The 42,239-nt window shown below is 39.7% G+C and carries 42 protein-coding genes (1 of these 42 cut by a window edge); 35 read left to right on the top strand and 7 right to left on the bottom strand.

What is annotated here, in order from left to right:
- Positions 1 to 147: 147 nt before the first annotated feature.
- On the bottom strand, positions 148 to 2,223 hold the full coding sequence (locus M3600_RS15385; RefSeq protein ID WP_251646626.1) for a transglycosylase domain-containing protein: 2,076 nt from the start codon (positions 2,221 to 2,223) through the stop codon (positions 148 to 150).
- A gap of 380 nt (positions 2,224 to 2,603) precedes the next feature.
- Between M3600_RS15385 and speE the strand changes: the two genes are divergently transcribed.
- From speE to argS, 4 genes are all read left to right on the top strand, one after another.
- Positions 2,604 to 3,431 (top strand): spermidine synthase, encoded by an 828-nt coding sequence (gene speE / locus M3600_RS15380; protein WP_233315950.1) that lies wholly within the window; start codon positions 2,604 to 2,606, stop codon positions 3,429 to 3,431.
- 86 nt (positions 3,432 to 3,517) lie between these two features.
- The gene (gene speB, locus M3600_RS15375) at positions 3,518 to 4,390 is read left to right on the top strand and encodes an agmatinase (protein WP_233315949.1); all 873 of its coding nucleotides are present in this window, start codon (positions 3,518 to 3,520) and stop codon (positions 4,388 to 4,390) included.
- A 501-nt stretch (positions 4,391 to 4,891) separates the two neighbouring features.
- The gene (locus M3600_RS15370; protein ID WP_233315948.1) at positions 4,892 to 5,341 is read left to right on the top strand and encodes a YwiB family protein; all 450 of its coding nucleotides are present in this window, start codon (positions 4,892 to 4,894) and stop codon (positions 5,339 to 5,341) included.
- Complete coding sequence (argS, locus tag M3600_RS15365; protein ID WP_233315947.1) at positions 5,338 to 7,008, top strand: arginine--tRNA ligase; 1,671 nt, start codon at positions 5,338 to 5,340, stop codon at positions 7,006 to 7,008. The genes M3600_RS15370 and argS overlap by 4 nt, the downstream gene beginning before the upstream one ends.
- Positions 7,009 to 7,044: 36 nt before the next feature.
- Here the strand turns inward: argS and M3600_RS15360 are convergent, their stop codons facing one another.
- Positions 7,045 to 8,202 carry an ABC transporter permease gene (locus tag M3600_RS15360; protein WP_233315946.1) on the bottom strand — a complete coding sequence of 386 codons (1,158 nt, stop codon included), beginning with the start codon at positions 8,200 to 8,202 and terminating at the stop codon, positions 7,045 to 7,047.
- Positions 8,192 to 8,944: an ABC transporter ATP-binding protein gene (locus tag M3600_RS15355; RefSeq protein WP_233315945.1), complete on the bottom strand. Its 753-nt coding sequence runs from the start codon at positions 8,942 to 8,944 to the stop codon at positions 8,192 to 8,194. Before M3600_RS15355 ends, M3600_RS15360 begins: the two co-directional genes overlap by 11 nt.
- A gap of 228 nt (positions 8,945 to 9,172) precedes the next feature.
- Between M3600_RS15355 and M3600_RS15350 the strand changes: the two genes are divergently transcribed.
- From M3600_RS15350 to M3600_RS15340, 3 genes are all read left to right on the top strand, one after another.
- Positions 9,173 to 9,871, top strand: a complete 699-nt coding sequence (locus tag M3600_RS15350) for a LytR/AlgR family response regulator transcription factor (protein WP_233315944.1) — start codon at positions 9,173 to 9,175, stop codon at positions 9,869 to 9,871.
- A gap of 13 nt (positions 9,872 to 9,884) precedes the next feature.
- Complete coding sequence (locus M3600_RS29205; protein ID WP_251646623.1) at positions 9,885 to 10,865, top strand: sensor histidine kinase; 981 nt, start codon at positions 9,885 to 9,887, stop codon at positions 10,863 to 10,865.
- 73 nt (positions 10,866 to 10,938) lie between these two features.
- A complete protein-coding gene (locus tag M3600_RS15340; RefSeq protein ID WP_233315942.1) occupies positions 10,939 to 11,124 on the top strand; it encodes a XapX domain-containing protein in 186 nt (61 codons plus the stop codon).
- A gap of 39 nt (positions 11,125 to 11,163) precedes the next feature.
- Here the strand turns inward: M3600_RS15340 and uvsE are convergent, their stop codons facing one another.
- Both uvsE and cls read right to left on the bottom strand, forming a co-directional pair.
- Positions 11,164 to 12,120, bottom strand: a complete 957-nt coding sequence (gene uvsE, locus M3600_RS15335; protein ID WP_251646621.1) for a UV DNA damage repair endonuclease UvsE — start codon at positions 12,118 to 12,120, stop codon at positions 11,164 to 11,166.
- 31 nt (positions 12,121 to 12,151) lie between these two features.
- A complete protein-coding gene (cls, locus tag M3600_RS15330) occupies positions 12,152 to 13,351 on the bottom strand; it encodes a cardiolipin synthase (RefSeq protein ID WP_251646619.1) in 1,200 nt (399 codons plus the stop codon).
- A gap of 323 nt (positions 13,352 to 13,674) precedes the next feature.
- On the opposite strand from cls, the gene rpoE reads away from it, so the two are divergent.
- Together rpoE and M3600_RS15320 are read left to right on the top strand one after the other, a co-directional pair.
- Positions 13,675 to 14,262 (top strand): DNA-directed RNA polymerase subunit delta, encoded by a 588-nt coding sequence (gene rpoE / locus M3600_RS15325; RefSeq protein ID WP_237942065.1) that lies wholly within the window; start codon positions 13,675 to 13,677, stop codon positions 14,260 to 14,262.
- A gap of 303 nt (positions 14,263 to 14,565) precedes the next feature.
- On the top strand, positions 14,566 to 16,170 hold the full coding sequence (locus M3600_RS15320) for a CTP synthase (RefSeq protein WP_233315938.1): 1,605 nt from the start codon (positions 14,566 to 14,568) through the stop codon (positions 16,168 to 16,170).
- A gap of 41 nt (positions 16,171 to 16,211) precedes the next feature.
- Here the strand turns inward: M3600_RS15320 and M3600_RS15315 are convergent, their stop codons facing one another.
- Positions 16,212 to 16,745 carry a DUF2529 domain-containing protein gene (locus M3600_RS15315; protein WP_233315937.1) on the bottom strand — a complete coding sequence of 178 codons (534 nt, stop codon included), beginning with the start codon at positions 16,743 to 16,745 and terminating at the stop codon, positions 16,212 to 16,214.
- A gap of 292 nt (positions 16,746 to 17,037) precedes the next feature.
- Between M3600_RS15315 and M3600_RS15310 the strand changes: the two genes are divergently transcribed.
- The 6 genes from M3600_RS15310 (at position 17,038) to M3600_RS15285 (ending at position 23,437) form a co-directional block, all read left to right on the top strand.
- On the top strand, positions 17,038 to 17,400 hold the full coding sequence (locus tag M3600_RS15310) for a response regulator (RefSeq protein ID WP_127738990.1): 363 nt from the start codon (positions 17,038 to 17,040) through the stop codon (positions 17,398 to 17,400).
- Between the two features lie 329 nt (positions 17,401 to 17,729).
- On the top strand, positions 17,730 to 18,587 hold the full coding sequence (locus M3600_RS15305; protein ID WP_233315936.1) for a class II fructose-bisphosphate aldolase: 858 nt from the start codon (positions 17,730 to 17,732) through the stop codon (positions 18,585 to 18,587).
- A 602-nt stretch (positions 18,588 to 19,189) separates the two neighbouring features.
- Positions 19,190 to 20,476 (top strand): UDP-N-acetylglucosamine 1-carboxyvinyltransferase, encoded by a 1,287-nt coding sequence (locus M3600_RS15300; RefSeq protein WP_233315935.1) that lies wholly within the window; start codon positions 19,190 to 19,192, stop codon positions 20,474 to 20,476.
- Between the two features lie 449 nt (positions 20,477 to 20,925).
- Positions 20,926 to 22,203, top strand: coding sequence for a transcription termination factor Rho (gene rho / locus M3600_RS15295; RefSeq protein ID WP_233316151.1), 1,278 nt, complete (start codon positions 20,926 to 20,928; stop codon positions 22,201 to 22,203).
- A gap of 184 nt (positions 22,204 to 22,387) precedes the next feature.
- Positions 22,388 to 22,600, top strand: coding sequence for a 50S ribosomal protein L31 (rpmE, locus tag M3600_RS15290; RefSeq protein ID WP_233315934.1), 213 nt, complete (start codon positions 22,388 to 22,390; stop codon positions 22,598 to 22,600).
- A 222-nt stretch (positions 22,601 to 22,822) separates the two neighbouring features.
- Entirely contained in the window at positions 22,823 to 23,437 is a 615-nt protein-coding gene (locus M3600_RS15285; protein ID WP_251646617.1) for a thymidine kinase, read from the top strand.
- Positions 23,438 to 23,485: 48 nt separating this feature from the next.
- On the opposite strand, the gene M3600_RS15280 is transcribed toward M3600_RS15285, so the two are convergent.
- Positions 23,486 to 24,334: an STAS domain-containing protein gene (locus M3600_RS15280; protein WP_251646615.1), complete on the bottom strand. Its 849-nt coding sequence runs from the start codon at positions 24,332 to 24,334 to the stop codon at positions 23,486 to 23,488.
- Between the two features lie 168 nt (positions 24,335 to 24,502).
- Here M3600_RS15280 and prfA point away from each other — a divergent pair, with 168 nt between their 5' ends.
- The 20 genes from prfA to atpG form a co-directional block, all read left to right on the top strand.
- Positions 24,503 to 25,576, top strand: coding sequence for a peptide chain release factor 1 (gene prfA, locus M3600_RS15275; RefSeq protein ID WP_233315931.1), 1,074 nt, complete (start codon positions 24,503 to 24,505; stop codon positions 25,574 to 25,576).
- 10 nt (positions 25,577 to 25,586) lie between these two features.
- Complete coding sequence (gene prmC, locus M3600_RS15270; RefSeq protein ID WP_251646638.1) at positions 25,587 to 26,444, top strand: peptide chain release factor N(5)-glutamine methyltransferase; 858 nt, start codon at positions 25,587 to 25,589, stop codon at positions 26,442 to 26,444.
- 101 nt (positions 26,445 to 26,545) lie between these two features.
- Entirely contained in the window at positions 26,546 to 27,292 is a 747-nt protein-coding gene (spoIIR, locus tag M3600_RS15265; RefSeq protein ID WP_233315930.1) for a stage II sporulation protein R, read from the top strand.
- Between the two features lie 215 nt (positions 27,293 to 27,507).
- A complete protein-coding gene (locus M3600_RS15260) occupies positions 27,508 to 27,966 on the top strand; it encodes a GNAT family N-acetyltransferase (protein WP_233315929.1) in 459 nt (152 codons plus the stop codon).
- Positions 27,967 to 28,129: 163 nt separating this feature from the next.
- Positions 28,130 to 29,170 carry an L-threonylcarbamoyladenylate synthase gene (locus M3600_RS15255; protein ID WP_251646613.1) on the top strand — a complete coding sequence of 347 codons (1,041 nt, stop codon included), beginning with the start codon at positions 28,130 to 28,132 and terminating at the stop codon, positions 29,168 to 29,170.
- A 108-nt stretch (positions 29,171 to 29,278) separates the two neighbouring features.
- A complete protein-coding gene (locus M3600_RS15250; RefSeq protein WP_237942059.1) occupies positions 29,279 to 29,833 on the top strand; it encodes a manganese efflux pump MntP in 555 nt (184 codons plus the stop codon).
- A gap of 199 nt (positions 29,834 to 30,032) precedes the next feature.
- Positions 30,033 to 30,476: a low molecular weight protein arginine phosphatase gene (locus M3600_RS15245; protein ID WP_233315926.1), complete on the top strand. Its 444-nt coding sequence runs from the start codon at positions 30,033 to 30,035 to the stop codon at positions 30,474 to 30,476.
- 11 nt (positions 30,477 to 30,487) lie between these two features.
- Positions 30,488 to 31,783, top strand: coding sequence for a methyl-accepting chemotaxis protein (locus M3600_RS15240; protein ID WP_251646611.1), 1,296 nt, complete (start codon positions 30,488 to 30,490; stop codon positions 31,781 to 31,783).
- Positions 31,784 to 31,911: 128 nt separating this feature from the next.
- Positions 31,912 to 32,361 (top strand): ribose 5-phosphate isomerase B, encoded by a 450-nt coding sequence (gene rpiB / locus M3600_RS15235; RefSeq protein ID WP_233315924.1) that lies wholly within the window; start codon positions 31,912 to 31,914, stop codon positions 32,359 to 32,361.
- A gap of 32 nt (positions 32,362 to 32,393) precedes the next feature.
- On the top strand, positions 32,394 to 32,966 hold the full coding sequence (locus tag M3600_RS15230; RefSeq protein WP_233315923.1) for a TIGR01440 family protein: 573 nt from the start codon (positions 32,394 to 32,396) through the stop codon (positions 32,964 to 32,966).
- 310 nt (positions 32,967 to 33,276) lie between these two features.
- The gene (locus M3600_RS15225; RefSeq protein ID WP_233315922.1) at positions 33,277 to 34,518 is read left to right on the top strand and encodes a serine hydroxymethyltransferase; all 1,242 of its coding nucleotides are present in this window, start codon (positions 33,277 to 33,279) and stop codon (positions 34,516 to 34,518) included.
- Between the two features lie 153 nt (positions 34,519 to 34,671).
- Entirely contained in the window at positions 34,672 to 35,301 is a 630-nt protein-coding gene (gene upp, locus M3600_RS15220) for a uracil phosphoribosyltransferase (protein ID WP_127739133.1), read from the top strand.
- 137 nt (positions 35,302 to 35,438) lie between these two features.
- Positions 35,439 to 37,667, top strand: a complete 2,229-nt coding sequence (locus M3600_RS15215; protein ID WP_285854798.1) for a S8 family serine peptidase — start codon at positions 35,439 to 35,441, stop codon at positions 37,665 to 37,667.
- 403 nt (positions 37,668 to 38,070) lie between these two features.
- Entirely contained in the window at positions 38,071 to 38,460 is a 390-nt protein-coding gene (locus tag M3600_RS15210; protein WP_233315921.1) for an ATP synthase subunit I, read from the top strand.
- 25 nt (positions 38,461 to 38,485) lie between these two features.
- Positions 38,486 to 39,190: a F0F1 ATP synthase subunit A gene (gene atpB / locus M3600_RS15205; RefSeq protein ID WP_396953816.1), complete on the top strand. Its 705-nt coding sequence runs from the start codon at positions 38,486 to 38,488 to the stop codon at positions 39,188 to 39,190.
- Between the two features lie 70 nt (positions 39,191 to 39,260).
- A complete protein-coding gene (gene atpE / locus M3600_RS15200; RefSeq protein WP_127739009.1) occupies positions 39,261 to 39,473 on the top strand; it encodes a F0F1 ATP synthase subunit C in 213 nt (70 codons plus the stop codon).
- Between the two features lie 102 nt (positions 39,474 to 39,575).
- Positions 39,576 to 40,106, top strand: coding sequence for a F0F1 ATP synthase subunit B (locus M3600_RS15195; RefSeq protein ID WP_233315919.1), 531 nt, complete (start codon positions 39,576 to 39,578; stop codon positions 40,104 to 40,106).
- The gene (locus tag M3600_RS15190) at positions 40,103 to 40,639 is read left to right on the top strand and encodes a F0F1 ATP synthase subunit delta (protein WP_233315918.1); all 537 of its coding nucleotides are present in this window, start codon (positions 40,103 to 40,105) and stop codon (positions 40,637 to 40,639) included. Before M3600_RS15195 ends, M3600_RS15190 begins: the two co-directional genes overlap by 4 nt.
- A 24-nt stretch (positions 40,640 to 40,663) precedes the next feature.
- On the top strand, positions 40,664 to 42,172 hold the full coding sequence (atpA, locus tag M3600_RS15185; protein ID WP_233315917.1) for a F0F1 ATP synthase subunit alpha: 1,509 nt from the start codon (positions 40,664 to 40,666) through the stop codon (positions 42,170 to 42,172).
- 35 nt (positions 42,173 to 42,207) lie between these two features.
- A protein-coding gene (atpG, locus tag M3600_RS15180) for an ATP synthase F1 subunit gamma (RefSeq protein ID WP_233315916.1) crosses the window boundary here: on the top strand, positions 42,208 to 42,239 show its 5' portion. It continues 829 nt past the right edge of the window; only the first 32 of its 861 coding nucleotides appear in the window; it begins with the start codon at positions 42,208 to 42,210; its stop codon lies beyond the right edge, outside the window.

Genomic DNA, 42,239 nt, shown 5'->3' with positions numbered 1-42,239 from the left:
TATTTACGCCATCATCACCATCTATATATTCCAAAACGGCACTAATTTTTTCTTCTATTGAAAATTTGGCCATAAAAAAGGCACCTCCAATTGTTAGACCTTCGTCTAACAATTGGGGTGCACTTCACTATGGAAGGCTGTTTTCTATTACCAATGAAAAATCCGCTTATACCAAGGCTGTTTTTCCACTTGTTCTTTCCCGTCATTTTTCTTCCCGCTTTGTTCTGTTGAATCATATTTAGGAAGATCATCGCAATATTGGGTTGGTACTTTCTCTTTTGTAAAGTACATAAGCCTCTTTGTTGAACAAGCCTCTGTTGCCAGCTTTCCGCTTTTTGGGTCTATATAAGCAGCTGCAGTGCCTTTTGTCGGTTTAAAGCCTATAATAGGTTCATCTTTCAAGGCATTTTCCATAAAGTTCACCCAAACCTTTTTAGCATATGTTTTATCTGCAGACAGAGTAATAGACTCTCCTTGGTCATAACCTGTCCAGACTGCAGATACAAGCTGTGGGGTGTATCCGATCATCCAGCTGTCTGATTCGGTCGATCCTGACTTGCCTGCATAAATCCTTGTTATGTCATTTACGATTGTGCTCCCTGTCACGCTTGCATAGCCATTTAGATTTTTATCAAACATGCCTGTCATCATGGAATTCATGATAAACGCTAAATCAGTGTCTAACACTTGTTCATTTTCTTGTTTTTGCTTATAAAGCACTTGGCCGTCGGCAGTTTCAATTTTTGTGATAAATACGGGAGCTACCTTATTCCCGCCATTTGCTAGCATACTGTATGCATTAGCCATGTCCAGCACCTTTACATTCGAGGTTCCGAGCGCAAGTGAAGGAACCTTTTGCATTGGAGTGCTCAGTCCAAATCTTTCAGCAGTGTCCGCCAAGACATCCATGCCTAGAAATAAATGTGTTTTAACAGCATAAACATTATCGGATAAGGCAAGTGCCTGTGCCATTGAGATGTTTCCTTCAGCATATTGATTGTTAAAGTTATGAGGAGTATAGGAATCGCGCCCGTCATCAAATCGGAAGGTCGTTTTCTCACCGCTCATCATCGTCACAGGTGTAAAGCCATGCTCCAATGCAGCATAATAAAGGAGCGGCTTCATTGTAGAGCCAGGCTGACGTGTTGCTTGGGTAACCCTGTTAAATGGGCTTTCGCTGTAATCTCGCCCCCCGACCATTGCTTTAACATAGCCGCTGCTAGGATCCATTGCTACAAACCCAACTTGAATCTTGCTTGTATCACTTATCTGTTTTTTTATCGTATCTTCAGCGATTTTTTGCTGCTTTGTATCTAATGTTGTATATACCCGTAAGCCGCCTAACTGGATGGTGCGATCATCCATCTTCAGTTCTGACTTCAAGATGCTTTTAACAGCATCCTGGAAGTAAGGCGCAGTTTCTGTGCTGGAAATCGGAAACTCTCCTGTGAATTTGAGCTTTTCTTCAAACGCTGTCTTCTTTTGCTGCTCGTTAATATAGCCATTCTCCAGCAAGGAATTTAAGATGATTTCCTGTCTTTTTTTTGCATTATCAGGTGAAACAAGGGGAGAGTAAATACTCGGTCCTTTCGGTATACCCGCAAGCATTGCGGCCTCACCTAAAGTTAAGTCAGAAGCAGGCTTGCCGAAATAATATTGACTTGCCGCTTCAGCACCGTAAGCGCCGTGACCATAATAGATGGTGTTAATATAACCTTCCAGAATTTCTTGTTTTGTATAAAACATTTCAAGTCTGATTGTATAAAAAGCCTCTGAGAGCTTTCTTTTCCATGTTTTTTCATGCTCAAGAAACAGATTTCTGGCATACTGCTGTGTTATCGTGCTTGCACCTTGCACCTTCGCCATTGCCTTTATATCTGCAAGTACAGCGGCACCAATTCGCTTATAATCAAAGCCATGGTGATCATAGAAGCCCTTATCTTCTATCGATACGGTCGCATTGACTAAATCTGGACTTATTTCCTCAATCGGCACCCAATACCTTTTTTGTCCGCTGTTGCTTTCGCCAATGATTGTACCATCATCAGAATAGTAAATGGTCGATTGGGACACAGTTAGTGGCGGTGCTCCTAATGCTTTCGCATATATGAGGACACCTGCAAAAATAACGCTGAAAATAAACCCGGCGAGGATGGCCAGAATAATGAGCAGCCGGATATATTTGGCTGAATTTTTAAGGCGATCCTTTGCGATGAGTTCCATTTACGCCGCACCTCCGAGTGGATTTGTGATTTTTATAAATCTTGTCATATTGTGAACTCCTATAGCGAGGAATGCTCAAGTTTTTTAGATAGCACTAGTATGTGGATAAGAATGGCATTTTAAACCTTTTATAACTGTGCTAGTAAATTTTTCTTGCATTTTAGCGAATTTACTCTATACTTTTTTTCGTGTTTGTTATTTATTTGTTTGGGAAGTATATAGGAAGGAATAGTCAACTTGGCCCCTTTTCATGCTTTTTAAATGTAACAGCCTGTCTCTGTTGATTTGAGCCTTTCATAGTAAGGCAAGAGGAAATCAATGGCGAGAGCACCTTTTTCAAACCCTTATTTTGAGGTAATAAAGAATGGAGGAAGCAAAAGATGGGATTATGGTTTACAGAAAAACAAACAGATAATTTCGGAATTACGATGAAGATAAAGCAAACATTACATACAGAGCAAACAGAATTTCAAAAGCTTGATATGGTTGAAACAGAAGAATGGGGCAATATGCTCTTATTGGACGATATGGTCATGACCTCCGTCAAGGATGAGTTCGTATATCATGAAATGGTGGCACATATACCGTTATTCACACACCCGAATCCAGAGAATGTGCTAGTAGTCGGCGGTGGCGACGGGGGTGTTATTAGAGAAGTTCTAAAGCATCCTACTGTTAAAAAAGCAACCTTAGTAGATATTGACGGGAAGGTAATTGAATATAGTAAAAAGTTTTTGCCGGAAATTGCAGGTAAGCTGGAGGATCCACGAGTTGATGTTAAGGTTGGAGACGGATTTATGCATATTGCTGAAAGTGAAAATGACTATGATGTAATTATGGTCGATTCAACAGAGCCAGTTGGCCCTGCTGTTAACTTGTTCACTAAAGGCTTCTATGCAGGAATTTCAAAGGCATTAAAGGCAGATGGCTTGTTTGTAGCGCAGTCAGACAACCCATGGTTCAAGGCTGACCTCATTCGAACGGTGCAAAAGGATGTTAAAGAGATATTCCCGATTACGAGACTGTATGTTGCTAATATTCCAACATATCCAAGTGGTATGTGGGCATTCACTATTGGTTCAAAAAAGTATGACCCGCTTGAAGTGAAGGAAGACCGTTTTCATGAATTGGAAACAAAATACTATACGAAGGAGTTGCACAAAGCTGCTTTTGTGCTCCCGAAGTTCGTAAAAGACTTAACAGAATAGACGGCTCTTTTAAGGATAAAGAATCTTTGCAGAGCCTGATATAAAAAGAAGCTTAGGGAATAACCCTAAAAAGGAGTGGACAGGTTTTGCGTTTTGATGAAGCATATGCAGGTAATGTTTTTATAAAAAGTCACCCAAGTTTTGAGGAAAGCAAGGCAGTTCTTTATGGAATGCCTATGGATTGGACAGTTTCTTTCCGTCCCGGATCTCGCTTCGGTCCATCAAGAATTCGTGAGGTGTCAGTTGGGCTAGAGGAATACAGCCCTTATTTAGATCGTGACTTGGCGGATGTTAATTATTTTGATGCTGGAGATATTCCGCTGCCATTCGGTAATCCACAAAAAAGCTTAGATATGATTGAAGAATTTGTGGGAAAAGTACTGGCAGAAGACAAGTTTCCATTAGGAATGGGTGGAGAGCATCTAGTATCATGGGGTGTTTTCCAAGCGATGTACAGAAAATATCCGGATTTGGCAATTATCCATATGGATGCACATACAGATCTTCGCGATGAATACGAGGGAGAGCCTCTTTCTCACTCAACACCGATTAAAAAGGTTGCAAACCTGATTGGTCCAAAAAACGTTTATTCCTTTGGAATCCGTTCTGGAATGAAGGAAGAATTTGAATGGGCAAAAGAAGTGGGCATGCATATTTCTAAATTTGAAGTGCTAGAGCCACTTAAAGAAATTCTGCCAACATTGGCTGGCAGACCAGTATATGTAACGATTGATATTGATGTACTAGATCCTGCCCATGCACCAGGTACAGGAACAGTTGATGCAGGCGGAATTACTTCGAAAGAATTGCTTGCATCCATCCACGAAATCGCTCGTTCTGAAGTAAATGTCGTAGGAGCAGACCTAGTAGAAGTAGCTCCAATCTACGATCCATCAGAACAAACAGCAAATACTGCAAGTAAGCTTATCAGAGAAATGATCCTTGGTTGGGTGAAATAAGTAAGAGTATGAAGTAGCTATCCTGCTTCATAAAAGGAGATTGATTGGAGCGGATAGGTGAGACTTCTTGCTTTTATTAGCGAGGTTCGGCGCTCGACCCGTGGAAATCTTTTCTAGAGGATAATAAGTCTTCCATTTGCAAGAGGCTGTGACATAAGTATTTAATCCTAAGTTGGAACCGAACTATTTTAACCTTTTATTGGTTAAATAGTTCGGTTCTTTTATTATTGATTTAAAATGTTAGGGAAAAGGTGCAGAGGTCACCTCTAGTGAAGCGAGTGGCCGAGCGCAATGGAACGAACCCATTTTCCTGTCAACTCAAGGACCGTATGTTTCAAAGTATTTATTATTCGTCTTTATGGATCAGATAGGATGGATTGCCCCCCGCTTTTTTATACAAACCAAGATACTTTCATCTATATCCATACATCATCTTGCACTTCCCTTTTAAAAAATTTATACTTATTAAGTTATAGTTTAGAGGAAAAGGAAGTGTTGCCGTTGTCTAATACGTTAGGGCAACAAACACCTGTTAAAATACATGTGACCACCAATATCTACAATGGAAGCAACAAGGAAAGTATTGAGTGGGTTGGATTTGGACAATACTTAGAAAAAGATGGAAGCAGTTATGTGAAGTATGAAGAAGTGATCGAAGAAGGGACCATCAAGACAATCGTCAAGATTGCAGAACACGAAGGTTTAATACTTCGCAGCGGAGCCGTTAAAATGCGCCTTTCCTTTCTGTTGAATAAAAAGCGAAACGGAAGCTATGAAACCCCCTATGGAACCTTTCTGATGGTAACAGATACGAAGCGGTTGAGCTTTGAAAAGGAAGCAGAAAGTTTATCTGGGCTTATTGATATATTGTATGATTTAAATGTGAATGGCAATAACAATGGAACCTATCATATGACCATCCAACTGAAGGAGGAAAAAGAACAAGCATGAATATAGTAGACCAAATAAAAGATAAACTGAAGGATGAAATTAAAGCAAGTGTTATGAAGGCAGGTCTTGCTGAAGAGGCACAGATTCCAGAAGTAATCCTTGAATTGCCAAAAGACAAAGCGCACGGAGATTACTCTACGAATATGGCGATGCAGCTGGCGAGAGTGGCAAAAAAAGCTCCTAGAGCAATTGCAGAAGCAATTATCGAAAACTTTGATCAATCGAAAGCTTCCATTGAGAAGGTTGAGATTGCTGGTCCTGGATTTATTAATTTCTATATGAATAACAGCTATTTGGCTGATTTAATTCCGACAATCCTTGAAGCAGGCGATGCTTACGGAGAAACTAGCTTTGGAAATAAAGAAAAGGTACAAGTTGAGTTCGTATCAGCAAACCCTACTGGAGATCTTCATTTAGGACATGCCAGAGGTGCAGCTGTTGGTGACTCTTTGTGCAATATCCTTGATAAAGCAGGCTATGATGTTTCTAGAGAATATTACATCAATGACGCTGGTAACCAAATCAATAACTTAGCGCTTTCTGTTGAAGCACGTTATTTCCAAGCTTTAGGCTTAGAAAAGGAAATGCCTGCAGACGGTTATCATGGAGAAGATATCGTTGAAATTGGAAAGAAGCTTGCCGCTGAGTTTGGCGATAAATATGTAAATGCTGATGAAAAGGAACGTTTTGAATTCTTCCGTTCATACGGACTTAAGTACGAAATGGGCAAACTGAAACAGGATCTGGAAGATTTCCGTGTTCCGTTTGATGTTTGGTATTCGGAAACTTCCCTATATGAGAACGGAAAAATCGATGTAGCATTAAACTCTCTAAGAGAAAATGGCTATATCTTTGAAGAGGATGGAGCAACTTGGCTTCGTTCTATGGATTTCGGTGATGATAAAAACCGCGTGCTTATTAAAAACGACGGTTCCTACACATACTTGACTCCAGATATTGCTTACCATAAAGATAAGCTGGAAAGAGGCTTTACTAAGCTTATCAATGTTTGGGGTGCTGATCACCACGGCTATATTCCACGTATGAAAGCAGCTATCCAAGCATTAGGCTATGATAAGGATGCTTTGGAAGTGGAAATCATCCAGCTGGTTCATCTTTACAAAAACGGCGAAAAGATGAAAATGAGCAAGCGTACAGGAAAAGCTGTTACAATGAGAGACTTAGTGGAAGAGGTAGGTTTGGACGCAACACGTTACTTCTTTGCGATGAGAAGTGCTGATACACATCTTGATTTTGACCTTGATTTGGCTGTTTCTCAATCTAACGACAACCCTGTTTACTATGCTCAATATGCGCACGCACGTATTGCCAGCATCTTAAGACAAGGGAAAGAACAGGGCATTGAACTGGACAATAACCTTGATGTTTCCTACATTTCGGCAGAAAAAGAATTTGACCTATTAAAGAAACTAGGAGAATTCCCGCAAGCAGTGACAGAAGCTGCTGCAAAAAGAATGCCGCACCGCATCACAAATTATATCTTTGATTTAGCATCAACATTCCATAGCTTCTATAATGCTGAAAAAGTATTAGATGCAGATAATATGGAAAGAACAAAAGCGAGATTGGCATTAATTCAATCTACAAAAATCACACTTAAAAACGCACTGCGCCTTATCGGTGTCTCTGCGCCAGAGAAAATGTAATAAAAAAAGGATGGAATTGCTTCCATCCTTTTTTCTTTAATTCATCACCCATTTATCCTTCAAAAACATTATTCTTCCGATAAAGAAAACAACTACTAATACAATAAGATTGCTGGCAATTGTGATAAAGAAATGCTCATAGTTAGTAATGCCGAAAATCAGCTCTTTTAACAGGGCATAAATATTCATAACCGGTATGGCGAAATGCTTGAACTCTAATTCATTGATGCCGATATTTGACATTAACATTAATGGCAAAATGGTAACCATCATAATTGGCGCACTATAGCTTTGTGATTCCTTAATAGATTTGCCGACGATGCTAGTCAGCATAAGCAGGGAAGCGACAAACATCGAATAAACAATGGTGAGCACGAGTGACAAAGTAACAACTAATAGAAAGTTGTCTTTGAATTCAATTGCATTTTTTAAGTTTTCTGTCAGGAAGGCTATTTCCAAAACAACCACAAGCAATGTAACGATTCCCGTGATTGTGCCGATTGTAGAGATTGTCAGCCATTTAGCAAATACAAGTGTCGAACGACTAACAGGGGTCATCAGCAATGCCTCCATTGTTTTCTTCTCCTTTTCTCCTGAGAAGAGGTCGGCAGCAGCCGGTCCGGCACCAACACCGATTGCAACAGCTAGAATAAGCGGAATGAGCATGGCAACAAGATTAATAGTCGGATCCTCGCTGTTTAATTCCTCCTGATTAATAGAAAATGGCTTTATGGTATCAGTTTCTATGCCAAGATCACCCAATCTTTGGGAGACTATCATGCTCTCATATTGGGATAACGCAGCTTGTGTAAGGGACATGAGTGTAGAAGAGCTTTGACTGAAAGAATCTCCGATTATTGTTATTTCTGCGTTTTGTCCTTCTGATACAAGGTTAGCGAGATTATCATCTGCTACTAAGGCCGCTTGTGCATCTCCGTTTTGCAATGTTTCTTTAGGGTCTTGTGATTCTACTAGTTCAATGCTGCTGTTAGCAAGCAAGCTCGTTTTTACTTCATCTGACAGAGAAGAGGCAACCGCTAGTATATAGGATTCTCCTTCGTCTTCAGATACCAACTTTTCATAAAAAAGGGTAAGCATAGTCATAATGATAATTGGTAATAATACGGTCAATAATAAGGTTCGTTTATCCCTGAAAGAGTCTTTTAATTCTTTTAAATATATATTAAGAAACATGGGTATTTCCTCCTCTGACAAGTCTGCTCATAAAGATATAGTTCAAATCACTGCTTCCTTCGGCAGTATATAAGTCTTCTAGACTTCCATGATGAACAAGCTCTCCTTTGTGCATCATTGCAACACTATCGCACAGCAGAGAGACCTCCTCCATAATATGGCTTGAGAAGATAATTGTTTTTCCATCCTGCTTCAGCTGATGGACAAGCTGGCGAAATACATTGGATGAAGTAATATCAAGGCCTGTCGTCGGTTCATCAAAGAGAATAATCTCCGGATTATGAATAAGTGTCCTCGCAATGGCCACCTTTTGACGCATCCCTTTAGAGAAGTTGCCGACTTTTCGGTCCAGATAATCTCTCATTCCGAACATCCTTGCCAATTCATCAATTCTTACCTTTGTTTCATGTTTGCTGAGACCATAAAGCCTGGCAAAGTATTCTAAGTTTTCCCTTGCGGTTAAGCGATCGTACAAACCCGTTTCACCACCAAATAAAACACCAATCTTTTGCTTTATTTCATTTGGGTTTGCCTTCGTATCAAATCCAGAGACAGTGATAGAGCCTTCTGTTGGCTGAAGCAATGTGGCGATCGACCTAAGTAAGGTTGTTTTTCCTGCGCCGTTTTCCCCCAGCAAGCCGACAGTTTCTCCTTTTTTTATTTGAAAGGAAACATGCTTTAAAGCTGTTACATATATCTTTTTATCCTTAAATGTTTTCGTTACTTTATTTACTGTTATCATCTAGTCACTTCCTTCTCGTTTTCTATGTCTTTATCATACAGATAAAGGAAATGAGCGTCTGTATAGATGTCGTGAAAAGTCCGTTTCCTGTCGTGAAAATGCCAGAAGATGTAAGGGAAGGATATTTACTCTTACCTCCTAATATTTCCAAGCTGGCAAACATGGTGAGTTAAAAACATGGTAAAATAAAACAATGTGGAAAATACTCAACAAGGGGATACAATGAGGATGAAAATTGGATTGGTAGACGATAGAGCAATTGATTTGGATAAGTTAGCGGGCATTGTCTCTTCTATTCCAGAAGCAGAGATCGTGTTTGCCACTACTTCTGCAGAGGAAGCATATGAACAAATCAAAAAAGAATCCATTACACTTCTGATTGCAGATATAGAGATGCCTAATCTGTCAGGGTATGAGCTTGCAGATATTATCCACTCTCATGCTCTTAATATCGCTGTTATTTTTGTAACAGCAAGCAGCGGTTATGCTGTTCACGCTTTTGAGTTGAATGTCCATGATTATATTATGAAGCCCTATTCAAAAGATAGACTTGTCCAATCTGTTAAAAGGCTGATGGAGAAAACCAGTTCAGCTGAAATAGCTGGGAGATTATATATTAAACAAAAGAATGACATACATATTATCCTGAAGAAAGAAATTATTTTCATTGAAAGATCCGGCAGGTCGACGACCATTCATACGAAGTCAGAAGCAATCAAAACATACCAGACACTTAATGAATTAGAGGGTGAATTGAGAGAGAGGGACTTTGTCAGATCACATCGTTCCTTTATTATTAACATTCACTGCATAAAAAGCTTCTCTTTGTATGCCAAGAACTCCTATACTGTTACATTTGAAGGAACGGAGGCAAAAGCCATGATTACAAAGGAAAAGGTAGAATTCATTCAAAACAATTATTTTTAAGGAGTAAAAAATAGTGAAGGCAGACCACTTATCTTGGAGTTTAATCAGCTTATTTTCCGCCATTCATCTTGGAGCATTCCTTTACGCTTTTGGATGGCATAGTGCCATTTATATATTGGTGCTCATGCTTTTAGCAGGAGGCTTCCTTCTAGTGAGGCTAGGAAATAGGCAAGGCGCATCATTCGACTGGAGACTTGAGGTCTTATTTTGGCTCGTTCAGGCTATGATTGCAGCTGCTGCAGTTATGCAGGAATCAGAATATATTCGGCTTCTGTTTTTCCTGCTGTTCTTGCTTGTTGAAGTTATCAGGGCTATTCAAGTTAGAAAACTGTCTAAATTCAGCAAAGAAATTAACAGGCTAGATGAAGAAATATTTCGCATGAATGAGACATTCAGGACTGTCAGAAGCGAGCGCCATGATTTTCTAAAACATATAGCAGCCATTCATTTCATGCTTGAAAAAGAAGAATTTAAAGAAGCAGGGGCTTACTTAGATGTGCTTGTTGACGGGTACAACGAAACAAATCTCTCCATTAAGGGGGAAAGCGGAGCAGTTGCGGCAACTTTGCACCAGTATTACATAAAGGCTCAAAAGGAAGGAATGGAAATCATTTATGATATAGAAGTTCCTATCTCCTCTATGCCGGTTCCGGATAAAGAGCTTGTAGGACTTGTCGGCAATTTGCTAGAAAACTGCGTTGAAGCATGTTTGAATTGGCAGAAGGCTAATCAGCAGCATGCCTTTATTACACTGCAATTAGTAAAAAGAAGCGGATTATATATATTAACAGTCAAAAATAAGTCATTGCCAATCCCTGCAAAAATTTTAGACAGGCTTTATCATCAGTATGGTCTGTCGACAAAAGCAGGGAATGAAAGAGGCTATGGGACAAAAATAATTGCCGATATTGTCAAAAACCATCAAGGTATTTTGGATTTTGTTTATAAGGAAGAAGAATTTACAGTAAAAATCAAGCTGCCGTCCATTCGCTGATTTAATTATGTTATGAGGTTTAAATGCGCCTTCTTTTCAAATAATAAGAGCAATAAGGAAAAGGAAGGTGTCTATGAAATTACTTCTATTAGCATTAATAACTGGATTTTTGACAGGATTTATCTTTGCCTTGCTCAAGCTGCCGATACCAGCACCAGGCGCATTGCCAGGGATTATTGGGATTGTTGGCATTTATGCAGGATTTAAAGTGTATGTAAGTTTGGAACCGTGGATTTCTAACCTTTTTTCAAAAAACTAAGCAGAAGAGGCGGCAGAAAACGACTGCCGCCTTTAATTTTTAATTCCATTCTAGTGTTGCTCCGCCAATTCTTTTAACTCCTCTTATCTTACTGAGATCCTCTACGAGCTGCAGACAGGCCTGATCTTTAAGCTTTGCTTCAATCATAAAATCAACATCCATCTGGAGCGGGCGCAAAAGCTGTAAGAGCGGTTTAACAAACTCTGCATCTACAAAATCTGCATGAGAACGGAAAGCCTTCTCTGTTTTTGGAGAAGACAGATGGATTTTCGGTGTAATCCCTCGATGCTTCCATGTTTCAAAAACTGGTAACAGCAATTTTTCCAGCGGTTTTTCACATAAGTTCGCCATATGGTGATGATAGTCAAAAACGAGTGGGATTGTTTCGTTTTGACATACTGTCAAAGTTTCCTCTGTGTTATATGTCTTGTCATCATTTTCTAATGTCATTATTTTTTTTATGTGTAACGGCAATGACTGTATATTTTCATAAAAGCGGGCCAGTGTTTTTTCTTTATCACCATATGATCCGCCAATATGAATGTTAATAACACTTCTGTCCTCTACTCCCATTGCTTCAAGCATTTTATAATGATATTCCATATCAATTACAGCGTTTTTAGTCACTTCCGGTCTTGGGGAAGTAAACAGGGTGTACTGGTTCGGATGGAAGCTGACCCTGAGTCCATGATCTTTCACAAGCTGCCCCACTTGGGCAAACTCCTTTTCAAAGGGAGTTACAAAATCCCACATCACCTCAGGATGGGTTGCTAACGGAACGATAGAGCTCGACATACGGTATAACATGATTTCATGTCCGATATTATAGTGAAGTGCTCTCATTGTATTCGTAAGGTTTGTCCTCGTAATTTCAAGCAGCTTCCTTTGCCGTTCTTCGTCAGGTAGTTCACTGTAGCGTGCATAAGTCATTGTTTTGGAGGGAGAGGCGTCCCAAAGATTAGTCGCAGTAGATACATAGCCGAATCTGAATTTCATCTTTTTCTCCTTTCCCTTATTTACCAGTGAATCACAGCAAGGGTGCAAATAATCGGGCAAGATACTCCAATAACACAGTTTTAAATTTAGGTTTCAGCAAGAATTTAAGTGTGTACTCTTCCGAAAAAGAAAGGTCCTGCCTTACAATGTTGTTCATCCTTGCTATGAAGCTGGAATCAAAAACACAGCAAATTATTTCATGGTTTAAAAAGATACTTCTCTTATCAAAGTTGGCAGTACCAATAAAGCAAATTTCGTCATCTGCTGTAATAATTTTACCATGAAAAAAACCATGTTTATAATGATAAGCCTTTGCTCCACGTTTCAATAAGGTGCGTAAATAACGGAAAGATGCCTCTTTTACTAAAGGATGATCTGGTTTTGTCGGTAAAAGTAACGTTATCGCCACATTACGGTCTTGTGCCAGGCTAAGCTCTTCCATAATCCTTTTGCTTGGAATAAAGTAAGGTGTTCCGATAAACAGTGTTTTTCTAGCATTTCGAATAAGACCGCATAAGACGTCCTCTAAATACACACCTTGTGTCGGAATGAACTGATGGCGGGAGTGTCCCTTCGGCTGTTCAGGAAAATATACAGGGTTTTGTAGGAGATTTGTTTTTGTCGCAGCAGACCAATCGAGCAAAAATTCCCGCTGCAGGTCATCGACTCCTTCTCCTGTCATTTTAAAGTGATAGTCTCTCCATGGACTCAATTTTAAGTTGCCGTGAATATAATCTTTTCCGACATTGAAGCCGCCTACATAGCCGATTTTACCATCGATAATGGTGATTTTTCGGTGATTTCTGACTTGCAGGGTATAGAATAACGGCATTTTTGGTGTATTGCAGTAGGAGAACTGCACACCAGCTTCTTTTAATTTATTCCGGATTTTTTTGCGTACTTGAAAGCTGCCGAGCCAATCGAGCAGCAGTCTTACTTCAACGCCCTCTTGCGCTTTTCGCTCGAGAATGGATAAGAACTGGTTGCTGATTGTGTCAGCCTTAACAGTGTAAAATAGTATATGTATATGATTTTCTGCCTCTTCAAGCTCGTGAAAAAGGTCTGGGAAAAGATCCTTCCCATCATTGAAAATATGAAAATCACTGTGCCTGAACGGATAATTTCTTCTCGTTACCTTCCGTTTAGTCAGTGCCTTGCCTACGATTAAATCTATATAAAGCAAGATGATTAGCAGCAGCAAAATGCAGATGATAGTCCAAAAAATTTGCATGGAAGTTCCCCCTTGGCTATGTATTGTGCCCCAATTTGCTATATTCTATAAGAGGGAAGAAAGACGTGATAAACTTCTCTTAAATTTTTAGTGAATGAAAAAGAAAAGTAAAAGCTAAATAAACCTTAGCTAGAACTAGCATATTCACTAGAAAATTGTTTATAATGGAGAATATGTATTTTTCTCTTTACTATGAAATGGAAACTGTATACAATGAAACTCCATGAGGTAATTAAGCTGGTTTACAGCTTTCAATAAAGAAATGGTATAACACCATACAATCCAATTCGGATAAAGAGCAGATAGCGAAAGGAAGTGCCAAAATGAGTGTTGATAACTATACAAAAGAACAACTAAATGAAATGTCTTTAATTGAAATCGCATACGAACTATTAAATGGCGCAAAAACGCCGTATTCTTTCCATGAAATTGTGAAGGAAGTAAGCAGACTGTTGAACTTGTCTGAAGATCAAGTCAATGATAGAATTGCCCAATTTTATACAGATATAAATATTGATGGACGCTTTTTATCATTAGGCGACAATCGTTGGGGACTGCGCACATGGTATCCAGTTGATAAGTCAGAGGAAGATGTCGTTACTGTGACGAAGCCGAAGAAGAAGAAAGCGAAAAAAGCTGCCGAAGACGATTTCGATGACTATGATGACAGCGTTGAAGAAGATTATGATGAATTCGATGATGATGATCTTCTTGATGATGATGAAGACGAAGATGTTATCGAAGAAGAGGACGATTTGCTGGATGACGATCTTGCAGAGGAAGATGATGACGAAAGCTTTGAAGACGAAGATACATATGAAATCGACGAAGATGAGCTGGACGAGGATCTGGAAGATGAGGAAGAAGACGAGGATGAAGATGAGTTTGAGGACGAGGAAGAAGATAAATAAGACCCTTGACTTTTATATGCCTTGCTTGTAAAATCATTTTTGGGCTCCTTAAAAAAGGAACGAACTGATATTTGCTTAAATAGCGCTCCCTTACTTGAAGAAGTAAGTGGAGCTTTTTTGTTTTTATAAAATGATTTTCTAGGCCCAGAACCTGCTTAAAATGCTAAGCATAGGGTGCTGAAAGGCTTTTTTATAAAAGTAGCTTTACGGCAATTTGTTTCACTCCCCTCGAAAAAAATATTCGATTATTTTTCTTTAAATAAAGACAAATATGCACAAACTTTAACTAAGGGGGATTTTAAAATGACAAAATATATTTTTGTTACAGGTGGGGTAGTTTCATCACTTGGAAAAGGAATTACTGCAGCATCATTGGGAAGGCTGCTTAAAAATCGCGGAGTGAGCGTGACGATTCAAAAATTTGATCCATATATTAACGTGGACCCAGGAACAATGAGTCCTTACCAACATGGAGAGGTTTTTGTAACAGATGACGGCGCGGAAACGGATCTTGACTTAGGACACTATGAGCGTTTCATTGACATTAATTTGACGAAATTCAACAATGTTACAACGGGAAAAATCTATTCAACTGTCCTAAGAAAAGAACGCAGAGGCGACTACTTGGGAGGAACTGTTCAAGTTATCCCGCATATTACAAATGAAATTAAAGAAAGAGTTTACCGAGCAGGCCGTGAAACGAATGCAGATGTTGTTATTACGGAAATCGGGGGAACTGTTGGTGATATCGAATCACTTCCATTCCTGGAGGCAATTCGTCAAATCAAAAATGATATTGGCAGAGAAAACGTGATGTATATTCATTGTACATTGGTGCCGTACATCAAGGCTGCCGGCGAAATGAAAACAAAGCCAACACAGCACAGTGTTAAAGAGCTTCGCAGCTTAGGTATTCAGCCAAATGTGATTGTTGTAAGAACGGAAAAGCCAATTTCTCAAGATATGAAAGATAAGATTGCTCTTTTCTGTGATATTGACACGAATTCAGTAATTGAGTGCCGTGATGCAGATACATTATATACAATTCCATTAGCTCTTCAAGAACAACACTTGGATCAAATCGTTTGCGACCATCTTCACCTTAAGTGTGAAGAAGCAGATATGACAGAATGGATTGAGCTTGTTGATGTAGTCCGCAATCTGTCTAAAACAGTTAAAATCGCTCTTGTTGGTAAGTATGTTGAGCTTCAGGATGCCTATATTTCTGTAGTTGAAGCATTAAAACATGCAGGTTATGCCTTTGATGCAGACATCGAAATTGATTGGATTAATGCAGAGCACGTAACTTCTGAAAATGTAAAAGAGCTGTTGCAGCATGCAGACGGAATCCTTGTTCCAGGAGGATTTGGTGATCGTGGAGTAGAAGGGAAAATTATCACAACACAATATGCTCGTGAAAATAAAGTACCTTTCTTTGGAATCTGCCTTGGTATGCAAGTAGCATCTATCGAGTTTGCGCGTAATGTATTAGGCTGGAATGGAGCAAACTCATCTGAGTTGGATGAAAATACGGCATATCCTGTTATCGACTTGTTGCCAGAGCAAAAGGATATCGAGGACCTTGGCGGAACGCTGCGCTTAGGCTTGTATCCATGTAAGTTGAAAGAAAATACAAAAGCATACGAAGCATATCAGGATGAGGTTATTTATGAAAGACACCGTCATCGTTATGAGTTCAATAACCAATACCGCCAAGAGATGGAAGAAGCAGGTTTCGTCTTCTCTGGAACAAGTCCAGATGGCCGTTTGGTAGAAATTATCGAGCTGAAGGATCACCCTTGGTTTGTAGCATCACAATTCCATCCGGAGTTTATCTCAAGACCAACTAGACCACAGCCTTTATTCCGTGAGTTTGTAGGTTCATCCCTGCGTTTCTCTGAAAAATAAGCAAAAAAAAGCTAACCTTTATAGGTTAGCTTTTTTTTTGCTTAGAGTTCATATTCTTTAATAAACTCATCCAGCGTAAATTTAATACCGTAATAAACAAAAATAGCCGCGATAGAAGCAGGATAACCAAAGCGGTTTCCCTCATCATCAGGGAGCAGACCCTTTGTCAATTTAAGGTCTATATGTACATCTGCTTTTGTGTGAATACCGTGTGAGTCTGATGACATTATAGTGCTCACTGATACAAATGGGATGTACTCCTTTGTGAGTTTTTCAGCAAAGGGCAGCAGTTCCTCATCATCTGAAGTTCTAGAGAAGAATAGAAACCGGTCATTAGGACTGATATTTTCTAACGAGTGGGAGCTCGTCCATTCTTCTGCTCCTTGCAGCGGTTCGGCGCTGTATAATGCTTCTGCAACTACTGCTTTCATTTCGTTTGTTGCACAAATGAAGATTTTTCCTTCCCCGCTTAATGCTTGGGCAAGTATTCTTGCACTATCCTCAATTGCTTCTTCTTCTTTTTCATGCAGTCTTTTAAATAACCCACTTAACTGTGTGGAGAACATTTTTAACAATGTGAGAAACCTCCTGTGTTTATATTTCAAGGTTATGCAATGGAATTAGATTCAATAGTATTATAAGTAATGTACAAGAAAAGGCAAAATTTATGCTTGTCAGCAGGAATTTGTCAATAAAAAGTAGAAAGTTATTTAAAGAAAAAAACTTTGTTATATAATGGATGTAATTGGGTCTATTGTCTAAAATAGTCTTTTTGCTGTGTCGATTTATCAGCAGTATGTGTGAGTGGGAAATAACGGGGAATATCTTTTCAAAAAAATAGAGAACACATAGAAGGGAAGGTCTACAATGAAAGGGAAAATATTAATCGTGGATGACCAGTTCGGCATCAGAATTTTATTGAATGAAGTATTCCAAAAAGAGGGCTATAAAACTTTTCAGGCAGCAAATGGTGTACAAGCGCTTGAGATAGTGACACAGGAGGTGCCTGATTTAGTGCTCCTCGACATGAAGATTCCTGGAATGGACGGCATCGAGATCTTAAAGCGAATGAAAAAATTGTACAAGGATATCCGTGTTATTATTATGACTGCTTACGGAGAGCTTGATATGATTCAGGAAGCAAAGGATCTTGGCGCTTTGACACATTTTGCAAAACCATTTGACATTGACGATTTGCGTGCGGCTGTTAAAGAGTATATTGTCAGCTGATAAACATATGTCTAATCTTGGCTAAAACTGCTGTATCCTGGCATTATAAGTTTAAAAATTACTATAAATACATAATAAAAAATATTAATAGAGCTGTTGCCAGCTCTATTAATATTGTGAATAAAAGCAATTTTTTTTATGACATTTAATAAAAAGTGGTTGGATTGATAGCAATTCTCTGCTTATTTTGGTATGATTACCTATGGAATTTAAAAGCAAAGTGATTCGTTTAGATTACTTTGGGTAATATATACATATTCAAATTCTCTTTGGGAAATTTAATAAAGGTTACCTAGTAATTGAACGATCATAAGAAGGAGGAAGAATATATGCCTTTAGTTTCAATGAAAGACATGTTAAACAAAGCAAAAGCAGAAGGCTATGCTGTTGGTCAATTTAACTTAAATAACCTTGAGTTCACTCAAGCTATTCTTCAAGCTGCAGAAGAAGAAAAATCTCCAGTTATCCTTGGGGTATCTGAAGGTGCTGCTCGTTACATGGGTGGTTTCACAACTGTAGTAAAAATGGTAGAAGGTTTACTTGTAGACTATAAAATCACTGTTCCAGTTGCTATCCACTTGGATCATGGTTCTAGCTTTGAAAAATGTAAAGAAGCTATCGACGCTGGATTCACTTCCGTTATGATCGATGCTTCTCACCACCCATTTGAAGAGAACGTTGAAACAACTAAAAAAGTTGTTGACTACGCTCATGCAAAAGGTGTTTCTGTAGAAGCTGAGCTTGGAACTGTTGGCGGACAAGAAGACGATGTTGTAGCAGAAGGCGTAATCTACGCTGATGCACAAGAGTGTGTGGAACTTGTTAAACGCACTGGCATCGATACTTTAGCTCCAGCACTAGGTTCTGTACACGGACCATACAAAGGTGAACCAAACCTTGGTTTCAAAGAAATGGAAGAAATCGGTAACCTAACTGGTCTTCCACTAGTATTGCATGGAGGAACTGGAATCCCAACAAAAGATATCCAAAAATCCGTGTCACTAGGAACAGCTAAAATCAACGTTAACACAGAAAACCAAATCGCTTCTGCTAAAGCAGTTCGCGAAACTCTAGCTGCTAAACCTGAAGAGTATGATCCACGTAAATACTTAGGACCAGCTCGTGACGCTATTAAAGCAACTGTTATCGGCAAAATCAAAGAATTCGGTTCTTCTAACAAAGCGTAATATAAATGGAACGATTGAAACCGTCCTTATCAGGGCGGTTTCCGTTCATTTATTGTATTTTAGCAAGTCAGTCGAATAAACAGACAAATTGTCGGTTATGATGTATAAAGAGTGATATATCCCCATTTGAAGACTGGCTGTCTGCTGCTTAAAGGAATAAATCAAGCAGTCCCCATCTGGACTAGACTAAAGCACCTTTTTGTTCAACACATCCAGTATTCTAGTTATCAAGCTTCTATTGAAAAAACACCCAGACTTAAATTTTGACTTATATTAAATTTCTTCATTCGCAAATTAGACCTGGCAATATTAATTTTGACACATTACTACTAGAGATTTATTAGCCAAATTAGGAACAGGCCTATTTGTCCATGTTAACCTACTTAGGTCATGCACCTGTCCTATTATTAGTGCATGTGCTTGCACTTTTCCTATCTTCCTCAACTTTGGTATAATAATTGAATTAGTAGTAATTCTTAATTAATTACATCCAAGTGTTGATTCAATTTTTATATTCCTGTAAACAGGGAAGTTAATGGCGAAGTTAGTACGTGTCCTAGACAAGCAGTACATGCTTTGCTTGGCTTAGAAGGGAGTTAGAAATGGAAAAACTTATGATTGCAGGTGGATCTCCATTAAAAGGGACCGTTCGCATTAGCGGAGCAAAAAATAGCGCAGTTGCATTAATACCAGCCACTATTTTAGCAGAATCTCCAGTAACCATTGAAGGGTTGCCTGACATTTCTGATGTTCACATATTAAAAGGGATTATGGAGGAGTTAGGAGGAAGCGTTTCATTTTCTGATTCCGATATGACGATTGATCCGACATCAATGATATCTATGCCGATGCCAAATGGAAAGGTCAAGAAGCTTCGTGCCTCCTATTATTTGATGGGAGCGATGCTCGGCAGATTCAAAAAAGCTGTTATTGGCCTGCCGGGAGGCTGTCACTTAGGTCCAAGGCCAATTGATCAGCATATAAAGGGCTTTGAGGCTTTAGGAGCTCAAATAACGAATGAGCAGGGAGCCATTTATCTTCGTGCTGATGAGTTAAGGGGAGCAAGAATATACTTAGATGTTGTAAGCGTTGGCGCAACTATCAATATTATGCTTGCGGCTGTTAGAGCTAAAGGCAGAACCATCATTGAAAATGCTGCAAAGGAACCTGAAATCATCGATGTTGCTACATTGCTGACAAATATGGGAGCAAAAATCAAAGGTGCAGGAACGGATGTAATCCGAATTGATGGGGTGGATCATTTGCATGGCTGCCGCCATACTATTATTCCTGACAGAATTGAAGCTGGAACTTATATTATTATCGGTGCAGCAGTTGGCGATGGAATCCTTATTGATAATGTTATCCCGCAGCACTTGGAATCTTTGATTGCAAAGCTAAGGGAAATGGGAGTGCAAATCGAGTCAAGCGGCGACCAAGTCTTTGTAAGTTCCAATCCTGATTTAAAGCCTGTTGATATTAAAACATTAGTATATCCAGGATTTCCGACCGATTTGCAGCAGCCGTTTACCTCGCTGCTGACGAAAACAAACGGTACAAGCATGGTAACTGATACAATCTACAGTGCCCGCTTTAAACATATCGATGAGTTAAGAAGAATGAATGCTACCATTAAGGTGGAAGGAAGATCAGCAATCATTAATGGACCAGTTCATCTTCAAGGAGCTCGTGTGAAGGCTAGTGATTTAAGAGCTGGAGCCGCGTTGGTAATAGCAGGACTCATGGCGGACGGTATTACCGAAGTCACTGGTGTTGAGCATATTGACAGAGGCTACGGTCAGCTTGTAGAGAAGTTGAAAGGCTTAGGGGCGTCCATATGGCGTGAAGGCATGTCCCAGGAAGAGTACGAACAGATTAAGAATGTGTGATGATAACAAGGCGGGATCAGGTTAAGATATTCTTTTGAGCATTTCTTAGATAAGACTTGCCTGATTCTGCCGTTTTGCCAACATGCTTTTTGGTTTACTAAACAGAAAGCATAAAAGATAACGATCGCAGTAGCTGTTCTAAAGGGAGAATGGCTCGTTTGTCTGCCTTCTCAAAAAGTTAAGGTGAAGATGCGGTCTATTAAAATATTGTTGCATATAAACGTTTATATTAGGTAAAATAGAGATTGCTTTTTAGTGACTGAAAAAACGCATTGCCTTTTAACTGGAAGGAATGCGATAATCAATACTATACTTCATTAACTATACTCAATTTATAGTTTTTTCTCTTCAAACATATAACGCCTCAAAAAAACGAAAACATTCCTTTCCAAATACAAATTTTCGCTAAATGGTAGGAATAACTGAAAATGAAAAAGAGTGGTGGCAAAATGGGATTGAACATATCTAGTTTGGAAAACATGAAATTAAAAGAGCTGTATGAATTGGCTCGTGAATATAAAGTTGCTTATTACAGCAAGCTGACAAAAAAAGAATTAATATTCTCTATTTTGAAAGCTAGAGCGGAACAGGAAGGATATTTCTTCATGGAAGGCGTTCTGGAGATTATCCAATCAGAAGGTTTTGGTTTCTTAAGACCAATCAACTATTCACCTAGTTCGCAGGATATATACATATCTGCTTCCCAAATCAGAAAGTTTGATTTGAGAAATGGGGATAAAGTATCTGGAAAGGTGCGACCTCCAAAGGAAAATGAACGTTATTTTGGATTGCTGCAAGTGGAAGCGGTAAACGGCGATGACCCGGCAACGGCAAAGGAAAGAGTCCATTTTCCGGCATTGACGCCATTATATCCAGACAGACAAATGAAGCTGGAAACAACACAAAAGTATACATCTACTCGTATAATGGATGTTCTGGCTCCTGTTGGTTTTGGACAGCGTGGATTGATTGTTGCGCCTCCTAAAGCAGGTAAAACAATGCTTATTAAGGAAATTGCCAACAGCATTACGACAAATCATCCGGATGCAGAGCTTATTGTCCTCTTAATTGATGAAAGACCGGAGGAAGTGACTGATATTGAACGTTCAGTCAGTGGCGATGTAGTCAGCTCCACTTTTGATGAAGTTCCAGAAAACCACATTAAAGTGGCAGAGCTCGTGTTAGAAAGAGCGATGCGCCTTGTAGAGCATAAGCGTGATGTTATCATTTTAATGGACAGCATTACAAGACTTGCAAGAGCATACAATCTTGTCATTCCTCCGAGTGGAAGAACTTTATCAGGGGGGATAGATCCTGCTGCCTTCCATCGTCCGAAACGCTTCTTCGGGGCAGCTCGTAATATTGAAGAAGGCGGTTCTTTAACCATCCTGGCTACAGCGCTGGTAGATACAGGTTCCCGTATGGATGACGTTATATATGAAGAGTTTAAGGGTACAGGTAATATGGAGCTTCATTTGGATCGCTCTCTTGCGGAAAGAAGGATTTTCCCAGCGATCGATATTCGCCGTTCTGGTACTCGCAAAGAAGAACTGTTAATACCGAAGGAACATTTGGACAAATTATGGGCCATTCGCAAGTCTATGTCAGATTCTCCCGATTTTGCGGAGCGCTTCTTAAGAAAGCTTAGACAAACGAAATCCAATGAAGAGTTTTTTGCTGTGCTGTCTGATCAAATGAAGGCAGGAACAGCTGGGAAGCGTTCTTAAATCTAGTATTAGCTGGAAAAAAATTCATAGCAGTGGATGAGGAAATGAAGTTGCAAAATGCCTATGTCCTTGCTATAATGATGACAGTGTGTTTTTAAAATAATAATGTATGGGAATAAATAATTCTATACGTTATTCTATAACTCTGCTTCGAAAGTTGCAGGGCGGAAGGAGATGAAAAGGAATGAAATCAGGAATTCATCCAACTTATAATGAAATCACGGTAAAATGCGCTTGCGGTAATGAGTTCACAACTGGATCTGTTGCAAAAGAGATGAAAGTTGAAACTTGCTCTGAGTGCCATCCGTTCTATACTGGACGTCAAAAATTCGCTGAAGCTGGCGGACGTGTTGACCGTTTCAACAAAAAATACGGTCTTAAACAGCAACAGCAATAATCAATCCGAAGAACAGGCAAGAATGCTTCATACCTTGCCTGTTCTTTCTTTATGAGATATTGTCTTCTATTTATGAAAGAGGAAGTTTAAGAATGCAAGGATCTTCACCGTTTTTTGTATTCTTAAGCGTCTTCTAGAGAAAGTTGAACGCTGCAGTCGCTTTGCTAAGAGAAGTTAGTTTATGTAAAGGACATGTTTTTGGAGGAAGGAAGGAGAGGTTTCATGTACGTGATGAAACATCATGGATGGGTAGAAGTGATTTGCGGAAGCATGTTTTCCGGTAAATCAGAGGAGCTTATCCGTCGAGTAAGAAGAGCCCAATTTGCTAAACAAAACATCGTTGTGTTTAAGCCGAAAATAGATAACCGCTACAGTGAGGAAGCTGTCGTTTCTCATAATGGTTCTACTACAATTGCTGTTCCAATCAGTGAATCCTCGGAGATTTTTGAATATGTGACACCAGATGTCGAGGTGGTTGCGATTGACGAAATCCAGTTCTTTGACCCGGAAATAGTGGCTGTTGTCCAGCATTTAGCCAACAGCGGCTATAGAGTCATCTGTGCAGGATTGGATCAGGACTTCCGTGGTGAACCATTTGGAAAGATGCCTGAACTTTTGGCAATAGCTGAGCTTGTGACAAAGCTGCAGGCAGTCTGTGCAGTATGCGGTTCACCGGCCAGCAGGACTCAGCGGCTGATTGATGGTTCACCAGCATCATATGATGATCCCATCATACTAGTAGGTGCTTCTGAATCTTATGAGCCAAGATGCCGTCATCATCACGAAGTTCCGAAATCCCCTTCGCTGAAAAAAGCAGACAGCAGCACATCCATTTAGCTAAAATCTCCCATTAGAGAAAACTCTAATGGGAGATTTTTTTATGATTTATGAAGAAACAGCTAAACCGAGTTTAGAAAGCGCCTGTTTTAGTGTGCTGAACGTGGGAATGTCATCTAAACTGATTCCTAATGCATGTATCACTTGCGCCATGTCTGGTCTGAGTCCAGAGATAGTGGACTTCATACCTGTATATTGGAGGACCTTCACTAATTTCATCAGCTCTTGCAGCACCATTGTATCAATGGTAGACACTCCGGAAACATCAATAAATAGATGTCTGATTTGCTTCTCCTGACATCTAGCAGGCACATTCTCAAGAATTGCTTTCCCTCTTGCTGTATCAATGGCCCCGATGATTGGAAGCACACCAATATGATTGATAATTGGAATAATCGGGTTGCTCAGTTCGTTGATTGTCGCTTGTTGGGATAATAGCTTTCTTTGATTGTATTCATGATACATCTCGGTGAATTCGTTGTTTAACTTATCAAATGTAAGATGGAATATCGAACTCCACTCTAGTATAGTTGCTTGTGGAACATTCCTGAGCTCTTCTATGAATCTCGTAATCATATCCCAGATGGTTTGCCTTGTCAGACTTAACGCGTGCAGGACTTCATGAACAGGCACCCCTAGTTCCACTCTGCTTTGCGCAATTTTAGTTGCCCATTTTGATAAGTTAGCAGAGAAAATGGTATCATCGTCCAAAAAAGAGCTGATAACTGTTTCAATTGTAAAGGCATGCTGAGCACGGAGAAGATTATTGACGTTATCATCAGATTGTTTGCTGTAAATAGAGCCTTCCTCACCATCTTTTATGGCGAACCATTTTTCTGTTATTACCGAAGCATTTTCCATTATATAATGGTAGACAGAACTGTTGGATAGGGACATATAGGAGCCCTCTCTTTCTATGAATATCTTCATTATAAAGCAATTTCGGTTTAATATGAGTGCATAAACGCGATGAAGCGGTTTTTTTCCTTGTTAATTTGGTTTTGACGGGGATAATAGCCTATAATATAATTAAAATGTTATGGAAAAAAATTGAGGTGAATATACGTGTTTGATCGTCTGCAAGCGGTAGAGGATCGTTATGACAGGCTTAATGAGTTATTAAGCGATCCTGAAATTGTCAATGATACAAAAAAATTGCGTGATTATTCTAAAGAGCAATCAGATATACAAGAAACGGTGGAAGTTTACCGGGAATATAAAGAAGTAAAAGCACAAAACCAAGACGCCCGTTCTATGTTAGAGGAAAAGCTTGATCCGGAAATGCGGGAAATGGTAAAAGAAGAGCTTGATGAAACAGCAGAGAAAATCGAAGAGCTAGAAGCGCGCTTAAGAATACTGCTAATACCGAAAGATCCTAATGATGATAAGAACGTTATCATGGAGGTTCGCGGAGCAGCGGGCGGAGATGAAGCAGCCTTATTTGCAGGAGACTTGTTCCGTATGTACAGCCGTTATGCAGAATCACAGGGCTGGAAGATGGAAGTAATTGATGCAAGTTCAACAGGTGTAGGCGGATATAAGGAAATCATTTTCATGATTAACGGAAAAGGCGCTTACTCAAAGCTTAAGTTTGAAAATGGAGCACACAGAGTACAGCGTGTGCCTGAAACAGAATCTGGCGGAAGAATTCATACCTCCACTGCAACTGTTGCTTGTCTGCCTGAAGCAGAAGAGGTTGAAATTGAAATCCATGAGAAGGATATACGTGTAGATACATTTGCTTCGAGTGGACCAGGCGGACAAAGTGTTAATACCACGATGTCAGCAGTAAGATTGACGCATTTGCCGACAGGAACAGTCGTATCCTGTCAGGATGAAAAGTCGCAAATCAAAAATAAAGAAAAAGCGATGAAGGTTTTACGTGCTCGTGTTTATGATAAGTTCCAGCAAGAGGCGCAAGCAGAGTATGACCAGCAGCGCAAATCAGCAGTTGGTACAGGGGACCGTTCTGAGCGCATAAGAACGTATAACTTCCCGCAAAACCGTGTAACAGACCATCGAATTGGACTAACTATTCAAAAGCTTGATCAAATTCTCCAAGGAAAAATGGAAGATATCATTGATGCCCTAATCTTTGAAGAACAATCAAGCCGTTTGGAAAGTGCATCTGATGTGTAATACAAGACAAATGAAAGTTTTTGAAGCCCTTAAATGGGCTTCTTCTTATTTGCAGGAGCACGGACGGGAGGAGAATGCCGGCGAGCTTTTACTGCGGCATGCATTAGGTGTGACTCGTTCCGAAATGTTAATGAAATTTCGGGATGATATGAGTGAAGAGTCCTTTAAGCTGTTTGAGCAAAATATCACTCTTCATGGTAAAGGGATACCAATTCAATATTTAATTGGCTATGAAGAATTTTATGGCCGTATTTTTGAAGTGAATGAAGAAGTTCTAATCCCGAGGCCTGAAACAGAAGAACTTGTATATCATATGTTGGAGCGAATCAAGGTTTTATATGGAAGTCGGGAAGTCAGTGTAGTTGATATAGGCACAGGAAGCGGAGCAATAGCTGTTACGATGAAGCTGGAAAACCCTAGACTGCAAGTGACTGCAAGCGATTTGTTTGAGGAATCATTACAGGTTGCAAAAAAGAACGCAGAGAGAAATGGTGCTGAATCAATTGATTTTGTCCATGGTGATTTGTTTGAACCGTTTATAAAAACAGGCAGGAGGTTCGATGTAGTCCTTTCTAATCCTCCATACATTCCAGATGAAGATATTGCTGAAATGTCAGAAGTAGTTGTAGAGCATGAGCCTCATCGGGCACTGTTTGCTGGAATAGATGGTTTGGATATTTATAAGAGAATTTGTGCACAGCTGCCTTCCGTTTTAAAGGATAAAGGCATAGTCGGCTTTGAGGTCGGCATGGGTCAAAGCGAGGCAGTTTCACAACTGCTGTTAAATGCCTTTCCTGCAGCTAAGGTGGATGTTGTGTATGATATTAATAAAAAGGATCGAATGGTCTTTGCAGAAGTTGGATTTTAACCGCGGTTCTTCCGCGGTTTTTTATTTTGAAAAAAATAAAAGTTGCTAGTTTAAGAATCTATTAATCTGTCCACACTGTTTGTACAAGGGGGCGAATTAATATGAAAAGAAAATCAATGGCAACAAGTTATATATTTGTACTTATCATATCAACTATTTTTAGTTTATATATACCGAAAAACGAAGTAACAGCAAACGAGCAAGTGGTGATTCCAAATGATGCTATCAGACTAAGAATCTTAGCTAACAGTGACAGTGAAGAAGATCAAGCTTTAAAACGAAAAGTTAGGGATGCAGTGAATGCTGAAATTACAAAGTGGGTAGCAGATTTAACTTCAAAGCAAGCAGCTGAACAGCTATTAAAAGCAAAGCAGCCGGAAATTCAAAAAATAGCAGAAAACGTAGTTATGGAAGAAAATTCTGATCAGGCAGTGAAAGTGAAATTCGGAAAAGTAGATTTTCCTACAAAGCTTTATGGAGAGTTCTTATATCCTGCAGGCGAGTATGAAGCAATCTTAATTACATTAGGAGCAGGTGAAGGTGCAAATTGGTGGTGTGTATTATTTCCGCCATTATGTTTCCTTGATTTCTCCAACAGTGTTGCTGTAAGTGACGGATTTGAAGAGGAGAAGAAGGAAGAGGGCAGCAAGCAGAAAGAAAAAGCAGATAAGGAAGAAGCAGATAGTAAAACAGCAAGTGCGGAGTCAGTGAAAAAAGAAGCAAAACAGGAAAATAAAAAAGAAGAAAAAGAAAACAAAGAAGACCCTGTCTATGTTGATGAATCAACAGAGAGTGATGTAGAAGTGAAGTTTTTCTTAGTAGAGCTTTGGGATAAAATTTTTGGATGAAAAGAAGCCATCTGCGCAAGTAGTATACTGCAGATGGCTTTACAATTTTAGAAATCAACGATATTTTCTCTAAGTGTTATATAATAATGGTCGGAATTGCTGATGGTAGATAGATACATATATATTAGAAAATATTCTATCATTTTTTTCGGTCCCTTTTCATATTAATAGAATTAAGAGCAGATTCATTTTATGATAAAAAGGAGACGGAGATAATGGAGCATATCGTACGTAAAGCAAATCGTGAGGATTTAGAGAGCTTGAAGGATTTTATGGGAACAACAGAAGTGAAGTTACATGATCTCGAAAGCTGGATTGACTTCTGTCTTCTAGCGAGTGATGCAGAGTCAGGCATGCTGAAGGGAACGATCGGTATTCAGCCTTTTGCAGATTCTGGATTATTAAGAGCGCTAGTGCTTAAGGAAGGATCTGCAGAGGAAATTCTATTTTTACTCCAGCAGGCGATAAAGTTGGCTAAAGAAAAAAATTTAGGTATGCTATATTGCGTAGTAAATAATAAAAATGCGAGTAATCTCTTTTATTTGCTGGGCTTTAAGGAGATTAATGTCGAAGATTTGCCTGTTGATGTCAGAGAGTCATCAACAGTTAATGCGATGAAAGTTGTGAATAACTCGAAAATTATGTATTATTCCATTAATAATGTGGATAATTAAGGAGAGTTATCCACAAAAATCATCATTTTATTCACAATTTGTGGACAAGTCAGATAAAAGATAAAAATTTTGGCGTGAATCAGTTAAAAAATTCTTGTCGAAAATTGAAGAATCACAAGCAATTTCATGTATTTAAACAAGTTTTGGCTAAAGGTGGATAAGTATGAAGACAAATATATGGTCAGTGGATAAGTATGTGGATATAGATAGTGGTTATCCACAAATACAACAGGCTGCAGACCTTTTAAACAAGAATGAAGTAGTTGCATTTCCAACAGAAACGGTTTACGGACTTGGAGGTAATGCCAAAAGCGATGAGGCGATAGCTAAAATCTTTGCTGCTAAAGGGAGGCCGTCAGATAATCCTCTCATTATTCATATCGCTAATAAAGAGCAGCTGACAGAACTAGTTTCAGAAGTGCCCGAGAAGGCTGAACAGCTCATGGAGGCTTTCTGGCCAGGAGCGCTGACAATTATTTTCCGATTGAAGGAAGGAGCCTTGTCTAAGCTTGCTACTGCAGGACTAGTTACTGTTGGAGTAAGAATGCCTGATCATCCTGTTGCACTAAGGCTGCTCGAAGAGGCTAATTTGCCAATCGCTGCACCGAGTGCTAATACTTCTGGCAAGCCGAGTCCAACTACAGCTCTTCATGTGAAGGAAGATTTAGATTCTATCATAGCAGGCATTGTCGATGGTGGTCCAACTGGTGTCGGAGTGGAGTCAACAGTAATTGACTGCACGGATGCTGTACCGACGATTTTGCGTCCAGGTGGAGTGTCACAGGAGGAAATGGAAAAAGTCATTGGAGAAGTGAAGCTTGATAAGGCGCTTGTAAATAAAGAGTCTGCCCCGAAGGCACCAGGGATGAAGTACACGCATTATGCCCCAAACGCACCGTTGTTTTTAGTGAGGGCTCCAAGAGAAAGAATTCAGGAGTTAGTAGCGGAAGAACGTCGGAATGGCAAAAAAGCAGGAGTGCTTACAACAGAAGAAAATCAAGATTTCTACCAAGCAGATTATATCTTTGTATGTGGAAAAAGAGCTGAATTATCCACAGTCGCTGCGAATTTATATGATGGGCTGAGAAGCTTTAACCATAGTAATGTTGATATTATTTTTTCTGAGATGTTTCCATATGAAGGTCTAGGACACGCAATCATGAACAGATTGATGAAAGCAGCCTCTCACCAAGTGATTGAATAACCCTGAGGGAAAATGCCAAAAGAAATTTCTGAATAGACCATAGACAAAATGCTTCTAAAAAAACTTGGACGTGCATATTCTTAACTAGCAAGTCCAAGGGGGAAGGTAATGTCTACACTAATCGGAGAAATATTTACACTTATGCTGATGGCATTTGCTTTAGGAATGGACGCATTTTCTGTTGGGCTGGGAATGGGAATGTACAGACTCCGGCTAAGGCAAATAATGAAGATAGGATTTATTATCGGAATATTTCATGTCATTATGCCGCTTGCAGGCATCCTAGCTGGAAGATTCTTATCTGATAATTTTGGAGAAATTGCCGGTATTATTGGAGGAGTGCTTCTTGTCATTTTAGGTGTGCAAATGATATGGACTGGCTTTAAAGAAGATGATGAACATAAAATCACACCAGTCGGATTCGGCCTGATTGTGTTTGCGGTCAGTGTGAGTCTGGACAGCTTTTCAGTCGGCTTAAGCTTAGGTATTTATAAAGCGAAAACATGGCTAGTTCTGCTTGCTTTTGGCTTGAGCGCAACATTACTCACATGGCTCGGCTTGATTATTGGGAGAAAAGCACAAGGACTTTTAGGTAATTACGGTGAGGTGTTAGGCGGAGGGATATTGCTTGCTTTTGGCGTAAAGCTGCTATTACATCTTTAACTACATCGAAGTGATAAACATGCAGGCAGCTTCATTGACAGGCTGCCTTTTTGTTTTGCAAAAACAGCTAAATCTTTGGAATGAAGTGTAAAAATAATAATTCCTGTCGATAGATATAGTAGTGATTCCAAATGGTGACATAAAATTAGGCTGACAAAAAAGTCTATACTATACTTTTACTTAAAAGGAGGTAGAAAATATGGTACGTGTACTGTTTGTTTGTACAGGGAACACTTGTCGCAGCCCAATGGCAGAAGCAATCCTTAAGAATAGCAGCGTAAATATCGAAGTTAAATCTGCCGGTGTTTATGCAATAGACGGCGCAGAGGCTTCTTATCAATTGAAGGAAGTGCTTGCGGAAAAGGGAATGGAACATAATCATCGCTCCTCCATGCTGACTAGCGACTTGTTAGACTGGGCAACACATGTGTTTACGATGACGGTCGGCCATAAGAATGCAATTGTCAATCAGTTTCCCCATGCAATTGAAAAAACATTTACGTTAAAGGAATTTGTAAATGATGATAAGTATGGAGATATTGTCGATCCATTTGGAGGTTCGGTCGAGCTTTATAGAATGACATATCAGGAATTACATAGCTTGATACAGTCACTGATAAAAAAATTAGAAATGGAAAACTAGGGGAGAACAAAATGGATAAGACTGCTTCATATAGGTTCAGCTTAAGAAAGAAACTGGCATTGTTTATTACAGTATTGGCATTGATTACTTACTCAACAAGTGCGTTTTTCATCTATGTTCTGTTTCCTGTGCTTCCGGATGATTTAGGAATTAGTGCCTTTGTATTTAATCTTCTTACATTGACATTAGGAGTCTTATGGTCTGGATTTCTGGCATTTTTGGCAGCGGGTTTTATCATTAAGCCGCTTAAGCGTCTGGAGCAGAGTGCAATTAAAGCAGCACATGGAGATATAAGAGAAGAAGTGGAAATTTCAAGTTCGGATGATGAAATTCAATCACTAGGCATTGCTTATAATGATATGCTGGCTAACTTGCGGGAAATGGTTAAAAGTATTGAAGATAACTTTAACAGCACTAATGCTACAGTTAAAACAATTACAGGTAAATCACAGGAAGCTCATGAACAGACAGTGTCTATTTCAAAGGCAGTGGAAGAAATTGCAGGCGGATCTGAGGTAGCAGCCAATTCTGTTCAAGCAACAGCTGAAGCAGTGGAGCAGTCGATGAAAATTGCCCAAACAGTCCAGGAAAATGCAGATCATACACAGCAAATCTCTAATGAAATGCTTGCAAACTTAGATGAAACGAATAAAGTGGTTCATTCTCTTGTAGCTGGCCTTAAGCAGTTGGCCGAAGAAAACAGCCGTTCCTTATCATCTGTAAAAAGATTAGAAGATAATGCCGCTAAAATCGGTGATATTCTAAAGTTTGTTGGAACAATTGCCTCACAAACAAACTTACTTGCTTTAAATGCCTCCATTGAAGCGGCAAGAGCTGGGGAACACGGTAAAGGATTTGCGGTTGTAGCAGAAGAGGTAAGGGTTCTAGCGGATGAGAGCGCCAAAGCTGTTGAAGGTGTTGGTGAACTAATTGCCAATATGCAGTCAGAAGTCAAAAATGTCGTTGGCCAGATTAAACAGCAGGTCCAAAGCGCCAATGCAGAAGCACAACAAGGTGAAAAAACGAATGCTACCCTTCAAGAAATGACGGCTATTGTGAAACAAATGGCAGATTCCACTAAACATATTACAGCCCAAGTTCATCAGCAAATGGAGCAGATTGAGCATACCTCCAGACAGTCTCAAGAAGTAGCGGCAATTGCGGAGGAGACATCTGCAGGAACGCAGCAGGTAATGATTATTGCAGAAAGCCAGACGAAGATCATTAATGAAGTTGATATTCTTGCAATGGAGCTTCAGCAGCAGGCTGAGCAGCTGAAAGAAACTATCACCAGATTTAAGATTTAATCGTATTATAAGTGCTTTTTCCTGCTTACTTTTTACTTAGTTTTCTGTTTCTAAAAAGAATGTAAACAGCCTTTCTATTTGCTCTTTTTTATGTGAAAATAATAGAGGAATAAGAGGAGGTTAACAGGATGAAAGTTGCTATAGCTTCAGATCATGGCGGATTGAATATTAGAGAAGAAATCAAAAGCTTGCTTAATGAATTGCAGATAGAATATGTAGATTTTGGGTGTGATTGCACTACTTCAGTAGATTACCCGGATTATGCACTGCCAGTTGCAGAAAAGGTTGCGAGCGGAGAGTTCGATCGCGGGATTCTGATTTGCGGAACTGGTATTGGCATGAGCATTGCAGCTAATAAAGTAAAAGGTATCAGATGCGCACTTGTGCATGATGTTTACAGCGCCAGATTGACTAGGGAGCATAATGACAGCAATGTGATTGCAATGGGAGAAAGAGTAATTGGTCCGGGACTTGCCCGGGAAATAGCGAAGACTTGGCTGCTTTCTGATTTTAGCGGCAGCAGACATCAAACAAGAATCGATAAAATCGCAAACTATGAATTAGAAACATCTTCCTAAGCATAATGCTATAACGAAAGGCAGTGTTGTTTATGGGTATAGATAAGTCATTGTTAGTGGAACAGCTGCACAGCATCTTAAATGATTATCAAGAACAGGCAAATTTGACGAGCCGCCATCTGTTTGTTGTTGGCTGCAGCACAAGTGAAGTCATCGGTGAAAGAATCGGGACTGCAGGTGCTGAGGATGTCGCAAGTATTATCTTTCAAGAGTTTAAGCAATACGAGGAACAAACAGGTGTTGCATTGGCTTTTCAATGTTGTGAACATCTAAACAGAGCTTTAGTAGTTGAGCGTAAGCTGCAAGAGGAAAAAGGTTGGCCGGAAGTTACTGTTATTCCTGTACGCCAGGCAGGTGGAGCTATGGCGGCATATGCTTATCAGCATATGGCAGATCCTGTTGTCGTTGAACATATTACAGCAGACGGCGGCATTGATATCGGAGATACTTTAATAGGAATGCATATAAAGCATGTTGCAGTGCCGATAAGAGTAGCGCAAAAGCAGCTCGGTGCAGCACATGTCACTCTTGCCAAAGCAAGACCAAAGCTGATTGGCGGACAAAGAGCTGTATATGAAAAAAATAAAGAGAATGAATCTTGCTAGAAAAAAGATATCCTGAAAGAAGTCAGGATATCTTTTTTTATTATACAAATAAGCTGCTAATCTAAAAACGGCAGTGTTTTTTATATATGGTAACTGCTAAATCTTATAAAAAAAACGAATTTATATTATTTTAAGAAAATAATCAGACGGAATTGGATGTTTTCTTAGCAAAACACGAACAATAAATAAAGGTATAAAAATAATAATTCGTATTTTTTAGCTTCTTTTTAAATTTGTTACGTGTTAGAATATAAGAAGATTTTCCGTAGAATCAAAGAAATATAATATAAGTGTTACAGGGAGGATTCAAATGAAGCATTTAGCACAAAACGACCAACAAGTATACAAAGCTATTCAGCAAGAATTGGGCCGCCAACGATCAAAAATCGAGTTGATTGCATCAGAGAATTTCGTAAGTGAGGCAGTAATGGAAGCACAAGGTTCTGTCCTTACAAATAAATATGCAGAAGGCTATCCGGCAAAACGTTATTATGGCGGTTGTGAATATGTTGATATTGTTGAAGATATCGCTCGCGATCGTGCGAAAGAAATTTTTGGTGCAGAGCATGTCAATGTTCAACCCCATTCTGGAGCACAAGCAAATATGGCTGTATATTTCACTATACTTGAGCAAGGGGACACAGTGCTCGGTATGAATCTTTCCCACGGCGGACATTTAACACATGGAAGCCCAGTAAACTTTAGTGGTGTTCAATATAACTTTGTTGAATATGGTGTTGACAAGGAAACAGAACAAATCAATTATGAGGACGTGCTTGAAAAAGCTCGCGAACATAAGCCGAAGCTTATCGTAGCTGGTGCTAGTGCATACCCTCGCGCGATTGATTTCAAGAAATTCCGTGAGATTGCAGATGAAGTTGGCGCATACTTAATGGTCGACATGGCTCATATCGCCGGACTTGTTGCTGCAGGATTGCATGAAAATCCAGTTCCGTATGCAGATTTTGTTACAACAACAACACATAAAACATTAAGAGGCCCTCGCGGCGGAATGATCCTTTGTAAAGAGGAGTTCGGCAAAAAAATCGATAAGTCAATCTTCCCAGGAATCCAGGGTGGACCACTTATGCATGTCATTTCTGCTAAAGCTGTTGCTTTTGGAGAAGTATTGCAAGATGACTTTAAAGTATATGCTGAAAACATTATCGCAAATGCAAAGAGATTAGCAGAAGGATTACAAAAAGAAGGTTTGAGACTTGTATCTAATGGAACAGACAATCACCTGTTGCTAGTAGATTTACAGACTCTTGGACTGACTGGTAAAGTTGCCGAGCATGTTTTGGATGAAGTCGGCATTACGGTAAACAAAAATACAATTCCATTTGATCCTGCAAGTCCATTCGTGACAAGCGGAGTTCGTATCGGTACAGCTGCTGTGACATCCCGCGGTTTCGGTTTGGAAGATATGGACGAAATTGCTTCTATTATCGGCTTCACATTGAAAAATCATGAAGATCAAGAAAAATTAGCAGAAGCAGCTAAAAGAGTGGAAGCATTGACTAGCAAATTTGTATTGTATAAAGAACTATAAGAAACAGCAGCCAGCCTATCATAAGCATAGGCTGGCTCTTTTTTGGGTAAAAATAATGTAAGTAAAGTTAAACTTTCAGTTGATTTGAAAGCCTTTTTTCTGTAGAATTACAAGAAGTGTGTTTACGATAAAGAAGGAAACGGAGTGAAAGATGTGGCAAAAGTATACGTATTTGATCACCCACTTATTCAACATAAACTTACATACATTCGTGAGAAACAAACAGGTACAAAAGAATTCAGAGAGTTAGTAGATGAAGTGGCAACATTGATGGCTTTTGAAATCACTCGTGATATGCCTTTAGAAGAAATTGAAATTGATACTCCAGTAAGCAGAACAAAATCAAACGTACTTTCCGGTAAGAAGATAGGGATTATTCCAATCCTGCGCGCAGGTATCGGAATGGTTGACGGTATCCTGAAGCTTATCCCAGCTGCAAAAGTTGGACATATTGGGCTTTACCGTGATCCAAAGACACTTAAGCCTGTAGAATATTATGTGAAGCTTCCGTCTGATGTAGAAGAAAGAGATTTCATTGTAGTAGATCCAATGCTTGCAACAGGCGGTTCAGCGATTGAAGCAATCAACTCCTTGAAAACAAGAGGCGGAAAGAACATCAAGTTCATGTGCTTAATTGCAGCACCTGAAGGTGTAGAACTTCTAAAAGAAGCTCACCCAGATGTAGATATTTATATCGCTGCACTTGATGAGAAGCTAAACGAAAAAGGTTACATTGTTCCAGGTCTTGGAGACGCTGGTGACCGATTGTTCGGAACTAAATAAATAGCTAAAAGACTGGCCTGTATAGGTCAGTCTTTTTTTGTGCTTCGAGAACATGTAACCAAAAATGCCCACACATATTTTAATCACTTCTGCAAATTATAAAACCAACTACATCCCCTTTGCTAAGGAGAATACATATGAAGAAACTAATCCTGCTGCTATCGCTTATAATCCTCCCTTGTTCTAATCATATTATTGCAGCTGCGCTCGAGCTCCCTGATCTACCAATAGAAAGCAAACAGGAAAAAAAGGTAGCCATTGTAAAGCTAAAAGGCGGATGTTCTCAGGCGAAAGTGAACGAGCTAATGACGAAACTGAAAAGTGGCGAAAAGAGAACCGTATTTTGTGAAATTTTTTCAGGATTTTCCGTGCGCGCTACGGTAGATGATTTGTATAAGCTTGCTGACAATCATGATGTGGAGCTTGTATCACAAGTTAAAACATATACTGCAGAAAGTGAACGGCCTGCTGAGATAATTGGTGCTGATTGGATAAGAGGGGCATTAAAGGAGAGCTCTGCCTTGACTGGAAAGGGAATAAAGGTAGGAGTGATTGATACAGGCATTGATTATAATCATCCTGACTTAAAGAAAAGCTTTAAAAGAGGCTGGGATTTTGTTGATCGTGATAAGGACCCGATGGAAACAGTCGGAAACGGGTTAAGAGATACTTTGCATGGTACACATGTCGCTGGAATTATTGCCGCAAAGGGCAAGCATCAAGGAGTTGCTCCAAATGCAGAAATTTATGCGTACCGTGCGCTTGGTCCTGGAGGAGCAGGAACAACAGAGCAAATATTAAGTGCGATTGAAAAAGCGGTAAAGGATAAGGTCGATGTGCTTAACCTCTCACTTGGCAGTGAAGTGAACGGGCCGGATTTGCCGATAAGTATTGCCTTAAATAAGGCAGTTGAGAAAGGGATTGTGGCTGTTGCAGCAGCAGGGAATGCAGGGCCATCCGATTGGACAGTAGGTTCTCCGGGCACAGCTGCTAAGGCTATATCAGTTGGAGCAACAACACCTAATATGAAAATTCCTTATATAGAGGTAGACGGAGCAAGGATTATCTTAAATAAGATGGATAAAAGTAAGCAATGGAGCTTTACAAATAGTTTAGAAATAGCACAAGGGGGGCTTGGCCGCAAGAAGGAGTTAAATAACGTAAAAGGAAAGGTAGTGCTCCTGAAGCGGGGGGAGCTAACGTTTGGGGAAAAAGCTGAAAATGCATATAAGGCAGGAGCGAAGGCTGTTCTTATTATGAATGATATGGATGGTCCTCTGCTTGGAAGCTTGGAAAAAGATATACCAATTCCAGTTGCAGGCGTAACGAAACAGGAAGGCAGTATTCTCCTTGAGAAGCTTGGCAAAAATAAGTTATATGCAAAAATCAACAGTTATTGGGAAAAAGATATTCTGGCAGAGTTCAGCTCAAGAGGACCTGTCACAAGCACATGGGATATAAAGCCAGATGTTGTTGCTCCTGGGGTAGTGATTAACAGCACAGTGCCTGGAGGCTATCTGGCGCTTCAAGGCACGAGCATGGCAGCTCCTCATGTAGCCGGTGCTGCTGCTCTTCTGCTAGAAGCTCATCCTGATTGGAGTCCGGAAGATGTGAAGGCAGCTTTAATGAATACAGCACTGCCGCTCCGCAACAGAAACGGGGAACTTTACAAGGTGTATGAGCAAGGTGCTGGCAGAATCCAGGTGGATAAAGCTGTACGAGCAGAGGTGCTTGTTTTGCCGGGCAGCATGAGATTCGGGAAATTTAAGCTTGCAGACCATCTACATGAACATACTTCCTATTTAACAATAGTCAACAAAGGAAGTGAACCTCAATGGGTAACATTTAAACAGCCTGCTAAGCAAAGAGGCATGACATGGCAGTTGCCGTTGTCCTTTACATTAGCTCCCGGCAGTACCAAAAAAGTGCCGATCCGAATGATGATAGACAATAAATTATTTAAAAACAAGCTGCAGAATGGAGCGCTTGAAGTAAATGCAGGTAGGAATTCCATAACGATACCATATTTGTATGTACTTGAAGAACCGGAATATCCTCGTTTAATGGGCTTTAATATGGTAGAGGAGAATAATGGGAGCTTCAGTTATGAAGCCTATTTACCGACAGGTGCCGAAGAGTTTGGCATAGCTGCATTCGATAAGGAGTCCTTAAAGTTTGTGAAATTTCTTGATTGGAAAAAAGAGGTGAAACGAGGTCAGTTAAAGGGGAATATTAAGAAAGATTCTCTGCCAGACAGTGGTATATATGAAATTATTGCGTTTGCCAAAAAAGCAGGCAAAGAAGATGCTGTCAGCGGACAATTAACGGTTGTAGGTAACAAAGTTAATTATAGTGAAAAACGTTAAGCGAAAATAGTTTGGCAATTGTAAACATCTCCCTAATATAAAAGTAATAGGAAATTAATTGAAAGATATGTGAATAATCTCCTTTTTCGATATAAAATTTTTCGATTCATGATAGAATAAAAAAGAAAATTTTTACCGGGAAAGGAGAGAAAAAATAAAACGCTTCATATATGATAATTTAGGGGTTAAACGATAATATTTAAAGGTGAGATTTTAATCTTTTTATGTTGTTAATACTAATTGACATTTGACATAACCTTATTGTATGCTTACAAAGTAGATGATAGGGTTTTCAGGGCCTTTTCAAAAAATATTGCTTTTTTTGTGACGCAAAAAAGGCTGTTTTTGTTCCCTGTTAAAGCTGTCTGAAAGAAAGTCTGTTGTCAGGAGATTTGGCTAAATTATGTTTGAAATAAAGCAGATGCTTACAAAACAACTTAAGTACATATCTATACTGCTTTCACTTTACCTTATCGGGTGGGTTGCAACCCCTTATAAGCCTGTTTTTATGGGTCTGTTAATTGGGACAGCCTTAAGCCTTTATAATATTTGGCTTTTAGTGAGAAGGATGGCAAGATTCAGCAGAAACATAGATGAAGGAAAAAAAACGCAATCATTAGGAATGCTGCAAAGAATGGCGGCTGCGGTCCTTGGGGTTGCATTAGCCATGGAATTTCCTGAGCAGATACACCTTATCAGCGTTGTTATTGGATTAATGACGGCTTACATAGTCATTATGATAGATTACTTATTTAGTACTATTTTTAAAAATAGTATTAGAAAAGAGAGGTGAGAATTGCTTGGATCACAAAGAGAAAGTGTTTTACCTTTTCGGTTCGGAATACTTGAGAGTAGATTTATCCAGTGTCTTGATGATAGCCATAACAAGTTTGATCGTATTTATTATCGCTGTTGCTGCAACGCGCCGACTGGCCCTCAAGCCTACAGGGATGCAGAACATGATCGAATGGGTAATGGACTTCGTGAAAAACATCATCAAAAGCAACATGGATTGGAAAGATGGAGGGAAGTTCCACATGTTAGGGATGACAATCATCTTTTACGTGTTAATTTCCAACCTGCTTGGTTTGCCGTTTTCTATAGTGGTTGACGGTGTTCTTTGGTGGAAATCACCAACAGCCGATCCGATTATCACATTGACATTAGCTTCTATGATCATTGCATTGACACATTATTATGGTGTTAAGCAAAAAGGAGTTAAAGGGTATTTCAAAGGCTATGTTCAGCCGATGAAGTTCTTGCTTCCTTTAAAGATAATCGAAGAGTTTTCCAATACTTTGACGCTTGGTTTGCGTCTGTACGGAAATATTTATGCCGGGGAACTGCTATTGTCCCTATTAGTAGGTTCATTAGCGTGGACAGGATGGGCAGGCTTTATTGCTGCAATTCCTTTAACAATGGCATGGCAAGGTTTTTCTATCTTCATAGGGTTTATACAAGCCTATATCTTTACAATGTTAACTTTTGTTTACATGTCTCATAAAGTAAGTGACGAGCATTAATCTATTCCCTTATTTTTTTAAGGTGAAACTATAAAAAAATCATATTGATATATTTAGGAGGAAATTAATAATGAATCTTTTAGCAGCAGCAATCGCAATTGGTTTATCAGCATTAGGAGCAAGTATTGGTAACGGTTTGATCGTAGGACGTACAGTTGAAGGGATTGCACGCCAACCAGAAGCACGCGGTTTCCTACAAACAACAATGTTCATCGGGGTAGCATTAGTTGAGGCATTGCCGATTATCGGAGTTGTAATTGCATTCATGGTACTTAACCGTTAATAAATAGCTAAAAAATGGCGAAGACTTTTTTGAAAACTTCGCCTTTACTTTATGCAAAAAAAGTCAGTTTGAAGGTAAGCAGTTGGAAGGGAGTGAACCGTTGTGTTATTAAATAGCTTCGTATTAGGAGCTGCTGGAGCAGCTTCTCACGGTATAAATGGTGGAACAGCCATATTTCAATTAGTAATCTTTTTAATTCTTCTTGCGCTATTGAAGAAATTCGCATGGGGACCGATTATGGGAATCATGAAGCAAAGGGAAGAATTTGTAGCAAATGAAATAAACAGTGCGGAGAAAAACCGCATCGAGTCTTCTAAGCTTCTAGAAGAACAGCGGGCATTGCTGAAAGAGGCGCGCACTGAGGCAAAAGAATTGATCGACAATGCAAAGGCTCAAGGTGAGCTGCAAAGAGAAACAATCATTGCTGATGCAAGAAAAGATGCGGAAAGACTAAAGAATTCAGCATTGCTTGAAATTGAACAACAGAAGGAAAAGGCAGTTGTTGCAATTCGCGAGCAAGTTAGTTCCCTATCTGTATTAATCGCTTCTAAAGTAATCGAAAAAGAGCTGAGTGAACAGGATCAGGAGAAACTGATTAATGATTACATACAAGAGGTAGGCGAAAAACGATGATGGATACAGGAGTATCAAAGCGCTATGCTTTAGCCCTTTTCCAAATCGCGAAAGAAAATGGCAATGTGGAACAGTTGGAAGAGGAAATGCGTGTTGTAAAAGCAGTTGTGGCCAACTCACCGGATTTGCAGCAAGTTTTCAAGTCTCCTAATATCTCATTGGAGCAAAAGAAAGAGATAGTAAAAAATGCGTTCAGTTCAGCAAGTGTTCATGTGCAAAACATGTTGATGCTTTTAATGGACAGACATCGCGAAGATTATATCGTCAGCATCTGTAATTACTTTTTGGAATTTGTTAATGATGCAAAAGGAATTGCAGAAGCGAAAGTCTACTCTGTAAGACAACTTACAGATAGTGAAAAATCGGCTATCTCTGCGGCATTTGCTGCCAAAGTAGGGAAACTGTCGCTAAATATTGAAAATATTGTTGATTCCAACCTTTTGGGCGGAATTAAAGTTCGCATAGGTAACAAAATATTCGACGGCAGCTTACAAGGCAAGCTTGCACGTCTGCAACGTACATTATTAGGATAAGATTTCAAGATAGGGGTGAAACGCATGAGCATCAAAGCGGAAGAAATCAGTGCTCTTATAAAAAGGCAAATTGAAAATTACCAATCAGAAGTTCAAGTGAGTGAAGTAGGTACGGTTATCAGTATTGGTGATGGAATCGCTCGCGTTCATGGATTGGACAACTGTATGGCAGGGGAACTTGTTGAGTTCTCTAACGGAGTTATGGGTCTTGCCCAAAACTTAGAAGAAAGCAATGTCGGGATCATCATCCTTGGTCCTTACACAGACATTCGCGAAGGTGACGAAGTGCGTCGTACAGGCAGAATCATGGAAGTACCTGTAGGCGAAGAATTGATTGGACGTGTTGTTAACTCATTAGGTCAGCCTGTGGATGGAATGGGTCCGATTAACTCAAGCAAAACTAGACCGATTGAGTTCTTGGCACCTGGTGTTATGGACCGTAAATCAGTTAGTGAGCCGCTTCAAACAGGTATCAAGGCAATTGATGCACTTGTGCCAATCGGCCGCGGACAGCGTGAGCTTATCATCGGTGACCGCCAAACAGGTAAAACATCTGTAGCAATCGATACAATTCTTAACCAAAAAGACCAAGATATGATCTGTATCTATGTAGCAATCGGACAAAAGGAATCTACTGTTCGTAATGCGGTTGAAACACTTCGCAAACACGGTGCATTGGATTATTCCATCGTCGTGACTGCATCTGCTTCCCAGCCGGCTCCATTGCTTTACCTAGCTCCATATGCAGGTGTAGCTATGGGTGAGGAATTCATGTATAACGGCAAGCACGTTTTAATCGTATATGATGATCTTTCTAAACAAGCATCAGCATACCGTGAATTATCCTTGCTGCTTCGTCGTCCTCCAGGCCGTGAAGCATATCCAGGGGATGTATTCTACTTGCATTCTCGTTTACTTGAGCGTGCAGCGAAGCTGAGCGACGCTAAAGGCGGCGGTTCTATTACTGCATTGCCGTTCATTGAGACACAAGCAGGAGACGTATCTGCATATATTCCAACAAACGTAATCTCTATTACAGATGGTCAAATATTCTTGCAGTCTGACTTGTTCTTCTCAGGAGTACGTCCTGCAATCAACGCAGGGTTGTCTGTTTCCCGTGTAGGTGGTTCTGCACAAATTAAAGCGATGAAAAAAGTTGCAGGTACGCTTCGTCTTGACTTAGCGTCATTCCGTGAGCTTGAGTCATTCGCACAGTTCGGATCAGACCTTGATAAAGCAACACAAGATAAGTTGAACCGCGGTGCCCGTACAGTTGAGGTACTGAAGCAAGACTTGAACAAACCATTAAAAGTAGAAAAGCAAGTAGCGATCCTTTATGCATTGACGCGCGGATTCCTTGATGATATTCCAGTACATGATATCAGAAGATTTGAAGATGAGTTATTGAACTGGATGGATCATAACCGTAAAGAATTGCTGGATCACATTGTGTCAACGAAAGAGCTTCCTTCTGACGACGATATGGCAGCTGCGATTAACGACTTCAAAAAGACGTTCGCTGCAACTGAGTAATAAAAGGAAAATCTGATGAATGGTGGTGAAAACGTTTGGCATCATTACGCGATATAAAGTCACGTAT

Source organism: Niallia sp. MER 6 (assembly GCF_023714395.1).
GTDB lineage: Bacteria > Bacillota > Bacilli > Bacillales > Cytobacillaceae > Niallia.
This window is presented reverse-complemented; position numbering and strand designations above follow the sequence as displayed.

Coding starts and splice junctions, on each gene's coding strand:
- M3600_RS15240 (WP_251646611.1), top strand. CDS start 30,488: ATGGATAAGACTGCTTCATATAGGTTCAGCTTAAGAAAGAAACTGGCA.
- M3600_RS15260 (WP_233315929.1), top strand. CDS start 27,508: ATGGAGCATATCGTACGTAAAGCAAATCGTGAGGATTTAGAGAGCTTG.
- M3600_RS15355 (WP_233315945.1), bottom strand. CDS start 8,944: ATGATAACAGTAAATAAAGTAACGAAAACATTTAAGGATAAAAAGATA.
- M3600_RS15305 (WP_233315936.1), top strand. CDS start 17,730: ATGCCTTTAGTTTCAATGAAAGACATGTTAAACAAAGCAAAAGCAGAA.
- M3600_RS15280 (WP_251646615.1), bottom strand. CDS start 24,334: ATGTCCCTATCCAACAGTTCTGTCTACCATTATATAATGGAAAATGCT.
- M3600_RS15250 (WP_237942059.1), top strand. CDS start 29,279: ATGTCTACACTAATCGGAGAAATATTTACACTTATGCTGATGGCATTT.
- argS (WP_233315947.1), top strand. CDS start 5,338: ATGAATATAGTAGACCAAATAAAAGATAAACTGAAGGATGAAATTAAA.
- M3600_RS15215 (WP_285854798.1), top strand. CDS start 35,439: ATGAAGAAACTAATCCTGCTGCTATCGCTTATAATCCTCCCTTGTTCT.
- speE (WP_233315950.1), top strand. CDS start 2,604: ATGGGATTATGGTTTACAGAAAAACAAACAGATAATTTCGGAATTACG.
- M3600_RS15340 (WP_233315942.1), top strand. CDS start 10,939: ATGAAATTACTTCTATTAGCATTAATAACTGGATTTTTGACAGGATTT.
- rpmE (WP_233315934.1), top strand. CDS start 22,388: ATGAAATCAGGAATTCATCCAACTTATAATGAAATCACGGTAAAATGC.
- M3600_RS15230 (WP_233315923.1), top strand. CDS start 32,394: ATGGGTATAGATAAGTCATTGTTAGTGGAACAGCTGCACAGCATCTTA.
- uvsE (WP_251646621.1), bottom strand. CDS start 12,120: ATGAAATTCAGATTCGGCTATGTATCTACTGCGACTAATCTTTGGGAC.
- M3600_RS15210 (WP_233315921.1), top strand. CDS start 38,071: ATGTTTGAAATAAAGCAGATGCTTACAAAACAACTTAAGTACATATCT.
- M3600_RS15310 (WP_127738990.1), top strand. CDS start 17,038: ATGAAAGGGAAAATATTAATCGTGGATGACCAGTTCGGCATCAGAATT.
- rpoE (WP_237942065.1), top strand. CDS start 13,675: ATGAGTGTTGATAACTATACAAAAGAACAACTAAATGAAATGTCTTTA.
- M3600_RS15300 (WP_233315935.1), top strand. CDS start 19,190: ATGGAAAAACTTATGATTGCAGGTGGATCTCCATTAAAAGGGACCGTT.
- prmC (WP_251646638.1), top strand. CDS start 25,587: ATGAAAGTTTTTGAAGCCCTTAAATGGGCTTCTTCTTATTTGCAGGAG.
- M3600_RS15190 (WP_233315918.1), top strand. CDS start 40,103: ATGATGGATACAGGAGTATCAAAGCGCTATGCTTTAGCCCTTTTCCAA.
- cls (WP_251646619.1), bottom strand. CDS start 13,351: ATGCAAATTTTTTGGACTATCATCTGCATTTTGCTGCTGCTAATCATC.
- M3600_RS15225 (WP_233315922.1), top strand. CDS start 33,277: ATGAAGCATTTAGCACAAAACGACCAACAAGTATACAAAGCTATTCAG.
- rho (WP_233316151.1), top strand. CDS start 20,926: ATGGGATTGAACATATCTAGTTTGGAAAACATGAAATTAAAAGAGCTG.
- M3600_RS15360 (WP_233315946.1), bottom strand. CDS start 8,202: ATGTTTCTTAATATATATTTAAAAGAATTAAAAGACTCTTTCAGGGAT.
- M3600_RS15350 (WP_233315944.1), top strand. CDS start 9,173: ATGAAAATTGGATTGGTAGACGATAGAGCAATTGATTTGGATAAGTTA.
- M3600_RS15285 (WP_251646617.1), top strand. CDS start 22,823: ATGTACGTGATGAAACATCATGGATGGGTAGAAGTGATTTGCGGAAGC.
- M3600_RS15255 (WP_251646613.1), top strand. CDS start 28,130: ATGAAGACAAATATATGGTCAGTGGATAAGTATGTGGATATAGATAGT.
- atpE (WP_127739009.1), top strand. CDS start 39,261: ATGAATCTTTTAGCAGCAGCAATCGCAATTGGTTTATCAGCATTAGGA.
- M3600_RS15320 (WP_233315938.1), top strand. CDS start 14,566: ATGACAAAATATATTTTTGTTACAGGTGGGGTAGTTTCATCACTTGGA.
- atpA (WP_233315917.1), top strand. CDS start 40,664: ATGAGCATCAAAGCGGAAGAAATCAGTGCTCTTATAAAAAGGCAAATT.
- spoIIR (WP_233315930.1), top strand. CDS start 26,546: ATGAAAAGAAAATCAATGGCAACAAGTTATATATTTGTACTTATCATA.
- M3600_RS15245 (WP_233315926.1), top strand. CDS start 30,033: ATGGTACGTGTACTGTTTGTTTGTACAGGGAACACTTGTCGCAGCCCA.
- rpiB (WP_233315924.1), top strand. CDS start 31,912: ATGAAAGTTGCTATAGCTTCAGATCATGGCGGATTGAATATTAGAGAA.
- M3600_RS15385 (WP_251646626.1), bottom strand. CDS start 2,223: ATGGAACTCATCGCAAAGGATCGCCTTAAAAATTCAGCCAAATATATC.